The sequence below is a fragment of the Flavobacterium sp. TSSA_36 genome (assembly GCF_051547165.1).
In the GTDB taxonomy this organism is placed as follows: domain Bacteria; phylum Bacteroidota; class Bacteroidia; order Flavobacteriales; family Flavobacteriaceae; genus Flavobacterium.
This window is the reverse complement of record NZ_JBPTTP010000011.1, coordinates 1-42,429: the sequence shown is the minus strand read 5'-3', so window position 1 is coordinate 42,429 and position 42,429 is coordinate 1. Positions and strand designations below refer to the sequence as shown.

Here is a 42,429-nt window from a genome sequence, read left to right as displayed (position 1 = left end):
CTATTAAGCTATTTTATTTTTAAATTCCGCAAATGAATTAAATCTATAACAGCCAAACAATTCAAAATACAATTCATTAACCTTTGTAAATGTTTCTTTTGGCGTTTTGTAGTCTTTCAATTTAGAAAAGTATTGTTTGTAAAATCCGTCTTTATCTATAAAGCTTTTCATTAAAGCAATTTTCTTTTGCAAAAAGTTAATTTGACAATTTTTTACTTTTTCTTCAATCCCTACTAATTTTTGATTTTCATTTTTTTTCATTTTTTTTCTATTTTATAATTAATAACTATCTAAATTTAAAACCTTTATTCTTAAACTACACCCCCCCTATAAAAAAAACACGCCGAGTAAAATCCTTTCTAAACAGCGATGTAGGTACTTTAATTTTGATCGAGATTTTACCCCATACCCCCTATATTACCAAACAAAAATTTTAATTACTTCTTAAAAGCATTATATTTGTAACGGTTTTGCGCATTGCCTGTGTTAAACTATTTGAACATTAAAAGGGTTGGCCGAAATGGTTAACCCTTTTTTTATACAATACTTTTTATAATATACTTAAAAGAAAAAAAAGAAAAGAAAAGAAATAAACGAGAGAGAACTAAGACACTCTCTCTACTTATCTTTTATATTAATATCTTAATATATTAATATCTTTAGTTGTTGTTGTTTGTTTGTCGTTTGTTTGTTATTTGTTTGTTAACTATTCTATCGTAAACTACACCAAGCCTTTATTTAATTAGGGTTTTAGCTTGTTATTTGTTTGTTGTATTTTAGGCAATATTTTATAATATGTTTATTAAAAAAGCATACAGAAATTAACTAATTATCACCCCCTTTTTTTGAGTAATTTTATTTTATCCCAATCCTTTAACACCTAAATACAAGAAATTTTTTCTTTTTCATTTCCTGTAAAACCTTTGATTTTTGGTTGTTTAATTTCAATTGGATCACTATTTGGCTTTTCGTTTTTTATCCAATTATCAATATAAGACTCAAAGATTATAGGTTCTAACTGTTGATCCTTTTTTTTAAAATTAAATTTTTTAATCATTAAATCCCAATCATAAACCAATGGTTTGTATTTCTTAATAATTTTATTCATTTCATTTGGGTAAGTAGTATTCAAAAAATCAAAAGGTACTTTTTTTATACTTTCTCCCTTGTTTGTTCCTGTTTGATTTTGAATTGTTTTAATAGTTTGTTTATTGTTTTTAATATCAAAACAAGTGTCAATATCAAATTTTAAAAGAGTAATCTTAGTGTATTTATTTGTAGCTTCTTTTGCTATAACTTTTGTGTCAATTAACTTTTTAATAGCCCCTCTCACTTTACTAACAGATAAACCCGTTTCAATTGATAAATGTTCGTTACTAGTAACTAATTGCCCTTTTTCTATTGCAATACCTCTCCAGTTTTTAGCTTCAAAATTTGCTTTCAGCAACAAATGAATATACAAGACTTTTGTATTTATATCGGTGTACCATTCCCAATTAACAATATCATTATTAATCTTTGTAAATCCTTTTATAGCTTCCATTTATCAAAATAGTTTTAATTGGTTCGATATCGGGAACAAATCTTTATTAGTGGTGTAAGCTCCAACTTTTAACCGCCCTGTTACCTTACATTTACGATAGCCAACTAAAGCAATTTTATTTTGCTTTCTCAACCTCCAAACGTATCTACAAATATTTTCTCTCATTACTCCCGTTTCTTGATCTACTTCTTTCATCGTTTTAGGAATTTCAAAGAACGCATTAAAAACAATTCTTCTTTGATCCAGCCCGTTTGCCTGTGTTGTTCTATTATTTGCCATAACTGTTAATCTTTAGTAGGTTTAACAGCTTCCAAAATTTGCTTTTTGGAATAAAAAACACGGTTTCCAATTCCGAAACTTTTCAATTTTCCGCTACGGGTGTGCTTCCATAAAGTTGTTTTAGTTATTGATAAAATTACACAAGCTTGATCCCTAGTTAATAAATCATCTTCAGGGCTTTCCTGTTGCTGGATAATGGTTTGATTTTTCAATAAAGGGGTTAATGCTTCCGCTAATTGTTCTACTGTAATGCCGTTTAAAAAAATTTGTGTACTCATTTTGCTTTTATATTTGATTAATAATAGCAAAAGTGTATCAATTTTTACGGTACTACATTTCGGTACTGTACCGTTTGAGTACCGTTTTTATTTTGGTCTAATCGAATGCGTTTAAATCTACTTTATCTAAAAAATCTTTGTGCAGTTCTAATCCTTTTTCTTTATAATAATTATAAATTTCTCTTACTACTGTTTTGTTTCGATATAGGTTTTTACTATTGTCATTTTCTTTATAGTTTAACGTATAAGAAAAATAACCATGATCGGATTTTTTAAAACCTAGTTGTAAAGCAATTTTAGTAAATATCCCTCTTTCGTCTTTTGGATATTCTTTATAAAGCTTTTGCGCTTCACCTGTGGCAAAGGTTAAAGCAATTTTAAAAATTGGTTTATCCCGAAACGGGTTTTTATTTTCTTGAACTAATGTTATATTGTTTTCTAAAAGATTATTTTTTACAATCTGTTCAGCTTTAAAAATTGATAAAGGTGTTTCTAAATCAATACTTGTTTGAATTAAATTATCCAAATATTCTAATTCGTAAAGATTAAATAATTGAGAGGTATTTAATTTTGCATACTCAAACGTTTCATGTTTACACGCTATCAAACGAAAATTAATAGTTTTCAACAAACTTAATTTTCGTTCTTCTATTTCTAAAATCAGTTCCTTTTTAATATCAATGTCAATTTTATTAAGCTTTTCGGGAATTTTAAAAATCAATAGTAAATATTCCTGTAATTTGGTTTTACTTGTTTCTAAATCATTTGCGCCCATTTGAATAATTTTTTATTTTTTTGCCTGTGTTATTTTTGTTCGCCTGTATTTCTTACAATATCCAAAACGGGCGTTTTGGGTTTTGGTGTTAGCTTGCTAAAGTAGTCTAACATTTGATAAGCATTATCATAAGACGTTTTGCCGATGTAACTTAAAAACATTCGTTCGGTTCCATGGGCTGTGATATTCATTAAAACGGGTGTAGGAATACGCCCGTAAAAATTTGAAGCAAATGATCTACGGCAAACATGGGAGCTTATAACCTCCCATTTTGGGAACACCCCTTTTATAGTTGGCTTTAAAACTTTTTTGGGTTTTTTGTTTATATCTGTTGTAGTGTTTTCAGATTTTTTAACCTTATCGGCTACGGGTTTTTTTCGGCCTTTTGTTGGAGCAATTAATTTAGCTTCTTTGCAAACTTCTTTAATGTATTCATTAAATTTTACAATAGAAATTTTATAAGGTAATCCGTTTTTAATAATATCCAAGGCTTCAGGTAGTAAAGGTATTGCTACTAATTTGCCCGTTTTTTGTTGTTTCAATTCAATTATTTTAACCCCTCCCAAATCTTTAATGTTTTTTTGGGTAATACTTAATAAATCCCCTCCACGCTGGCCAATCAAACAGCCCAGTAATAACCATTTTCGGGCGTTTATCAATGCTTCACGAAATAAAACGGTGTTTTTTATTTGTTCCTGTTCTTCTTCACTTAAAAAAACAATGTCTTCAGGGTTTTTTGATTCCGAAACGCCTTTTAATTTGTTCACTTGATCCGAAACTACAATATCATTTTTTGAAGCATCTAAACAAATCGTTCTAATATTGGCTATATTTTTACCCACATAATTAACAGAATACCCTTTTGAAAAAAGCCAAATTTTATATTTTTCAACAAATTGTATATTAATGTTTTTTATCAAAATGCTTTTACTTTTCAATATTTCACCTTCATAACGCAAAATAGTACTTTTGAAAAGTTTTAAATTTTGTACACGGCCACTACTTAACCCTAATTCCTTTTTTTGATTTTGTTTATAAGGTGCTTCATCAATGTACTTTTGAATGTAGTTTGTTAAAACGTCCAATTCAACAACGGGAATTTTATTATTGAAAATGTCAATTTGATTTTGCAACCATTCGCCCGAAAATAAAACGCCTTCACTAATTGCATTATTATAGGCTTTTTCTAAGTGTATTTTTAATTCCGAAAGTTTTATATTTAATTCCTTCGCTTCTTTATCCCTAATTTTTATTTGTTCTTTTTCGGGGTTCCAATCCTTATAATTTACAACATAGCCCGTTTTTCTGTAAAGTCTTATTTTTTGGCCTAATGAATAGTAAACATAAATATTTGAGTTTTCCGCTTTATTACGAATTAACAGTTTTAAAGTTGCCATGTTTTTTAATTTATTTGAACATTTCAAAGGTAATAAAAAACGCTAATCTTGCTACACATTTGCTACACTTTGCTACACTTTTGCTACACCAAACGCAAATTTATCTGAATTTGGATAAATTTAAAATCAAACAAAAAACCCGTTAACCCCTTGTTTTTATGGGCTTTTCGATGCTTTTTAGGTAAATTATAAAATTATCAAAATACGTGGGTGTTGTCCCTGCCGTGGTCACATAAAAGGATGAGGAATGTTGTGTTTCTCATCCTTTTTTTATGAATTAATTTTGTGAGTAATAAAAAGATGTTGTGATTATCTAACATTTTTTTAGACATATTGTCAGGATTTGGAGGTGTTTTAAGAGCAAACATAAATTTTCTTACGATTATTCCGATAAACAAAAAATATGAAAAAATATTGGTGTTTAGTCTGATATTCATCAGGTGTCTTGCTTTTTTTTTGCTTTAAATTTGGATATATTTAAAAATTAGGATTATGAAAAGTATAGTTCCTGTTTCAAAAATTATGTCCAAGAATTTAGTGAAACTTCAGTTGTCTGACGATTTAACTAAAGCTGAAAGTTTATTCAAACATCATAAAATTAGACATATTCCAGTGGTGAAAGGCAGTAAGATTTTAGGGATTTTAAGTTATACCGATTTGCTTAGGATTTCTTTTGCAGATGCTGTAGATGACGACGAAGAAGTAATTGATACTACAGTGTATAATATGTTTTCAGTAGAGCAGGTTATGGTGAAGAAAGTAACCACAATATCCCCTGAGACAACAATAAAAGAAGCTGCAGAGATTCTTACTCACAATGATTTTCATGCCTTGCCTGTTTGCGAAGGAGATTTGCTTGTCGGTATAATTACTACAACTGATTTAATTCAATATTTAATTGATCAGTATTAAAAGGAAAGAGGCTCTATCTTTTAAAATGATATAGCCTCTTTTATGTTTTTAGATAGTAGTGATTTGTTTCAAATCTTCGATAGTAGCTGTTGGGTTTTCAGCTTTGAAAACGAAGCTTCCTGCAACTAAAACATCGGCTCCGGCTTCTACTAATGCTCTCGCATTTTTATTCGTAACCCCACCATCAATTTCAATTATGGTGTTGGCTCCTTTTTGAATGATTAAATCTTTTAATTTGGTCACTTTATTATATGTGTTCTCAATAAATGATTGTCCGCCAAATCCAGGATTTACACTCATAATACAAACCAAATCGATATCATTGATTACATCTTCTAATAAGTCAATAGAAGTGTGCGGGTTGATGGCTACACCAGCAAGCATTCCTTCTGCTTTGATAGCTTGTAAGGTACGATGAAGGTGATTGCACGCTTCATAATGAACGGTTAGTACATTGGCACCCAAATCAGCAAACGTTTTGATATAGCGGTCAGGATCTACAATCATTAAATGTACGTCAATTGTTTTGGTTGCATGTTTTGCAATTGCTTCTAGTACGGGCATACCAAACGAAATGTTGGGAACAAATACGCCATCCATGATGTCAATGTGGAACCAGTCCGCTTGACTATTATTAATCATCTCTATATCGCGCTGTAAGTTAGCAAAATCGGCTGCAAGTACCGATGGTGCTATAATTGTGTTTTTGCTCATTGTTGTGTTGTGTTATTTTTTGGGCAAAGATAATTTTTTTAATGGCAATGATTGCAAAGAATTTATAGGGATTCACGCAAGTTTTAAAACACAAATTATTCTAGCAAAAGTTATGGCTTTGTTTGCCCTGCAAAAAAAACAAAATTCCGGATACCCGAGCGGAGCGAACTGACCGGTGTTTTGTTTGCCCTGCAAAAAACAAAACTCCGGTAATCAGCCGGAGTTTTCAATCATCAATCAAAAAACGAACAGTTAATCAGACCGTCGTTACTTTTAAAATTCCAATTAATTGAAATTCCAAATTCCAAAAATAGTAAAATTGGGATTTGGAATTTGCTTTTTGGAATTTATCCTAAATAGGTTTTTAAGATTTTACTTCTAGAAGTGTGTTTTAATCTACGGATAGCTTTTTCTTTAATTTGACGCACACGCTCACGAGTTAAGTCAAATGTTTCACCAATTTCTTCTAAAGTCATTGGGTGTTGATCACCTAAACCAAAATACAAACGAACTACATCTGCTTCTCTTGGAGTAAGCGTTTCTAAAGAACGCTCAATTTCCGTACGCAAGGATTCGTGAATTAATTCTCTGTCTGGGTTTGGAGATTCACCTGAACGTAAAACGTCATAAAGGTTAGAATCTTCTCCTTCAACTAAAGGCGCATCCATCGATAAGTGACGACCAGAGTTTTTCATAGACTCTTTAACATCATTTACTGTCATGTCTAACTCTTTTGCAATTTCTTCAGCAGAAGGTGGACGCTCATTAGATTGTTCTAATAAGGCGTACATTTTGTTGATTTTATTAATAGAGCCAATTTTGTTTAATGGCAAACGAACGATACGTGATTGTTCTGCTAAAGCTTGAAGAATCGATTGACGAATCCACCAAACGGCATACGAAATGAATTTGAAACCACGAGTTTCATCAAAACGCTGTGCTGCTTTAATCAATCCTAAGTTTCCTTCATTAATTAAATCGGGTAATGTTAATCCTTGATTTTGATATTGCTTAGCAACAGAGACTACGAAACGTAAATTGGCTTTAGTTAGTTTTTCTAAGGCTCTTTGATCACCGGCTTTTATACGTTGTGCTAATTCTACTTCTTCATCGGCAGTAATTAAATCTACCTTTCCAATTTCTTGTAAGTATTTGTCTAGTGATGCAGTTTCACGATTAGTTACCTGCTTGGTGATTTTAAGTTGTCTCATGGTATTTGTCTCCTTATTATTTAAGTGTACAAATGTTTATACGAGTAGTGTTTCAAAAAAGTTACATAATTATCACTTTTTTTTCAATAAAATAACAAAACACCCCAACTTTACCACGAAAGTGAGGGTGTTTAAAAGGGACAATGTAATTTTTTTGGTGGTTTAAATATTTGGTTTATAGTTCGTCAGGAGTTTTTAGCATTTCGTCAAAAAGATTTTTCAAAGATTTGACATACAAAGGAAATCCTATTGCTAAAAATAGATATTCTTTTCTTAAAACAGTCACATCGTCTAGAATTTGATACAAACTTGGTACTATGATTAGTAAAGAAACTAGAATTCCAATCCATGGATTTAGTTTAATAGTTAGAAGTTGTTTCAAAAGTCTCATCTCAAATTGGTTTTTTACTGCTATATTCATTTTAGTTGCTTTGTTAATGTTGCAGTAAAAATACCTTTGTTGTGAAGCTATTTGGAAGCCATTGTCACAAGACTCCTTTTTTTTGTCATGAAAGTACTTCTCAGAGTTTATATCAAAAAAAACTCCTTTTGGGAGGCTTATTTGTGTGTAGTGAGGTTTTAAGAAAGAACATTCATTTTCTTAACGAAGTCTTTATAGGTGTCGCTTAGGTTGACTTTGTGCCCGCCTTGCATGATGATTAAATTGTCGGCGAGGATGATTTCTTCGATTTTGTTTACATTGACCAAATAATTGCGATGGGTTTTGATGAATGCAGTGGGGTTGAGTAACCCACTAATTTTGGTGAGCGAAATCAGAATCACAAATTTTTCTTTTTCGGTAATGATGTTGCAATACCGTTCTTCTACTTCAATGTAGAGAATGTCTTTTAGAGCTACTTTTTTCAAGGCATTTTTTTTCTTGATGAACAAATAGTCATGGCTTACCACGGTATCTTGTTCTTCGCTTTGAAAGACTTGGCTTTGAGCGTAAAATTTTTCTACTGCCATTTCAATAGCATATAAAATTTCTAATGGATTGAAAGGTTTCATTAAGAAACTAAACGGTTTAGTAAGTTTGGCTCTTTCGAAGATTTGGCGGTCTTGCGAACTGGTCAAAAATACAAAAGGCTTTGCGGCATTGGGAACAATACTAATTGCTTCAGCAAAAGCGATGCCGTCAGGTTTTCCATCCAAAAAAACATCTAGAATAGCAATATCTATAGTTTGACTATAAAAGAGTTCTAAAGCTTCTTTGAACGTTCGCGCCACACCCACAACATGGTAGTTGTTCTCTAAAAGTACTTTACATAGAGCATCACTTTGTTCTGGTAGATCTTCTACAATGAGAATATTAATTTTATCCATTTTGTTCTGTTTTAGGAAATTTCAATATTATTTTGGTGCCTTTGTTCAGTTCGCTTTCTATGGCCAGTGTCCCGCCATTTTTCTTAATCATTTGTTTGCATAATTGCATGCCAAGTCCCGTTCCTATGATTTCTGAATTGCTTTTCTTGGCCAATAGTTCACTGTCTTCTAATAACTCGGCTATGGTTTCTGGACGCATCCCGATGCCTTGATCTTCAATGATGAATTGATGGAACTCGGATGGGGTGTCTAGGCTATAGAAACGAATGCTGCTGTTTTCTGGAGAGAATTTAATAGCATTATCCAGCAAGTTGCGCAACACGATTTTTAACGAATCGAGATCTACGAAGATAAAACAGTTTTTGGATACTTCGTTTTCAAAGGCAATTGTTTTTTCTAACAGTAAGGGTTTGTAGCTGTATTCTATTTGTTGTACAATAGAAAACAAATGCACCGAATCTTTATGAAAATACAATTGTTGGGTTTGTAGTAATGCCCAATGCAACAAATTGTCTAATAGACTATAGGCGCCATTGGCAATCGCACTGTTTTGATGCAGGAGTTTGTCGAGTTCGTCGTAGTTTTTGGATTCTAGGGAGCTGGTGAGTTTGGTGTTGCTGGTTTTGAGCGCATTGACGGACGAACGCAAATCGTGACTTACAATAGAAAACAGTTGGTCTTTGGTCGCGTTGAGCTCGTCTAGTTTTTCTTTTTGACTTAAAATGATTTTAGCATTTTTAACCTTTTGTCCATAAACATAAACACCACCTGTTAAAAGGAGTAGTAAACCTATGGTAGAGAAAAACATGATGTTGCGTTGGGTGTTTTTTAATTCATTTTCTACTTTGAGTACCGAGATTTGTTTTTGTTTTTGAGCCACCGCATATTTTTTCTCGTAGTCTGCGAGTGCCCAAATTTTGTTTTGGTTGTTGAGGGAATCATTCCATTGCTCTGATTCTTTTAGATAGGTTAGAGCTTTTTTGAAGTTGCCGCGGTTTTCTTCGACCACTGCCATGTTTTTCGCTGCATTTTTTTTAGATTGAATTGTGTTTACTTTTTTCGAAAGAATATAAGCCTTTTCAAAATAGTGTATTGCTTGCTTATCTTTATATTGTTCGTAATACAAACTTGCTATATTTGTATATAATGTTATTAATGTTTTGCTATCATTCGCTTTTTTATTTAATTCAAGACTTTTAAAAAAGTATTTTTCTGATTTATCAAATTGTTTGAGAAATAAATAGCAGCTACCTAGATTTCCATAAATAACACTTGTTTTATAGCCTTGATTATTTAAAATAGGTAGTTTTTCTACTTCTTTAAAATAATAAATGGCTTTTTCAAATTCTTCTAATTCCATAGAAGACTCTCCTAAAACTTTGTTTACTAATGGATAAAAAACAAAATTTTTAGACACTAAACAAAGTTCCTTTTTAGCTTCTTGAAATAATTTTAACTGTCTAAAGGAATTTCCTCTTAAGTAATGACAAAAATCGGCTAATTCTTGATTTTGACTTGAGTTTAATTGTTTCATGCAATAAACTAAGGTAGAATCCCATCTTTGTTTTATAAAAAAATATTGCGCCTTATTGAAGTTGATTTCATTTTTGAAATCTAAGGCTCTTTTCTGAAGCGATTTGTTAAAAAGAGTATTAGTAGCTACCTCTTGGGAAAATAGAAATGAAGGGGTTGTGAAAAATAATAGAATTATAAATAATTTAAATTTGATCATTTCAAAGGAAACTTTAGTTTGAACGTAAGTACTATTAAATAATTTACATCTTTTATTGATTTTTCAAATAATTAAAAGATGTAAATTAGAGTGCTTTTAAATTATTGGCCCACTTCTACCGTCGTTCCTCTGGAAGTCACGGGATCTAAGTCTACCATGTAAGACATAATCTTTGTTATGTCAGCTACAGTATCAGAAGTATAATCTACTTCTACATAATATACATCACAAGTTTCTGGGGTTTCTTCCGAGAAATTATAATCGTAGTTCATGGTTAGTACATTGCCAGATTCTATTGGTGTTTGTACAGTTGGAGCTACAGTGTCCTCTGAGTTCATGTACAAAGTAGCTCTAATTTTTAGGGTTAAGGCACCACCTTCTGGGGTGTAGAATTTTGCCGAAACCAAAGGAGCAACAGGATAGGTTACGGTTGCAGGGCTTGTAAAAGTAAATACTTGTGTGTTAATTTTTGTGTTTTGGATAACTGTAAATGCCATGTCTAATACTGGTTAATAAGGTTAATAAGGTTAATAAGGTTAAAGGTATTTTTTTTACATGAATTAAATGTAAAGTTGTTTAACTTTTTTTGATTTTTATTATGAAATTCATAGTTAAGCCTAGGATGTTGCTGATTTTTATGCAAAAAAAGCCCCTTAGTCATAATGAATAAGGAGCTTTTGAATAATAACCTTTACTTGTATCGTTATTCTTTTTTCTCTTCGCGTGGAGGTCTAGGTAACAATGCTTTTCTTGATACTTTTTCTTTTCTTGTTTTTGGATCAAGACCAAGATATTTTATTTGAAATACGTCACCCATATTCACTACATCGGCAACATTTTCAGTACGTTCCCAAGCTAACTCAGATACGTGTAATAATACTTCATTTCCTGGAGCAGCAGTATATTCTACCACAGCACCAAAGTCAAGCATTTTGATTACTTTCACTTCATACGCTTCTCCCATTTGTGGTTTGAAAGTAATCGATTGGATTTTGGCTAATACCGCTTCAATTCCAGCAGGATCCGTTCCTAAGATTTCGATAACTCCTTGCTCGTCTACTTCGTTGATTACAATGGTAGTTCCAGTGGCTTTTTGTAATTCTTGAATTACTTTTCCACCAGGTCCAATCAAAGCACCAATAAAGTTTCCGGGAATAGTTCTTGTGATGATTTTAGGAGCATGTGCTTTAACGTCAGCTCTTGGTGCAGCGATCGTTTCAGTCAATTTGCCTAAAATATGCATACGTCCGTCACGAGCTTGGTTAAGCGCTTGTTCCATGATGTCATAACGCAATCCATCAATTTTGATGTCCATTTGACAAGCTGTGATACCGTCAGCAGTTCCAGTTACTTTAAAGTCCATATCTCCTAAATGATCTTCGTCACCTAAAATATCAGACAATACCGCAAATTTCTCTCCGTCAGTAATCAATCCCATTGCAATTCCAGAAACTGGTTTTACCATTTGAACTCCAGCATCCATCAAAGCCATTGTACCTGCACAAACGGTTGCCATAGAAGAAGAACCATTTGATTCTAATACTTCAGAAACAATACGAATAGTATAAGGACAATCTGCAGGAATCATGTTTTTTAACGCACGTTGTGCTAAGTTTCCGTGACCTACTTCTCTTCTTGAAGTTCCTCTTAGTGGTTTTGCTTCACCAGTAGAGAAAGGAGGGAAGTTGTAGTGTAAATAGAATTTCTCTTCTCCTTGTTCTGAAGGAGAATCTATTTGGTTTGCTTCTCTAGAAGTTCCTAAAGTTACCGTAGCCAAAGCTTGAGTTTCTCCACGAGTAAATAAAGAAGAACCGTGAACTCTTGGTAAATAATCTGTTTCACACCAAATTGGTCTAATATCAGTTGTTTTTCTACCATCTAAACGTACGCCTAATTCTAATACGACATTACGAACCGCTTCTTTGTTAGTTTTGTAAAAATATTTAGAAACTAAATCGCCATCAGCAGCTAATTCTTCTTCAGTAAATAAAGCTTTTACTTCTTCTTTTACTTCAGCAAATGCAGCACTTCTTTCGTGTTTAGCTGATCCAACTTTTGCAATAGCATAAATTTTATCGTAAGCAGCAGCTTTAACTTTTTTGTAAATTGCTTCGTTTTCTTTTTCTCCTTCGTAAGTACGAATTTCTTTTTTACCAAAAGCTGCTTGCAAACGCAATTGTGCTTGAATTTGAACTTTAATCGCTTCGTGGGCAAATTTGATAGCTTCTACCATTTCTGCTTCTGAAATTTCTTTCATTTCACCTTCTACCATCGCTACAGAGTCCATAGAAGCTCCAATCATCATGTCGATGTCAGATTTTGCTAGGTCTTCTCTGCTTGGGTTGATAACAAATTTTCCGTCGATACGCGCTACACGCACTTCAGAAATCAAATTGTAAAAAGGAATGTCTGAAACCGCTAGGGCAGCTGATGCAGCTAAACCAGCTAAAGCATCTGGCATAACTTCTTCGTCATGAGACATTAATTGAATCATTACTTGTGTTTCAGCATGATAGTCATCTGGGAAAAGCGGACGCAACACACGGTCTACTAATCTCATGGTTAATACTTCGCTATCGCTAGGACGTGCTTCTCTTTTGAAGAAACCACCTGGAAAGCGACCAGCTGCTGCAAATTTTTCGCGGTAATCTACCGTTAATGGTAAGAAATCTACCGCTGGGTTGGCGCTACGTGCTGAAACTGCTGTGGCAAGGATCATCGTGTCGCCCATTCTAACTACTACAGAACCATCGGCTTGTTTGGCTAAACGTCCTGTCTCGATTGTGATGCTTCTGCCATCACCTAAATCGATTTTTTCTACAAATAATTGTGGAATCATAAATTTTTCCTTAATTGGTTATACAATGGGTTTTAGTTGTGTTGTAGTTGTTGTGTGTAGTTGTTGTTTCTAAAACCCAATGAAAAACCAAACTTTTTTTCTTGTAAAATGCGTGTAATGTAAAAACAAAAAGAGGCACTCTCGCACCTCTTTTTTATATTGATTATTTTCTAATACCCAATACTTTGATAATCTCACGGTATCTGTTGATTTCTTTCTTTTTCAAGTAATCTAACAAAGATCTTCTTTTACCTACTAATAGTACCAAAGAACGCTCAGTATTATAATCGTGACGATTTTTTTTCAAGTGCTCAGTTAGATGGCTAATTCTGTGAGTGAATAAAGCGATTTGTCCTTCTGCAGATCCAGTGTTTTCTGCTTTTCCTCCGTGTTTCGCGAAAATTTCCGCTTTAACTTCTTTAGTTAAATACATGCTAATATTATTTAAATGATTTTTATGTATGACTTGTATCTATTACAAGACGGGTGCAAAAGTAGAAAATAAATTTGACTAGAACAAAAGAAACGTTTCTTTATTTTGCTTTATAAACAGGGGTAGCTAGTATGAATTATGAAATATTTTTGAATTACTTGAAAGTAATAGGTAGCGTGAAATGTGTTTTAACAGTAATACCTCTGTGTTTTCCTGGTATCCAATTTTCATATTGAGAGATTAATTGTATTGCATTTGCTGTAATTCCTAACTTGTCTTCATTGTAGGTAGCTACTTTTGTTATCTTTCCAGTGTCGCTTATGTATAAATTGAGAATAATTTGGCCTTGAATTTCGCCTTCAATAGTTTTGGGTACAAGGCTATTGTTTTTTAAATAATTATAAAAACTATTAAATCCCTTTCTTGGATGGGCTCTTTCTTCAATTTCTGTGTAAATAAATTTATTGCTCAAGGAATCAATACTAACACCTTCCACTAGTTTTCCTTTGCTGTATTGTTCAGTAAAAGTCGCCTTTTGTGCTTTCATTTCGCCATGCCATAGTCCTTCTTTGAGAGCTTCTCTCACCATGCCTTTCGATGTTGCTTTGTTGCGATAGTCGTCTTCCAAATATTCTCCTTCTCCATTGATCACTTTTTGGACATTGTTTTCGTCATAATAATTAATGATTTTAGTCGTGGCGTTTTTCTTGTCTTTGCTAAGGACTACCTCAGTTTCGGCTTTGAAAACACCGTTTTCATGGTAATAAAATTGTTTGCCAAATGGGCGATCCTCCACGTAATTGGCTACTCGTCTCTTTTTGCCATTTTCAAAATAATACAAGCACTTGCCCTCAAATTTCACTCGGTCCTTATCCGTAGTGGTTCCAATTAGGTAGATTTGACCAGACTTGTAGTAGATTTTGACTTTATATTCATTTTTTTTGGAATCATAATCTTCTATTTCTTTGATGTATTCAAAATTATTTTCGTTAGAGGTGGTTAAATAGGAATCCACATAAAATAATTTTTTGTTGTTGCTTTGTGCATTAATATGTGTTATGAAAAGCATCAATACCAGGCTAAATAGAAGGTTTTTTTTACTCATTGAAAATAATGTTTGTATTAAAAAAGTTTCGCAATTTCCTCATTTACAAATTCTAAGAATCGTTCATCGGCTTCAGTGAAAGGATCGATTACGTGACTGTCAATATCGATTTGACCAATGTTTACGCCATTTACAAATAAGGGCACTACAATTTCTGATTTTACGGTAAAGCTGCACGCAATATAGTTGTCTTGTGCGGCCACATCAGGAACTACAAAGTTGGCATTCGATTCGGCTACTTGTCCGCAAATTCCTTTTCCGAAGGGAATAACCGTGTGGTCTGTTTCAGCTCCTACATAAGGCCCTAAATGCAAGGTTTTGGCATCGTGGTTCGCGAAGTAAAATCCTACCCAATTGTAGTATTCAATTGATTCATTCAAAAGCTGGCAAATGGCCAATAGCTTCTCGTCTCTAGTGATAGTATCGTTGCTTGTAATGGCAATTACCTTAGGTTGTAATTCTTGAAATGTCATTTTAAATTGATTTTTATACAAAAGTATTTAATGCTAGTCTTATAAATTACATAAATTTGAAAAAAAATCAATTTTGAAAAACTATTGGACGCTTTATAAGCCATTTTTGAAATTCATTGGGGCTTTTTTATTTTCGTATATCTTACTTACTTTTTTATATCAGTGGTATTTGTCTGGATATGAAAATAATCAATTGGATGGCATCACTCGGCTTGTAGCTAGTCACGTTGAAAAAGTCTTGCAAGTATTTGATTCTAATTCGGCGGTGGTGTATCAGCAAAATACCAAAATAAGTATTTTGATGCATCAGAAAGAAGTGGCTACCATAATTGAAGGGTGTAATGCCATAAGTGTTGTGGTACTTTTTGTTTCCTTTGTGATTGCTTTTGCGGGAAGGTTTAGCACTACTTTGTTTTTTTTACTTGGAGGTAGCGTTTTGATTTATGTGCTCAATGTGATTAGAATTGCGATTCTGAGTCTTCTTTTGTGTCGTTTTCCGGCTTATGAGCACCTTTTGCATGGCGTGATTTTTCCGCTGTTTATTTATGGGGTTGTTTTTATTCTTTGGTTTATCTGGGTCAACTACTTTTCTACTTATGCTAAAAAATCTACTTCAAAATAAAGGAAAGATTGTTCTTGGGTTGTTGTTGGTTTTTCTTTTTGCGCTAATCCGTGAATTTGAGACGCAACTGTTTTATGACCCTTTTTTAAGTTTTTTTAAAAGTGATTATGCAAATTCGCCTCTGCCAAAATATGAACCGTTTCGATTGTTTTTAGGCTTGCTTTTGAGATACGGATTGAATTCTTTGCTATCCTTGGCTTTGTTGTATGTTCTTTTTGAAGACAAGGATATGGTTCAGTTTTCGGGTGTACTATTTGTGGCTTTTTTTGTTTTGCTACTAGTTGTCTTGTTTTGTCTCCTTTCTTTTCAGGATCAAAACTATTTGCTTCTTTTTTATGTACGTAGGTTTTTGATTCAACCTATTTTTATCCTGCTCTTTATCCCTGGATTTTATTATCAAAAAATAAAAAGTAATAAATAACATTTTATTAGTAAATTAAAAACTGAAATGAATTAGTTTTGTGTCATGAATGCAAAAAAGAGCACTAGTTTATTTTTGGTACTCCTATTATTGGTTTCCAATATAGGTATGGCTTTTAATGTGCATTATTGTGGCGACTCTATTGCTGCGATAAGTTTGCATTCAGAACTTTTATCTTTGACAGAGCCAGATGGCTGTTGTGAGAAAACAGCAGTTGTCGAAAAAGATTCTTGCTGTAAAGATAAAGTGGTTCATTTTGAGAAAAAGTCAGATAATGCGACTGTAAAAATTGTGTTATTTGACATTTTTACTCCATTCTTAGTACCTGTTCAACAAGTTCTAGTTTATACTAGAATACTTCATTTTCCAAAAGCGGTAGTCAACGATTTTTATGTCGCTATTAATGCGCCTCCGCTCTACCAATTATACCATCAATACATTTTTTACGCCTGATTTTTGTTTATTTAATTTCTTGAAAATTTTATAAACCGTTGTCGTTTGAGTGCGAAACTTCTTATTATAGGAGTTTTGCGTGAGGGATAGCAGCTGGCTACCGAAGTAGCGCGTATAGTCCGACCGCATTTAGGCAAGGGGGCGAATAACACGTTGCTGAATTGCCCCCTTGACTAAATGGGGTCACGCCCAGATTGTATTGAAACGACGACACAATTCAGAATAAATAATGCAAAAAAATATAGTGTTTTTGGGGTTGCTTTTGCTTTCAATTCCAGTTTTTTCACAAGAAAATCTAGAGGAAGTAAAAATCACCAAAAAAAGAAAAGGATTACAAAAATCCTATACCGTTACCGCAAATACTACATTGGTAACTAGTAAAGAGTTGCTTAAAGCAGCTTGCTGTAATTTGGCCGAGAGTTTCGAGACGAATCCATCAATTGATGTTAATTTTTCGGATGCTTTGACGGGCACGAAACAAATCAAAATGTTAGGTTTGACGAGTCCGTACCTGATGATTACCGAAGAAAATGTGCCATCTGTTCGTGGTGCCTCGCAAGCGTATGGCTTGTCGTTTACTCCGGGAACGTGGGTTGAAAGTATTCAAATTACCAAAGGCGCGGGAAGCGTGGTGAATGGGTATGAGAGTATTTCGGGACAAATAAACACCGAATTGATTAAGCCCATTAATGATATTCCTTTCTTTTTGAATGCCTACGGTTCTTCTGACTCTAGATTTGAGTTGAATACGCATTTTAATACGCAATTGTCTCAAAAATGGAGTAGTAGTTTGTTTCTTCATGGTAACACTCGTGTGTCTAAAATGGACCAGAATAAGGATGGTTTTATGGATAATCCGTTGGCAAAGCAAATTAATGTGATGAATCGGTACCAATATTATGATGCTGATAAAGGGTTAGTGAGTTTTATCAATTTCAGGTATATGAATGATAAAAAGCAATCGGGCGAGGTTGATTTTGATGCTGAAAAAGACAAGGGAACGATCAATAAATGGGGTTCTGAAATCAATACGCAACGATTGGATTTGGCAACGAAAGTGGGCTATGTCTTCAAAGATATGCCGTTTCAAAGTATTGGTTTTCAAAATGCTTTTACGTTGCATGATCAAAACTCGTATTATGGTTTGAATTTGTACGATATTAAGCAAAGTAGCTTTTATTCGAATTTGATTTTTAACTCTATCATTAACAATACGAAACATAAGTTTGCAACAGGAATTAACTTTGCGTACGACAATTATAAGGAGTTTGTAGGAGTAAAAGATTACGGAAGAATCGATAATTCGATTGGTGCTTTTTTTGAATATACGTATGATAACGACGATAATTTCAGTTTGGTTTTGGGCGGAAGAGTTGATAATCACAATCGATTGGGGACTTTTGTAACGCCTCGTTTGCATCTTCGTTATAACCCTTGGGAAAAATCGGTGCTTCGTTTTTCGGCAGGTAGAGGGAAGCGGGCGGCTAATATTTTTGCTGAAAATCAGTCTTTGTTTGCTAGTTCAAGAGTGCTTTCTGTATTGGATACCGATGGAAAAATCTATGGCTTAAATCCAGAAATTGCTTGGAATTACGGCGTAAGTTTTAATCAAAAATTTCAATTGTTTGGAAGAAATGCTGATGCTGGGGTAGATTTTTACAGAACCGATTTTCAAAATCAAGTTGTGGTAGATGTGATGCAATCGCCTCAAGAGGTGTTGTTTTATAATTTAAATGGCAAATCGTTTGCTAATAGTTTGCAAGTTGAATTTAATTATGAGTTGGTGCATAACCTTAATTTGCGAACGGCTTACAAATATTATGATATTCAGACGGAGTATTTATCTGGAGTTTATCAAAGGCCTTTACAAGCGAAGCATCGATTTTTTGCAAATCTTGAATATGAAACGCATCGTTCTGAAAAAGGAGGTCAATGGCGTTTTGATGCCACTTATAATTGGCTTGGAAAGCAACAATTACCAGTAACGGCTTCGAATCCTGTGGCGGATCGTTTGTTTGATTTTTCTCCTGCTTATAGTTTGATCAATACACAAATTACCCGCGTTTTTTCTTCTACCTTTGAAGTATATGTAGGTGGCGAGAATATTGGGAATTACAAACAATCTAAAGCAATTTTAGGATCGGAGAATCCATTTGGACCCACTTTTGATGCCTCTATAGTTTATGCGCCCATTTTTGGTCAAATGTATTATGCGGGCTTACGATTTAAAATTAAATAACCTTAACTAGTCAACTAAAAAAAACATGAAAAAATTAGTAATTATTATCGTGATGGCTTTGGTGGGATTCACCACACAAGCACAAGAGAAAAATAAAAATGCCAAAATTGTATTTGAAGTCAATGGAAATTGTGGGATGTGTCAAAAACGCATTCAAAAAGCAGCATTGTCTGTAGAAGGAGTAAAATCAGCGGTTTGGGATATTGACTCCCATCAATTGAGTCTGATTATCAATGAAGAGAAATGCATCCCCTTGGCGGTGAAAAAAGCCGTAGCCAAAGTAGGACACGATTCTGATGAGGTCAAAGCAACCAAAGAGGATTATGATCGCCTTCACGGTTGTTGTATGTATGAACGGATAGAATAAAAATAAGGAACACCCAAGACGCTATTGTTTTGGGTGTTTTCTTTTGAAATCGTTAATAAAATTTTAAAATACGGGTTTGTTTTGTCACTTTGTTAAAAAATCCTTAATTTCACGACTTATAAATCCAAATCTACGCCTGCATATGAATACTTTTGAATGGACCCAATTATTAAATCCTGAGTTTTATATCACTTTAAGTGTGGGTGGTGTTCAAATCGGTTTGTATGTCGTTTTGTTTATTGTGTTTGCAGAAACAGGACTTTTTGCAGGTTTTTTTCTTCCGGGAGATAGTTTGCTATTTCTTTCAGGAATTTATAGTCGTGATTTAGTTGAAAGTCTCTTTGTAGTAGAAAGCGACTTTATCAATGTAACTTTTTTATCTATTATGGTTGCCATTGCTGGTATTTTGGGAAATACCGTTGGTTATTGGTTTGGCGCGAAAAGTGGGTATTATTTATTTAAGAAAGAAGATACGTTTTGGTTCAAGAAAAAATATTTACTACAATCTAAAGATTTCTTCGAGAAGTATGGTGGCAAAGCGATTATTTATGCTAGATTTTTGCCAATTTTTAGAACGTTTGCACCGATAGTGGCAGGTATTGTTTCTATGGATAAAAAGAAATTCATGTTTTACAATCTTTTAAGTTCTTTCATGTGGTCGTTTGTTTTGATTTTTGCGGGACATTATTTGTATGGTGTTTTTCTAAAATACGGAATCGATTTAAAGAAACATATAGAGTTTATTGTGATTGGAATTATTCTAATTTCTACGTTTCCTGTTTTTATGAAAATGTTGAAGAAACAACCGGAATGATTTAATCAATACTACTTAGTGAATAGTGATTAGTCCTTATTGATTGTTTTTTTTGGATTAGTGAATTGTGATACAAAATAAAAAAATCCGAAGCGTTGAAAACTTCGGATTTTTTTTATGGTCCAAATTTGGAGTTTGGATTTTTTGTTTTGGATTTTAATGCTTATTACATCATTCCAGGCATTCCGCCTCCCATTGGCATTCCGCCGGCAGGAGCATCTTCCTTAATATCTATTAAAGCACATTCTGTAGTTAAGATCATCCCTGAAACAGAAGCTGCGTTTTCTAAAGCTACACGAGTTACTTTTTTAGGATCAATAATACCTGCTTTTAACATATCAGTATATTCGTCAGTTTTGGCATTGTAGCCAAAATCTCCAGTACCCTCAGCCACTTTGGCTACTACAACAGAACCTTCTAATCCTGCGTTTTCTACAATAGTTCTCAAAGGAGCTTCTACCGCACGAGAAACGATTTGGATACCAGTAGCTTCATCTGCGTTGTCTGCTTTTAGCGTGATTAATACATTTTTAGCTCTCAATAAAGCAACACCACCACCAGCAACAATACCTTCTTCAACAGCAGCACGAGTGGCATGTAAAGCATCATCAACTCTGTCTTTTTTCTCTTTCATCTCTACTTCAGAAGCAGCACCTACATAAAGAACGGCAACACCGCCAGCTAGTTTAGCTAAACGCTCTTGTAGTTTTTCCTTATCATAATCAGAAGTCGTAGTTTCCATTTGACCTTTGATTTGGTTCACACGGTTTTTGATCAATTCAGGATCTCCAGCACCATTTACAATAGTAGTGTTGTCTTTATCGATAGTCACTCTGTTAGCAGTTCCTAACATATCGATGGTTGTGTTTTCTAGAGTGTAGCCTCTTTCTTCAGAGATTACAGTTCCTCCAGTTAAGATAGCGATATCTTCTAACATTGCTTTTCTTCTATCTCCAAAACCAGGTGCTTTTACAGCAGCAATTTTTAAGGCACCACGTAATTTGTTTACTACCAATGTTGATAAAGCTTCACCATCAACATCTTCTGCAATAATCAATAAAGGTTTTCCTGATTGTGCTACCGGTTCTAAAACAGGCAATAATTCTTTTAATGAAGAAACTTTTTTGTCGTATAAAAGGATGTACGGGTTCTCTAACTCAGCCTCCATTTTTTCTGGATTGGTTACGAAATATGGAGATAAATAGCCTCTGTCAAATTGCATTCCTTCAACAACATCAACAAACGTTTCTGTTCCTTTTGCTTCTTCAACGGTGATTACACCTTCTTTTCCTACTTTAGCGAAAGCAGTAGCGATTAATTCACCAATAACTTCGTCATTGTTGGCAGAAATAGAAGCAATTTGCTTGATTTTTTCAGAATCACTTCCTACTACTTTAGCTTGTTTTGCTAAGTCGGCAACAATAGCTTCAACAGCTTTATCGATACCTCTTTTTAAATCCATTGGATTGGCTCCAGCGGCTACGTTTTTTAAACCTTCTTTCACGATGGCTTGTGCTAAAACAGTTGCCGTAGTAGTACCATCGCCAGCTAAATCGTTGGTTTTTGAAGCTACTTCTTTTACCATTTGCGCTCCCATATTTTCTAATGGGTCTTTCAATTCGATTTCTTTAGCTACCGTTACCCCATCTTTGGTTACGTTTGGTCCACCAAATGATTTTCCAATAATAACATTACGTCCTTTTGGACCAAGTGTTACTTTTACTGCATTAGCCAATGCATCTACACCACGTTTTAAACCGTCACGTGCTTCTATATCAAATTTTATATCTTTTGCCATTTTTTTATTTTTTTAATTTGAAGGGACAAGTCGCGACTTGTCCGTACCTAATTGAATTTGTTCGTGTTTTTAGATAATTGCAAGAATGTCATCCTCGCGCATAATCAAATAATCGGTTCCTTCTAATTTTAATTCTGTACCTGCATATTTTCCATAAAGCACGGTATCGCCAATTTTTACTGTCATTGCGTGATCTTTTGTACCGTTACCAACAGCAATTACGGTTCCTTTTTGTGGTTTTTCTTTCGCGGTATCAGGAATAAAAATCCCTGAAGCTGTTTTGGTTTCAGCGGCAACAGGTTCAATTAGTACTCTGTCCGATAGGGGTTTAATGTTTAATGCCATGGTTTTAAATTTTAATTTGAATTATTTATAAATCGATTTACAGAATTTCAGAAATTATGCCATCCTTGTAAAACTGACACTTTTTCCTAAAAAAAATGCCAGCTTTGACAGGCTGGCATTACTTTTTATCTCTTGTTTGTTATTTTTTAACTGGTGCTTCAGGCGTAGCTGGAGCTGGCGTAGTTTGGGGTGCTACAGTTTGCGTTTTTTCGATAATTTTTGAATCTGAATCACTCATTGATCCAGTGAAACTCAAGCTTGATAGCAAAATTAAGGCGATTAAAATAGTAGCCAATGTCCAAGTACTTTTATCTAAAAAGTCGGTAGTTTTTTGAACACCACCTAACATTTGTGATCCACCTATTGTTGATGATAATCCGCCACCTTTAGGGTTTTGAACCATGATTACTACGATTAGTAAAAAACAAACTATAGTTATTAAAACTAAAAAAATTGAAAATGTGCTCATTGTTTAATTATTGTTATTTTGTAAAAATTTTATTTCTGTAATATGGTCTGCAAAGAAACTACTTTTTTCTGGATATTTCAAAATTAATATTTCATAGGCTTGGATTGCTTTTTGATATTTCTTTTGTGCCAAATACACCTTAGCTAACGTTTCTGTCATCAAGTGTGTATTGTCTGAAGCGTTAAGTTCGAATTGTGGTGCTGGAGTTGCACTTGCTTTTATTGGCGCTATTTTTGGATTGGTTTCTATGAACTTGTCAATAATAGCCGCTTTTTTCTTCCGTTCTTCTTCGATAGCCTCCTCAAATGGTTTTTCTTTTGGGGATTTATTTCTGTCGATGGGCTGTACTCTAGACAACTTGAGCCATTCTTGAAACGAATGTTTTTCTTTGTTAGAAAAATCGATGGGTTGTTCTAGTATGGTAGTCGATTCAAAGTGCTTTTCCTCAAGAAGAATTTGCTCTTTGGATAAATTGGCCTCTTTAATTGAAGTTAGAATCGATTGTTCTATCGCTTTTTGAAGTTGTTCTTGAGGGGTTTTTGCAGGTACAATTTCTGAGTCTACGACCTCAATATTCATTAATTCAGAATTTTTATGATCATAAAAATCATTCTGAATGGTTGTGAATTGTTCTGTGGTTATAAAATCAAACAAAACCGAACGATCCGTGGTATGTGCGGCGGTTACTTTGAGTGCAAAATTGTATTTAAAACTGTTTTGGTTGTATAATCCCTTTAAACGTAAGGCTCTAGCGCTTTGGAAATAAGGAAATTCATGCAATACATTACTCAAAGCATCCGTGTAAACACCATTAATGGTTTCTGGTTTGTTTAATAAAAAGGTATAATCGGTGACGTTCATGGGATTGCAATATAAGAATTAAATTGAATTACCATTTGGCTAATGATTCATTAAAAATATCTTGGGAAATTCGATCAAAAATTTCTTTCAATGCACTATTTAGAGTGCCACCTGTTAATTGTTGGTCGGCAGGATAATCATAGAAGAATTCGAAGGATTTATCGAAGTTATCGGTTTCTTTATTTTTGTTAGTGAAATTGACCCGTACTCTTATTTTTAAACGGTTTTGTGCCGCTTTTTGATCAGCAGTAGCAGTCATAGGGCTCACTCTGTAGTCTGTAATTTCTCCATCATATACAAGATCACCACCATTTTTTACTAAGTTTAAGTTGGTTTGATTCTGAATCAAATCTTGCAATTGCAAAGTAAATGTTCGGTCTATTCCAGGTTCTATCAATTCTGCATTGTTTTGGAAAAAATTCACTTGAAAGGTTTTGGCGTCAATTTTTCCAGAGCCAGTAAAGTTGTAGACACCGCAACTGTTGAGTAGCAGTAAACTTAATAGGGAAGTTAAAAAAAGTATTTTTTTCATAAAATCGAAAGTGAAAAATTCACTATTGGTGTTTAGTAATCTGTTTTTTTTAATGTAATTTAACCGGCAACTATAAATCAAATTGTTTGATTTTTCGATACAAAGTACGTTCTGAAATACCTAATTCATCAGCGGCAGCCTTTCGTTTTCCTTTGTTTTTCTCTAACGACTTTTTAATCAATTCAATTTCTTTTTGTTCTAGTTTGAGGATTTCTTCTTCTTCAATCGTTTCGGCAAAAAGATAGTTTTCCTCAGGTTCTTGATAATTATTGTCAATATTTTGAGTCGTAATTACAGCGGTTCTTGGTTCTTCTTCATATTCAATTTCACTATCTGATTTTGAACCATAAATTTTTTGAATCAAATTTTGATTGGTTTCTTGCACTTTTGAACTTCCGTTTTGCATTAATTCTAAAGTTAGTTTCTTCAAATCATGCAAATCACTTTTCATATCAAAAAGGACTTTGTATAAAATCTCTCTTTCGGTATTAAAATCACTTTCGTTTTTCTTGTCTTTAATTACCGAGGGTAAATTGCTGCTTTCTAATGGTAAATAAGATTGCAAAGTGGTTGCGTTAATATCTCGATTGGTTTCTAAAACTGAAATTTGTTCAGCAACGTTTCTTAACTGTCGTATATTTCCGTTCCATCGAAATTTTTGGAGTACTTGAATGGCACTTTCATCTAATTTTAAGGGAGGCATTTTGTATTTGTGTGCAAAATCGGCAGCAAATTTTCTAAATAATAAATGAATGTCGTCTTTGCGATCGCGAAGAGGAGGCAACGTAATATCTACCGTACTTAAACGATAGTATAGATCTTCTCTGAATTTTCCTTTTTCGATGGCGTCAAAAAGGTTGACATTAGTCGCGGCTACAATACGAACATTGGTTTTTTGTACTTGCGAAGAACCTACTTTAAGGAATTCTCCATTTTCAAGAATACGTAATAAACGTACCTGAGTGGTTAGAGGAAGTTCTCCAACTTCGTCTAAAAATATAGTTCCTCCATCGGCTACTTCAAAATAGCCTTCTCGGGTGTTCGTTGCGCCAGTAAATGCTCCTTTTTCGTGACCGAATAGTTCGCTATCAATAGTTCCTTCAGGGATGGCACCGCAGTTTACGGCAATGTATTTTCCGTGTTTTCTATGAGAAAGGGAATGAATAATTTTTGGAATATTTTCTTTACCTACACCACTTTCGCCAGAAACCAAAACTGAAATATCTGTTGGAGCCACTTGGATCGCTTTTTCGATGGCACGATTGAGTTTTGGGTCATTCCCAATAATTTCAAATCGTTGTTTTATAGCTTGAACTGTTTCCATATCATTTTGTTTAAAGGTTTAAACGGTTTACAATTGTTTTGGGGAACGATTTTAAACTATTAAACTTTTATTAATTCATCTCACTCCATCCTACTGCTTCTCCTTTTAAAGTACCGCTAGTGCAACTTGTGATTTTTACATTTACAAAATCACCAATTTTATAGTGCTCTTTAGGAAAAACAACAGTAATGCTTTGCGAATTTCTTCCTGAAAACTCTTCTGTTGATTTTTTCGAGATTTTTTCAACTAAAACTTCAACCGTTTTTCCAATGAATTCCTCGCTTCTGTACCAAGCATGTTTTTGTTGCAAGTCTACAATTTCTTGCAGTCTTCGAGCTTTGGTTTCTTCTGGAACGTCGTCTTCCATTTTTCTTCCTGCTAATGTTCCGGGACGTTCTGAATAGGAATACATGTAGCCAAAATTGTATTTTACATATTCCATCAAGCTCAGCGTGTCTTGATGATCCTGCTCAGTTTCGGTAGGAAAACCTGCAATCATGTCTTGTGAAATGGCACAATTGGGAATAATAGCGTTAATCTTATCAATCAATGCCATGTACTCTTCACGAGTATGTAAGCGATTCATTTCTTTCAGAATTCGGTTGCTTCCGGATTGAACAGGTAAATGAATATGGTTGCAAATATTAGGATATTTTGCTATAACATGTAAAATGCTTTCGTGCATGTCTTGGGGATTGGAAGTCGAAAAACGAATTCTCATTTTTGGAAAGCCCAAAGCTACCCTTTCGAGTAATTGATCAAAATCAACGGCAGTGGCTTTTTGCATTTCAGAAGCATTGACAAAATCCTTCTTCAATCCGCCTCCGTACCATAAATAACTATCAACATTTTGCCCCAAAAGTGTTACTTCTTTGTAACCGTTATTCCATAAATCATTAATTTCATTTAGGATACTCTGAGGGTCACGACTACGTTCACGGCCACGAGTAAAGGGCACTACGCAAAAGGTACACATATTGTCACATCCTCTAGTGATAGAGACCAAAGCACTAACACCGTTGGTCATTAAACGAACGGGAGAAATGTCACCGTAGGTTTCTTCTTTTGAAAGAATGACGTTAATAGCATCACGACCTTCTTCTACTTCGTTTAATAAATTGGGTAAATCTTTATAGGCATCGGGACCAACTACCAAATCCACTATTTTTTCTTCTTCTAAAAATTGACTTTTCAACCTTTCCGCCATGCAGCCTAGAACGCCCACTTTCATTTTTGGATTAATGCGTTTTACGGCATTATATTTTTCCAAACGCTTGCGAATGGTTTGTTCAGCTTTGTCTCTAATAGAGCAAGTATTGACTAAAACCAAGTCAGCTTCTTCTAATTTTTGAGTAGTATTATAGCCGTTACTTGATAAAATAGACGCAACGACTTCGCTATCTGAAAAATTCATAGCACAACCGTAACTTTCTATGAAAAGTTTTTTGGTGTTTTCGGGTTTGTTTTCTAAAACGAGACTTTCGCCTTGTTTGCTTTCTTCAATAATCTTTTCCATGGGTGTTTTAAAAGCGCAAATATAAGTGAAATTTAGCAAATATGACAAGATGGCAGGCTTAGATTTAACACTTTTTATCCGCCTTTTGACTTGTGGAGCACTAATGGATATTTACTTTGTTTGAAAATTATGATATTCTTTGTTTGCTTGCAATTTGACCGTAAGATTGTCATTGAAAGATGATTTTAGTATCAAGACAATGAAAAAAAGACTGTTTTTACGTGATTTTGAACAAGAGTCATTTGGTTTAAATCATACTTTTAAACTGCAATAAACATAAAATTTAAAAAAATCCTATACTTTTGCCGACATAAACAAATGGGATATGGCAAAGAATTTAGTTATAGTGGAGTCACCTGCAAAGGCCAAAACAATCGAAAAATTTCTAGGAAGTGAGTTTCAAGTGGAGTCAAGTTATGGTCATATTGCCGACTTGCCTTCCAAAGAAATAGGAGTAGATGTTGCAAATGGATTTAAACCCAAGTATGAAGTTTCTTCGGACAAAAAGGCTTTGGTGAGTAAACTAAGAACACTTTCTAAGAATGCAGAAATGGTTTGGTTAGCAAGCGATGAGGACCGAGAGGGAGAAGCTATTTCTTGGCATTTAGCAGAAGAGTTAAAATTAGATGCTAAAAAAACCAAACGAATTGTTTTTCATGAAATTACTAAGAATGCCATACTAAAAGCCATTGATAATCCTCGTGAGATTGATTATAATTTAGTGAATGCGCAGCAGGCTCGTCGTGTTTTAGACCGATTAGTAGGGTACGAGTTGTCACCTGTCCTATGGAGAAAAATCAAAGGAGGACTCTCGGCCGGACGGGTACAATCGGTTTCAGTTCGTTTGATTGTTGAGCGTGAAAGAGAAATTCAGAATTTCAAACCTATAGCTAGTTATTCAGTTGTTGCCGAGTTTACTAACGAAGCGGGAAAAACAGTAAAAGCCAAATTGCCTAAAAATTTTGCTACCAAAGAGGAAGCGCAAGATTTTTTAAATAAAAACACTAACTCCTTATATAAGGTTTCCGATTTAGAAACCAAACCCACAAAAAAATCACCTACCGCGCCTTTTACGACTTCAACTTTACAACAAGAAGCGGCTCGTAAATTGTATTTGCCCGTTGGAATTACCATGCAGTTAGCACAACGTTTGTATGAGGCGGGATTGATCACTTATATGAGAACGGACAGTGTAAATCTGTCTAAAGAAGCGATGGAAGCGGCTCAAGCCGAAATTATAAAATCTTACGGAAAGGAATTTTCTAAGCCACGAACTTTTGCTAATAAAAGCAAAGGAGCACAAGAAGCACACGAGGCGATTCGTCCAACAGATATGTCTTTGCATACCGTAAATGTAGATAGAGACCAAGCACGTTTGTACGATTTGATTTGGAAAAGAACCTTGGCTTCTCAAATGAGTGATGCCGAATTAGAGCGTACCAATGTGAAAATTGAAGCAAATAATCACAGTGAAGTTTTTGTGGCTTCGGGCGAAGTGTTGCTTTTTGAAGGTTTTCTTAAAGTTTACTTAGAAGGTCATGATGATGACGAGGAAGAACAAGAAGGAATGTTGCCTGCTTTGAAAGTAAATGAGCCATTGGCCAACTCATTCATTACTGCAACGGAACGTTATTCTCGACCTGCTGCAAGATATACAGAGGCTTCTTTGGTGAAGAAATTAGAGGAACTTGGTATTGGTCGTCCGTCTACTTATGCGCCAACAATTTCTACAATTATTAACAGAAACTACGTAGAAAAAGGAACGCTAGAAGGGCAAGAGCGTAATTATACACAACTAACGCTTCAAGCAGGAAAAATAGCTGAAAAACTTCTAAAAGAAAACACCGGATCCGACAAAGGAAAATTAGTACCAACAGATATTGGAACTATAGTTACCGATTTCTTGGTGAAAAATTTTGGTTCTATTTTAGATTATCATTTTACGGCCAAAGTAGAACAAGATTTTGATGAGATTGCTGAAGGCAACATTGAATGGGCGCAAATGATGCAAGAGTTCTATGATAAATTTCATCCAACAGTAAAAGACGTAGAAGCCAATGCCGATAGAGAAAGCGGAGAGCGTATTTTAGGCACAGATCCTGCTACTGGTAAACCTGTCTCGGTTCGTTTGGGTAAATTTGGTCCAATGGCTCAAATTGGAGATGCGGAAGATGAGGATAAAAAATTTGCCAGTTTACGTAACGAGCAAAATATTGGAAATATTACGTTAGAAGAAGCGCTGAATTTATTTTTATTACCCAAAAATTTAGGCTCTTATAAAGGTGAAGAAGTAGAGGTAAGCAATGGTCGTTTTGGACCATATGTTCGACACGGAGCAGTTTTTATTTCCTTACCAAGAGGTGAAGATCCTCTAGATGTTTCGTTGACTCGTGCCCAAGAATTGATCGATGAAAAAGCGCTAGCTGATGCACCTATTGCTGTTTATAAGGGAGAAAGTGTGCAAAAAGGAACCGGAAGATTTGGTCCTTTTATCAAATGGAATGGCATTTTTATCAATGTCTCTAAAAAATTTGATTTTGATAACTTATCTCAAGCAGATATTGAGTTTTTAATTGAGGATAAATTGCAAAAGAATATTGATAAAGTCATTCACAATTGGGAAAGCGAAGGGATTTTAGTAGAAAAAGCACGCTGGGGTCGTTCGGTTATTACTAAAGGAAAAATAAAAATCGAATTAAGTAAAGATGTCGATGCGTCTAAACTGACTTTAACTGAAGTTCAGGAAATGATAGCCAAGAAAACACCTGCTAAAAAAGCGCCTGCAAAAAAGACAGCAGCAAAGAAAACAACCGCCACCAAAAAAACAGTAGCCAAAAAAAAATAAGCCATGGAGTTTGATTTTCTTGTTCCGGTACCTAATGAAATCGTTACTTTTTGTAGTGAGTTGTCTTCACATGAAATAGGAGGAACTATCGCGTTACATACTGAGGATTTTTTTCCTGATTTGAACGATGTTAAAATTGCTTTGATTGGTGTTCTTGAGAATCGTGGGGATAAAAATAGCACTATAAAAGTGGATCTAAAACCCGTTCGTAAAGCGATTTGCAGTCTCTATAATGGAAATTGGAGTATGCAGATAGCTGATTTGGGAGATATTTTACCGGGAAATACGGCTTCAGACACCTATTTTGCGTTAAAAAAAGTAACTTCTAGTTTAATTAGAAAAGGCATAGTGCCCATTGTTATCGGAGGGTCTCAAGACTTGACCTATGCTTTGTATAGAGCTTATGATGAATTAGAACAAATGGTGAATTTGGTAGCTATTGATAATAAATTTGATTTTGGAAAAGAAACAGATGGTTTGTCTAGTAATTCCTATTTGACCAAAATGGTTATTGATTCGCCTAATAATTTATTTAACTACTGTAATATTGGGTATCAAACCTATTATAATTCTCAGGAAGAGATTGATATCATCGAAAAATTATTCTTTGATGCGTATCGATTAGGGGAAATCGCTAATAATATCGCTTTAGCTGAGCCAGTATTTAGAGATGCTGATTTGGTTAGCCTTGATTTAACGGTAGTGAAGTCCTCGGATTCAGGGAATTTTAATTGTTTTGAACCCAATGGATTTAATGGAAAAGAAATCTGTTCTTTATCTCGCTATGCCGGAATTAGTGATAAAGTATCTATGTTGGGTGTTTTTAATCATTCTTGTACACCCCAGGAGTCAGGATTAATCGCACAAATTGTATGGTATTTTATTGAAGGATATCAATTTCGTTCCGGAGAGTATCCTTTTGGGACTAAAGACAACTATCTCAGGTATATAGTGCCTTTAGAAGAAGAAGAGTTGGTTTTTTATAAAAGTAACAAAACAGATCGTTGGTGGATAGAAATTCCTTTTTTAACCAATGGTAATAATAAATTAAAAAGAAATACGTTGTTACCCTGTTCTTATGAGGAATACTTATCGGCTTGTAATCAAGAGTTGCCTGAACGATGGTGGAAGGCACAGCGAAAAAACAGTGTTTAAAAGTATATTAAAATTTTAAGTATTTGTTAGTAGTAAAAATTGTTTATTTAAAAAATATTAAATAGGTTTACGGCCTTAATTAATTGAATAGTTAACCCCCAAATTTATATGAAGAAAATCATTGTTTTTACGTCTTTATTAACTCTGTTGATCGGCTGTGGAAAATCAAGCGACAAAGGAGAATTAGTAGGTGTTAAAGGCGGTAAGTGGCACCCTGAAAAACCTTATGGAATGACATTAGTTCCAGGAGGTTCTTTTATTATGGGTAAATCAGATAATGATATTGCTGCTGTCGATGATGCACCAACCAAAACAGTCACAGTACGTTCCTTTTACATGGACGAAACCGAAATTACGAATAGTGAATACCGTTCTTTTGTAGAATGGGTAAAAGATTCCACTATTAGGGTTCGTTTAGCGATTCTTGCGGATATGAATGGACAAAAACCAGCAGATGGCAAAGGTAAAAATGCAGGCAGCATCTCTGATTTTGCATTTAACGATGCTGACCCAGCAAAGATGACAGCGTATGATAAGTATATGTATGACAATTACTATAGTGTTGGAACAGAAACCGATCCATACGCTACAAGAAAATTGAATCGCAAAGTAAAATTGATTAAGGATACCAAAAAATATCCTGATGAATATTATGCTGAGGTTATGGATTCCATGTATTTGCCTATAGACCAAACCTACAACGGTCTAAGAACAATAGATGTGAACAAACTAAAATACAAATATACTTGGATGGATATTCAAGCAGCCGCTAAAGCTAAAAATGGGTCTAGAAAAGATTTTATCAAAACCGAAGAAATTAGTGTGTATCCGGACACAACTGTTTGGATTAAAGATTATTCTTATTCATATAATGAGCCAATGCATAATGATTATTTTTGGCATAAAGCGTATGGAGAATATCCTGTAGTAGGTGTAAAATGGACACAAGCTAAAGCGTTTTGTGCTTGGAGAACCCAAAATAAAAATACCTACATTAAATCCAAACAAAAAGGACGTGAGTTAGTGAATTCTTTCCGCTTACCTACGGAAGCAGAATGGGAATATTCTGCAAGAGGAGGCCTTGAATCAGCTACTTACCCTTGGGGTGGACCTTACACTAAAAATGACAGAGGTTGTTTCTTGGCTAATTTTAAACCAAGCCGAGGTGACTACGCAGCAGACAATGCTTTATATACAGTAGAAGCCAAATCTTATGAACCTAATGGCTATAATCTCTATAACATGGCAGGTAACGTTTCAGAATGGACGAATGATGCTTATGATCCTAATGGTTTTGAATATGTATCTACTATGAATCCAAACGTTTCTGACGCTTCTAATAAACGAAAAGTAGTTCGAGGAGGTTCTTGGAAAGATGTTGCTTATTTCCTACAAGTAAGTACTAGAGATTTTGAATACGCTGACTCAGCAAGAAGTTTTATCGGCTTTAGAACGGTTCAAGATTATATGGGAACTCAAGCCACAGGAACTAAAAGAAAAAAATAAACACGAAACCCAATCATCTAATTATTATAAATTAACCTAAAAACAAATTATTATGGCATTATTAAGCAAAAAAACAATGAATTTCGCTTACGGTATGGGAGCGGCAGTAGTAATTATTGGAGCATTATTCAAAATTACTCACTTTGAATTAGGACCATTAACAGGAACCTTGATGTTGTCAATTGGTCTTTTAGTGGAAGCGGGTATTTTTGCTTTATCAGCTTTTGAACCAGTAGAAGACGAATTGGATTGGACTTTGGTTTATCCTGAATTAGCTAATGGTCAAGCTAAAACTCAAGTTAAAAAAGAAGAAAAAGTTGACGCGCAAGGAATTTTGTCTCAAAAATTGGATGCCATGTTAAAAGAAGCTAAAATTGACTCTGAATTAATGTCAAGCTTAGGGAATAGTATCAAAAATTTTGAAGGTGCTGCGAAAGCTATTTCTCCAACGGTTGATTCTATTGCTTCTACTAAAAAATACAGTGAAGAGCTTTCAATGGCTGCTGCACAAATGGAGTCTTTGAATAGTTTATACAAAGTGCAATTAGAAAGTGCTTCTAGAAATGCTGAAGCAAACAAAGAAATCGCTGAAAATGCTGGAAAATTAAAGGAACAAATGGCGTCAATGACTGCTAATATCGCTTCTCTAAACAATGTTTACGGTGGTATGCTTTCTGCAATGAACAACAAAGGATAATTAGTTTTAAACTACAATTATTATTTATTAAACTAATTATTTAAGAAAAAATGGCAGGAGGAAAATTAACCCCTAGACAGAAGATGATCAACCTGATGTATCTGGTTTTCATCGCGATGTTAGCAATGAACATGTCCAAAGAAGTATTATCTGCTTTTGGATTAATGAATGAAAAATTTGAAAGCGCAAATACCGCTTCAACTCAAAATAATCAATCTCTTTTGCTTGCTATTGATACTAAAGCCGCAGAGGCTAAAGGTGAATTTGCAATTGCTGCTCAAACAGCACACAAAGTAGAGGCAATTTCGAAAAATTTTGAGGCTTACATTGCAACATTAAAAGATCAAGTTCTTAAGGGATTCACTTCAGATGAATCTACAGGAAAACTTCCGTATGAAAATATGGATAAAGGAGACAATATCGACAATTGGTTTACTGGTGAAGGCTATACGGCAAAAGGGAAAGAAATCATTTCAAGTATAGAAAAATACAAAGCCGATATGAAAGCAGCTTTAGGTACCGATAAAAAGTATGCTGCTATTGTTAGTGAAATTGATAGCAAATTTAGTGTTGCAGATGTAAAAGATAAAGAAGGCGTAGCAATTAAGTTTTTATCCTACCACTTTAAAGGTTTTCCTGCAGTTGCTTCATTAGCTAAGTTATCAGCTTGGCAATCTGATGTTAAGAAGGCGGAAACAGATGTTTACAATTCAGCCTTAGGAAAAGCAGCTGTTCAAGCAGCTTCTTACAGTAACTATCAAGCTATAGTTGTTTTAGAAAAAAATGCTTATTTTCAAGGAGAAAATGTAAAAGGTAAAGTTGTTTTAGGTCGTTATGATGAAAACACAAAGCCAACATCTTTCCAAGGGCCGGGAAGATTAGAAAATGGTCAAGCGGTTATTTCACTTACTGCAGGAGGAGTTGGTGAACAAAATATTAATGGTCAATTTACATTCTTGGAAGATGGTAAAACAATTCCATTGAAATTTGCAGGAAAATATGTTGTGGTTCCAAGACCAAATTCTGCTACAATTTCTGCAGATAAAATGAACGTAGTATATCGTGGTGTAGTAAACCCAATGTCTATTTCTTTTGCTGGTATTTCTGATAAAGATGTAACTGCGTCAGCTCCAGGTTTGACTAAAGTTGGAAACGGAAAATACAACATGAGTCCAGGTTCTGGTACTGAAGTAGTAATTAATGTTTCAGGAAAAATGGCAGACGGGAAAGTAGCTAGTGATAAAAAGGTATATCGTATTAAAGGTATTCCTGGTCCAGCAGGTACAATTAGAGGAGAAATGGGTGTAGTTAAAGGACCAAAATCTAATTTACAAGTAGCGACTATTGGAGCGAAATTAGTAGACTTTGACTTTGAAGTAGGTTTAGATGTGGTAGGATTTAATTTTAAAATCGCAGGACAGCCTACAATCCAAGTTGCTGGTAACAAAATGAATGGACAATGTGTAGCAGCATTATCTAAAGCAGGAAGAGGAGATCAGGTAACTATCTCAGAAATTAAAACAAAATTAGTAGGAGCGGGTAGTTATTTATTACCAAGAACGGCGCCAGTAATTTTTGAAATACAATAATAGTAATCAAAGAATTACTTAATTTTTATAAGGACACCATGATGAATGTAAGATTTTTTTTAGTAGTTATTGTTGCTTTTACTGCTAAATTTTCAGGGGTTGCACAATCCAACCTTTTGAATGCGAAAACACCTAGCGAAATTGGACTTAAAACTCCTGCTCAGCGTATTTCGGATAACGACAAGCCTTTGGCCTATGGTTATGTGCATGATCGTGATATTTTAATGGGGAAAACAACTTGGGAAATCGTTGATTTGAGCGAAAAAATCAACTTCCCACTATATTTTCCCATTGATACTGCTAACATTGGACAAGACCGACGTTCATTGTATGATGTTCTAACTAAAGCTATGAAATCTGGTAAAATTACTGAAGTGTATACCGATAGTTATTTTAATACCAAAAAGTCACTGAAAGACATTCAGTCTTCGCTTTCAAGAGTAGATACGACAGATGCCGGTCGTGAGTTGATCAATCAGGATCCAGATGCTTATAGATCTAGAATGGTTAAGAAAAAAGTGGTAACTGGTACAGGAAAAAACAAAAAGGTTTCTTACGTAGAGGAAACAGTTGGGCCTACTAAAACTATTCCTTTGGAATACATGATCAAAAATGATTTGACTGCACAAGATGTAACGCAATACAAAATCAAAGGTTTTTGGTATTTTGATAAACGTCAGAGCGAGTTGAAATATAGATTACTTGGTATTTGTCCTGTGACTCCTGATGTTTTCACTATGAATAATGAGGAAAAGGATTATATTGAGTTATTTTGGGTCTTTTTTCCTGCGGCAAGAGAAGTGCTACATGAAGCAAAAGCTTTCAATGAAAAAAATTCCTCTATGCCTATTTCGTTCGATCAAATCTTGAATTCTAGAAGGTTTAATGGCGTAGTTTACAAGGAAGAAAATGTATACGGAGATAGAGCCATTGAAGATTATATGAAGGATAATTCACAAAACCAATTGTTAGAATCAGAAAGGATTAAGGAAAAAATTAGAAATTTCGAACAAGATATGTGGAATTACTAATTTAGAATGTACAGTAATTAAAACTCTTACTATAATGGTAAGAGTTTTTTTGTTTCATTAATTAATGTTATAGTATGATTGATTATATAATTGTTGGTGCTGGTTTGGCAGGAATATCGTTCGCCGAATTGGCCCTTGCGAAGGATAAAAATATTGTTGTCTTTGAAAACAACTCTCAAAATTCGTCACAAATAGCGGGTGGACTCTATAATCCTGTAATTTTGAAACGTTTCAGTGAAGTATGGAATGCGGCTGAGCAATTGGAAGAAATGCGTTTGTTTTATCAATCTATACAAAAGAGAATCGATATAAATGTTGACCATAGCATGGCAATATTGAGAAAATTTTCTTCTATTGAAGAGCAAAACAATTGGTTTTTAGCGGCTGATAAAAAAAATTTAGCCCCATTTTTATCTACATCTCTAAGATTTGAGCACTATTCGGGGATACAGTCTCCGTTTGGTTTTGGGGAAGTACTGCAAACAGGATACGTGGATACAGCTCTTTTGTTGCAATCTTACAGAACATATTTAAATGCTCAGAACCTTTTGCTTGTTGAAGATTTTCAATATAAAGACATACAATTGACTTCTTCCGGAGTTGAATATCATGGGATACAAGCTAGGCATTTAATTTTTGCTGAAGGCTTTGGTCTGCATGAAAACCCTTTTTTTAATTTTCTTCCTTTGGATGGTACAAAAGGAGAGTTGTTTATTATTAAGGCGCCGTTGTTAAAAATTGATGTGATCCTTAATACTAGCGTTTTTATTTTACCTCTTGGTGATGGCTATTTTAAAGTTGGAGCCACTTACAATTGGAAAGATAAAACGGCATTGCCTACGGACGAGGGAAAAAAAGAGTTAATGGAACGAATTGCAGAGATTATTCATTGCGATTTCGAAATTGTTTCCCATTTTGCTGGAGTTAGGCCCACGGTGCGTGATCGCAGACCGTTAGTGGGGACGCATCATATGTATCCTCAATTACATGTGCTAAATGGTCTGGGTACTCGAGGGGTTATGTTGAGTCCTTCCATGGCTAAAGCTCTTTTTGATCTTATTGAAAAACAAGTGCCATTACCTTTTGAAATTAATTGGAGGCGATTTCAAAAAAAGTACTTAGGCTAATTTTTATTTTCTTTTAAATTTGGATTATAACTTACAAAGAAATTAATGTATATGTTTCTTGACCAACGTAGCACCCATGGGAACAGAAAGATCAAAGTGCCGAGAATTACTAAAAAAGACGTTTTAATGGAAGTAGAAAAGAAAATATAAGATACTATAAATGCAGCTATTCCAAAGGCGACATTTAAGGCATAACTTACATACATAGCTCCATAAAAAAAGGAAGGCTCTATTTGATAGCGCAAGCCACAATGACTGCAATTCTCATTCATTTTTAATACTTTACTTATATTAAGGGGGTTCTTGTCTTCATACATGCTTTCATTTTGACATTTCGGACAAGTTCCTGTTAAAATGCTATTTAGTTTGGATCCTTTTTTTAACATTTGCAAAAATTTTTAACAAAGGTACAATTTTAGATTGCTACCTCAGTAACATTAGTCACAATCTATGCTTAATATACACAATTTATCAGTTTCATTTGGTGGGTCATATTTGTTTGAAGAAGTCACATTTCGATTAGGAGCGGGAGATCGAGTAGGTCTTGTAGGTAAAAATGGTGCTGGCAAATCTACCATGCTCAAAATTTTAGCTCGTGATTTTGCACCTGATTCCGGAAGTATTGCTCAAGAAAAGGAAGTGAGAATGGGTTTTTTGCGACAAGATATTGATTTTGAAGCTGGAAGAACGGTACTTGAAGAGGCTTATGAAGCCTTTACAGAAATTAAAATTGTTGAAAAAAAACTAGAGGAAATTAATCATCAGTTGGTTACTCGTACCGATTATGAAAGTGAAGCTTATGGTCAAATCATCGAAGACTTATCGGATTATACGCATCGTTTTGAACTTTTAGGAGGCTATAATTATGTGGGGGATACGGAAAAAATTCTTTTAGGTCTTGGTTTTAAACGAGAGGTTTTTGATAATCAAACGGATACTTTTTCGGGGGGGTGGAGAATGCGAATTGAACTCGCAAAATTATTGCTTCAGTCGAATGATATTCTTTTATTAGATGAGCCAACCAATCACTTGGATATTGAAAGTATCATTTGGTTGGAAGGTTTTTTGAGAAATTTCCCAGGAGTGGTTGTTATTGTTTCTCATGATAAAATGTTTTTAGATAATGTAACAAACAGAACCATTGAGATTTCATTAGGTAAGGCCTATGATTTTAATAAGCCTTATTCTCAATATCTTGAATTGCGTCATGAAATCCGTGAAAAACAGTTGGCTACCCAAAAAAATCAAGCTAAAAAAATCGAAGAGACGGAGAAATTGATTGAAAAATTTAGAGCAAAAGCCTCAAAAGCATCGATGGCTCAATCTTTAATCAAAAAGTTGGACAAAGTAGAGCGAATTGAGGTAGATGAAGATGATAACTCAGTGATGAGTATTACTTTTCCCGTTTCAAAAGAACCTGGAAAAGTTGTCATAGAGGCTGAAATGGTTTCGAAATCCTATGGGGATTCCACAATTTTGAAAGATATTAACTTATTGGTAGAAAGAGGAAGTAAAATTGCTTTTGTAGGACAAAATGGCCAAGGCAAATCTACCTTTATCAAAGCAATAGTAAATGAATTTGAATATAAGGGCTCGATAAAGTTAGGACATAACGTGCAATTGGGCTATTTTGCTCAAAATCAAGCCGAGTATTTAGATGGCGAAATTACGCTTTTAGAGACCATGGAAAACGCGGCCACCGATACCAATCGTATGAAGGTACGCGATATGTTGGGTGCTTTTTTGTTTAGAGGCGATGATGTAGAAAAGAAAGTAAAAGTGCTTTCTGGTGGTGAAAGAAACCGTTTGGCGTTATGTAAATTGTTGCTTCAACCGATCAATGTACTTCTGATGGATGAGCCTACGAATCATTTAGACATCAAGTCCAAAAACGTTTTGAAAGCGGCTTTGCAAAAATTTGGAGGCACCTTGTTATTAGTTTCTCATGATCGTGATTTTCTTCAAGGCATGTCGAATATCGTGTATGAGTTTAAAGATCAGAAAATAAAAGAATATCTTGGTGATATTAATTTTTTCTTAGAGCAACGTAATTTAGAAAACATGCGTGAGGTGGAGAAGAAAGAAGTTGAAAAACAGGCGGCTACGAAAGATAATTCAAAAGCGAAAGCTTCCTACGAAGATCAAAAAAAGAATAAAGCGTTACACAATCGATTGAGCAAAATCGAAAGTCAAATTAAGCAATTGGAAATCGATATTCAACATGATGATAAAATGTTGGCATCTAATTATGATAAGCATATCGAAGATGCTAATTTTTTTATAGCGTATAATAAGAAAAAAGCGGCTTTAGATCAACTTCTTGAAGATTGGGAAATTGTCCAAGAAGAGCTTGATGCTATGTAGCGTTATATTTTGTAAAACATTTTTACTTTTTAGGACATTTTTCAGTCTTATTGTTGGGGTAATATCTTCCTTTTGAGGGGTTTATTCATGCGGGTATTCCCCCTTTTTTTTTGTAATCATTCCTTTTATTTGAAAAATAATGTGTCTGCATTGGTTATTTAAAACTACAAGGATACTTCGTCTCTTGTATTTTAAATGGATTCTTTGGTTTGTGCTGATTTTATCTTTTTCTCTCTAATTTATTTATAATAAGAATGTATGCATTTTTTTTGCGTGTAATTTTTTTTTGGAGTAATGTGATCTTTTTGTTACTAAATCCTATTAATTTATAGAAATAAAGTTGCATTTAGTGAGTATGTCTTTTATTTAATTAACAAGAATAAATTGTCAATAAATAAAAATTTTATTAATTATTGTATTTTTTTTATAGCGTAAAAACAGATAACATAGCCTTTTTTTTACTGAAAAATGCATTTCGTCGACATAAATACGCATTTTATCGATTTTTTTCTTAAAACTCTAATTATTATTATGTTATGACTAAAATACTGTTAATTTTGCCATTATTAATAATTTTTTTTTGTAGTACTTGTTCTACGTATAAATACTTTTATTCTGTGTGTTATACGTAAAGTGTTTATATAGTTAACTTTATTGAATATGTGCTAACCCCCCCCCCAAGAAAAAACATTTTTGAACAAATTTGAATCGCTATTTATTTATGATTAAAAACTCTACTTTAAAAAATTTCAAACTGAATTCAAGTTTATTTATAAAATATTGCTACTTACTTTTATTGCTAATATCGACTTGTAATGTATATTCACAATTCTTCACAAATCACTACATAGCACCCGCTCCCTGGCAATACTTCAGCAAAGCAAATGAAATTGTAATTGCAACCAATTCCTCATCAACAGTAAATATTACTTTAAAGAAAAGTAATGGAACTGTTATCACAAATTTAACAGCTACAAAAGGAGCTCCAGCCGTTTACCGATTTAGTGGACTACCAAATTCTTTACCTATTCATGGTTTAAATACCGTTATTAATGCTGCAGGTATAATTGTTACAAGTAGTGGGCCCACATCTGTTAATCTTCGTAATGTAGCTTCTGATGAACTAGGTACTGACGGGAACGATAACTTTATAAAAGGGAATGCTTCATTGACTAGTTTTGGTGATGCGGGTATCGGAATAAGATATAGGATAGGTTATTATAGAAATGGAAATATAGCAGGAACTGAAAAACCTACATATTCAATTATGGCCATTAATGATGGTACTACAATAAAATTAAATGGTACTGTGTTAACAACATTGAATGCAGGTCAAAGCTATTTGTTTCAAGCAGCAATGGGCTCATTAGTAGAATCCTCAAGTGGAACAGTAATGAATACAGCTGCCAGACTTGATCAGCCAAGCGGTTGCGGAGATGGTACTTTTGATCAAATTCCTCCCGAGGCTGTTTTAGGTGTCGAATACTTTATTCAAAAAGGAAAAGGTAATGATACAGCTGAGCAAACTACAATTGTAGCCACGAAGTCCAACACTGTTATAACTATCAATAGCTATTCTATAACTGGAGCTTTGTCAGGTACCACCAATGTTACTTTAACAAATGCGGGCGATTTTCATACTTTTGTCAATGGCGTTGCTGGGTCAGGAAAAGAGTTTACTGCTTCCAGAATCTTCTCCACAGAAAACATAGCGGTTTATTCTGGAACAGCGCAATCGTGCGAAGTGGATATATCTGTAATTGCACCAGTATCTGCTTGTGGCGGTTCTAATTTTATTGAAACATATAAATTTAGAGACTATGTGGATGATAAGGGTAATGTTACTGATAAAAATAATGATTCAGATACTGAACCTGAATCATTACCTTATTTCGGTTATGTACTATTGAATGATGCTACTGCAATAGTCAATTTGAATGGTACAAATATAGAAACACTCACTGGGACAAGATACCAATTAGGTACTACTGGATGGTATATAATCAATTTCAAAAATGACCAAATAGGTAACCCTAATATAATTTCAGTAGAAAGTACTGCAAAATTAACAGTTTCAATTGTGCAACAAGGGGGTGGTTTCTCTATGGCTGGTTTTTTTTCTAATTTTGCACAGCAACCTGATGAGCCAACAATGTCATATATTTCTGGAGGTGGTTGTGTGAATTATTCGTCACAACTAACTTCTCCATCCGGTTTTGCTCCCTATCAGTGGTATTATAATGGAGTTGCAATTTCGGGAGCTACATCAAATACCTATACGGCCACACAAACAGGTTCCTACTCACTAGCGTCTACCTTGACCTGCGGTTCTTTAATACAATCTAAGCCTGTTACCGTTACTTTATGTACTGATCTTGAAGTGTTAAAAACAGTTAATCTACCTACCCCGTGTGTCGGTTCCAATGTTGAATTTACTGTAAATGTAACCAATAAAGGGCCTAACAACACATCTGGGTTAGTTGTTAACGATTTATTACCCACAGGTTACACATATGTAAGTTCTATTGCTTCAGTTGGAACCTATAATGCAACAACTGGAGTTTGGAGTATAGGTGATTTAAATAATGCCCAAGTAGAGAACTTAAAAATTGTTGCTACTGTAAAAGCTAGTGGGATTTATTTAAATAACGCCAGTATTCCTACTGGTAGTCAGCCAGACAATAACAACGCTAATGATTCAGCTAGTATTTCAACTGCTCCTATTGCATTACCTTCTGCTCTAGTTTTAACAGGAAGTACAATTTGTATTTCTCAAGGAGGGAACGGTACTATATCCTCTACCACTTCTGCAAACGGAGTGACCTATCAATTATATAATTCAAGTAATGTGGCGGTTCAAACTTCTAAATCAGGAACTGGTTCAGCATTAGTATGGTCATCATTACTTGCTGGTAATGGCTATTATGTTTTAGCTACCATCGGTGGCGCTTGTGCTGTAAAAAGCAACATTGCAAATGTTGTGCCTATCACAACAATTCCTCCAACAGCTTTAAGTCAAACTTTCTGCTCAGCTGAAGCAAAAAAAGTAAGTGATTTAGTTGCTGTAGGATCAGCTGTAAAATGGTATACAGCAGCAACAGCTGGAAGTTTGTATTTAGGTACAGAAAACTTAGTATCAGGAGTTTATTATGCTAGCCAAACATTAAACGGATGTGAAAGCGCAAGAACAGCGGTTACAGTAATAGTAAATATTGCGCCTACAAAACCTAACAAATTAAACTGTTGGGATAATTTTGTATTCAACACCACTACTTGTGCTTGGGATAATATTGGTACACAAGCCGTACAACCAGCTAAAGTAAACTGTTGGGATAAT

At 34.3% G+C, this 42,429-nt stretch carries 39 protein-coding genes and 1 pseudogene; 16 read left to right on the top strand and 24 right to left on the bottom strand.

Annotated elements, in window-relative coordinates; all coding sequences use genetic code 11:
• Positions 1 to 3 precede the first annotated feature (3 nt).
• The 6 genes from ACSVH7_RS14815 to ACSVH7_RS14790 all read right to left on the bottom strand — a co-directional run bounded on the left by ACSVH7_RS14815 (position 4) and on the right by ACSVH7_RS14790 (position 4,272).
• On the bottom strand, positions 4 to 261 hold the full coding sequence (locus ACSVH7_RS14815; protein WP_438067463.1) for a hypothetical protein: 258 nt from the start codon (positions 259 to 261) through the stop codon (positions 4 to 6).
• 619 nt (positions 262 to 880) lie between these two features.
• Positions 881 to 1,543: a hypothetical protein gene (locus ACSVH7_RS14810; RefSeq protein ID WP_438067462.1), complete on the bottom strand. Its 663-nt coding sequence runs from the start codon at positions 1,541 to 1,543 to the stop codon at positions 881 to 883.
• Positions 1,544 to 1,546: 3 nt separating this feature from the next.
• Positions 1,547 to 1,822, bottom strand: a complete 276-nt coding sequence (locus ACSVH7_RS14805) for a hypothetical protein (protein ID WP_438067461.1) — start codon at positions 1,820 to 1,822, stop codon at positions 1,547 to 1,549.
• A 5-nt stretch (positions 1,823 to 1,827) separates the two neighbouring features.
• The gene (locus tag ACSVH7_RS14800) at positions 1,828 to 2,100 is read right to left on the bottom strand and encodes a helix-turn-helix domain-containing protein (RefSeq protein ID WP_438067460.1); all 273 of its coding nucleotides are present in this window, start codon (positions 2,098 to 2,100) and stop codon (positions 1,828 to 1,830) included.
• A gap of 97 nt (positions 2,101 to 2,197) precedes the next feature.
• Positions 2,198 to 2,875, bottom strand: a complete 678-nt coding sequence (locus tag ACSVH7_RS14795) for a hypothetical protein (protein WP_438067459.1) — start codon at positions 2,873 to 2,875, stop codon at positions 2,198 to 2,200.
• A 29-nt stretch (positions 2,876 to 2,904) separates the two neighbouring features.
• A complete protein-coding gene (locus ACSVH7_RS14790; RefSeq protein WP_438067458.1) occupies positions 2,905 to 4,272 on the bottom strand; it encodes a phage integrase SAM-like domain-containing protein in 1,368 nt (455 codons plus the stop codon).
• A gap of 492 nt (positions 4,273 to 4,764) precedes the next feature.
• Here ACSVH7_RS14790 and ACSVH7_RS14785 point away from each other — a divergent pair, with 492 nt between their 5' ends.
• On the top strand, positions 4,765 to 5,184 hold the full coding sequence (locus ACSVH7_RS14785; RefSeq protein WP_438067457.1) for a CBS domain-containing protein: 420 nt from the start codon (positions 4,765 to 4,767) through the stop codon (positions 5,182 to 5,184).
• A gap of 48 nt (positions 5,185 to 5,232) precedes the next feature.
• On the opposite strand, the gene rpe is transcribed toward ACSVH7_RS14785, so the two are convergent.
• From rpe to ACSVH7_RS14735, 10 genes are all read right to left on the bottom strand, one after another.
• On the bottom strand, positions 5,233 to 5,898 hold the full coding sequence (rpe, locus tag ACSVH7_RS14780; protein WP_438067456.1) for a ribulose-phosphate 3-epimerase: 666 nt from the start codon (positions 5,896 to 5,898) through the stop codon (positions 5,233 to 5,235).
• 347 nt (positions 5,899 to 6,245) lie between these two features.
• Positions 6,246 to 7,109, bottom strand: coding sequence for a sigma-70 family RNA polymerase sigma factor (locus ACSVH7_RS14775; RefSeq protein WP_007804760.1), 864 nt, complete (start codon positions 7,107 to 7,109; stop codon positions 6,246 to 6,248).
• A gap of 175 nt (positions 7,110 to 7,284) precedes the next feature.
• Positions 7,285 to 7,530, bottom strand: a complete 246-nt coding sequence (locus ACSVH7_RS14770; protein WP_438067455.1) for a hypothetical protein — start codon at positions 7,528 to 7,530, stop codon at positions 7,285 to 7,287.
• 158 nt (positions 7,531 to 7,688) lie between these two features.
• Positions 7,689 to 8,435: a LytR/AlgR family response regulator transcription factor gene (locus ACSVH7_RS14765; protein ID WP_438067454.1), complete on the bottom strand. Its 747-nt coding sequence runs from the start codon at positions 8,433 to 8,435 to the stop codon at positions 7,689 to 7,691.
• Complete coding sequence (locus ACSVH7_RS14760; RefSeq protein WP_438067453.1) at positions 8,428 to 9,969, bottom strand: tetratricopeptide repeat-containing sensor histidine kinase; 1,542 nt, start codon at positions 9,967 to 9,969, stop codon at positions 8,428 to 8,430. Before ACSVH7_RS14760 ends, ACSVH7_RS14765 begins: the two co-directional genes overlap by 8 nt.
• 299 nt (positions 9,970 to 10,268) lie before the next feature.
• Entirely contained in the window at positions 10,269 to 10,664 is a 396-nt protein-coding gene (locus tag ACSVH7_RS14755) for a hypothetical protein (RefSeq protein ID WP_438067452.1), read from the bottom strand.
• A 206-nt stretch (positions 10,665 to 10,870) separates the two neighbouring features.
• Positions 10,871 to 13,006: a polyribonucleotide nucleotidyltransferase gene (locus ACSVH7_RS14750; RefSeq protein ID WP_438067451.1), complete on the bottom strand. Its 2,136-nt coding sequence runs from the start codon at positions 13,004 to 13,006 to the stop codon at positions 10,871 to 10,873.
• A gap of 163 nt (positions 13,007 to 13,169) precedes the next feature.
• Positions 13,170 to 13,439, bottom strand: coding sequence for a 30S ribosomal protein S15 (rpsO, locus tag ACSVH7_RS14745; protein WP_438067450.1), 270 nt, complete (start codon positions 13,437 to 13,439; stop codon positions 13,170 to 13,172).
• Positions 13,440 to 13,593: 154 nt separating this feature from the next.
• Positions 13,594 to 14,544 (bottom strand): energy transducer TonB, encoded by a 951-nt coding sequence (locus tag ACSVH7_RS14740; protein WP_438067449.1) that lies wholly within the window; start codon positions 14,542 to 14,544, stop codon positions 13,594 to 13,596.
• Positions 14,545 to 14,561: 17 nt separating this feature from the next.
• The gene (locus ACSVH7_RS14735) at positions 14,562 to 15,017 is read right to left on the bottom strand and encodes a GAF domain-containing protein (RefSeq protein ID WP_438067448.1); all 456 of its coding nucleotides are present in this window, start codon (positions 15,015 to 15,017) and stop codon (positions 14,562 to 14,564) included.
• A 73-nt stretch (positions 15,018 to 15,090) separates the two neighbouring features.
• On the opposite strand from ACSVH7_RS14735, the gene xrtF reads away from it, so the two are divergent.
• The 6 genes from xrtF (at position 15,091) to ACSVH7_RS14705 (ending at position 19,933) form a co-directional block, all read left to right on the top strand.
• On the top strand, positions 15,091 to 15,639 hold the full coding sequence (gene xrtF / locus ACSVH7_RS14730) for an exosortase family protein XrtF (protein ID WP_438067447.1): 549 nt from the start codon (positions 15,091 to 15,093) through the stop codon (positions 15,637 to 15,639).
• Positions 15,614 to 16,060, top strand: coding sequence for an exosortase F system-associated membrane protein (locus ACSVH7_RS14725; protein ID WP_438067446.1), 447 nt, complete (start codon positions 15,614 to 15,616; stop codon positions 16,058 to 16,060). Before xrtF ends, ACSVH7_RS14725 begins: the two co-directional genes overlap by 26 nt.
• Positions 16,061 to 16,105: 45 nt before the next feature.
• Complete coding sequence (locus tag ACSVH7_RS14720) at positions 16,106 to 16,513, top strand: HYC_CC_PP family protein (protein WP_438067445.1); 408 nt, start codon at positions 16,106 to 16,108, stop codon at positions 16,511 to 16,513.
• Between the two features lie 229 nt (positions 16,514 to 16,742).
• Positions 16,743 to 18,752 carry a TonB-dependent receptor plug domain-containing protein gene (locus ACSVH7_RS14715; RefSeq protein WP_438067444.1) on the top strand — a complete coding sequence of 670 codons (2,010 nt, stop codon included), beginning with the start codon at positions 16,743 to 16,745 and terminating at the stop codon, positions 18,750 to 18,752.
• A 25-nt stretch (positions 18,753 to 18,777) separates the two neighbouring features.
• Positions 18,778 to 19,119, top strand: a complete 342-nt coding sequence (locus ACSVH7_RS14710; protein ID WP_438067443.1) for a heavy-metal-associated domain-containing protein — start codon at positions 18,778 to 18,780, stop codon at positions 19,117 to 19,119.
• Between the two features lie 142 nt (positions 19,120 to 19,261).
• Positions 19,262 to 19,933 (top strand): DedA family protein, encoded by a 672-nt coding sequence (locus ACSVH7_RS14705; RefSeq protein WP_438067442.1) that lies wholly within the window; start codon positions 19,262 to 19,264, stop codon positions 19,931 to 19,933.
• A 166-nt stretch (positions 19,934 to 20,099) separates the two neighbouring features.
• On the opposite strand, the gene groL is transcribed toward ACSVH7_RS14705, so the two are convergent.
• The 7 genes from groL to miaB form a co-directional block, all read right to left on the bottom strand.
• Positions 20,100 to 21,731 (bottom strand): chaperonin GroEL, encoded by a 1,632-nt coding sequence (gene groL, locus ACSVH7_RS14700; protein ID WP_438067441.1) that lies wholly within the window; start codon positions 21,729 to 21,731, stop codon positions 20,100 to 20,102.
• Between the two features lie 69 nt (positions 21,732 to 21,800).
• Positions 21,801 to 22,076, bottom strand: coding sequence for a co-chaperone GroES (locus ACSVH7_RS14695; RefSeq protein ID WP_298294851.1), 276 nt, complete (start codon positions 22,074 to 22,076; stop codon positions 21,801 to 21,803).
• Between the two features lie 139 nt (positions 22,077 to 22,215).
• Entirely contained in the window at positions 22,216 to 22,545 is a 330-nt protein-coding gene (gene secG, locus ACSVH7_RS14690) for a preprotein translocase subunit SecG (protein WP_438067440.1), read from the bottom strand.
• Positions 22,546 to 22,548: 3 nt separating this feature from the next.
• On the bottom strand, positions 22,549 to 23,406 hold the full coding sequence (locus tag ACSVH7_RS14685) for a tetratricopeptide repeat protein (protein ID WP_438067439.1): 858 nt from the start codon (positions 23,404 to 23,406) through the stop codon (positions 22,549 to 22,551).
• Between the two features lie 28 nt (positions 23,407 to 23,434).
• A complete protein-coding gene (locus ACSVH7_RS14680) occupies positions 23,435 to 23,938 on the bottom strand; it encodes an LptE family protein (RefSeq protein ID WP_438067438.1) in 504 nt (167 codons plus the stop codon).
• A gap of 70 nt (positions 23,939 to 24,008) precedes the next feature.
• The gene (locus tag ACSVH7_RS14675; protein ID WP_438067437.1) at positions 24,009 to 25,262 is read right to left on the bottom strand and encodes a sigma 54-interacting transcriptional regulator; all 1,254 of its coding nucleotides are present in this window, start codon (positions 25,260 to 25,262) and stop codon (positions 24,009 to 24,011) included.
• Between the two features lie 70 nt (positions 25,263 to 25,332).
• Positions 25,333 to 26,778 carry a tRNA (N6-isopentenyl adenosine(37)-C2)-methylthiotransferase MiaB gene (gene miaB / locus ACSVH7_RS14670; protein ID WP_438067436.1) on the bottom strand — a complete coding sequence of 482 codons (1,446 nt, stop codon included), beginning with the start codon at positions 26,776 to 26,778 and terminating at the stop codon, positions 25,333 to 25,335.
• Between the two features lie 325 nt (positions 26,779 to 27,103).
• On the opposite strand from miaB, the gene topA reads away from it, so the two are divergent.
• From topA to ACSVH7_RS14635, 7 genes are all read left to right on the top strand, one after another.
• On the top strand, positions 27,104 to 29,623 hold the full coding sequence (gene topA / locus ACSVH7_RS14665; protein WP_438067435.1) for a type I DNA topoisomerase: 2,520 nt from the start codon (positions 27,104 to 27,106) through the stop codon (positions 29,621 to 29,623).
• A gap of 3 nt (positions 29,624 to 29,626) precedes the next feature.
• Positions 29,627 to 30,778, top strand: a complete 1,152-nt coding sequence (locus ACSVH7_RS14660) for a formimidoylglutamase (protein ID WP_438067434.1) — start codon at positions 29,627 to 29,629, stop codon at positions 30,776 to 30,778.
• Between the two features lie 108 nt (positions 30,779 to 30,886).
• On the top strand, positions 30,887 to 32,284 hold the full coding sequence (gene gldK / locus ACSVH7_RS14655) for a gliding motility lipoprotein GldK (RefSeq protein ID WP_438067433.1): 1,398 nt from the start codon (positions 30,887 to 30,889) through the stop codon (positions 32,282 to 32,284).
• 52 nt (positions 32,285 to 32,336) lie between these two features.
• Complete coding sequence (gene gldL / locus ACSVH7_RS14650) at positions 32,337 to 32,981, top strand: gliding motility protein GldL (protein WP_438067432.1); 645 nt, start codon at positions 32,337 to 32,339, stop codon at positions 32,979 to 32,981.
• Positions 32,982 to 33,031: 50 nt separating this feature from the next.
• Complete coding sequence (gene gldM / locus ACSVH7_RS14645; protein WP_438067431.1) at positions 33,032 to 34,570, top strand: gliding motility protein GldM; 1,539 nt, start codon at positions 33,032 to 33,034, stop codon at positions 34,568 to 34,570.
• A gap of 41 nt (positions 34,571 to 34,611) precedes the next feature.
• Positions 34,612 to 35,601 (top strand): gliding motility protein GldN, encoded by a 990-nt coding sequence (gene gldN / locus ACSVH7_RS14640; RefSeq protein ID WP_438067464.1) that lies wholly within the window; start codon positions 34,612 to 34,614, stop codon positions 35,599 to 35,601.
• Positions 35,602 to 35,675: 74 nt separating this feature from the next.
• Positions 35,676 to 36,728: an NAD(P)/FAD-dependent oxidoreductase gene (locus ACSVH7_RS14635; RefSeq protein WP_438067430.1), complete on the top strand. Its 1,053-nt coding sequence runs from the start codon at positions 35,676 to 35,678 to the stop codon at positions 36,726 to 36,728.
• Here ACSVH7_RS14635 and ACSVH7_RS14630 read toward each other — a convergent pair.
• Entirely contained in the window at positions 36,725 to 37,114 is a 390-nt protein-coding gene (locus ACSVH7_RS14630; RefSeq protein ID WP_438067429.1) for a DUF983 domain-containing protein, read from the bottom strand. The genes ACSVH7_RS14635 and ACSVH7_RS14630 overlap by 4 nt on opposite strands.
• A gap of 64 nt (positions 37,115 to 37,178) precedes the next feature.
• Here ACSVH7_RS14630 and ACSVH7_RS14625 point away from each other — a divergent pair, with 64 nt between their 5' ends.
• On the top strand, positions 37,179 to 39,092 hold the full coding sequence (locus ACSVH7_RS14625; RefSeq protein WP_438067428.1) for an ABC-F family ATP-binding cassette domain-containing protein: 1,914 nt from the start codon (positions 37,179 to 37,181) through the stop codon (positions 39,090 to 39,092).
• A 721-nt stretch (positions 39,093 to 39,813) separates the two neighbouring features.
• A pseudogene (locus ACSVH7_RS14620) lies at positions 39,814 to 42,429 on the top strand (hypothetical protein); the annotation flags it as partial.

Coding starts and splice junctions, on each gene's coding strand:
- ACSVH7_RS14815 (WP_438067463.1), bottom strand. CDS start 261: ATGAAAAAAAATGAAAATCAAAAATTAGTAGGGATTGAAGAAAAAGTA.
- ACSVH7_RS14810 (WP_438067462.1), bottom strand. CDS start 1,543: ATGGAAGCTATAAAAGGATTTACAAAGATTAATAATGATATTGTTAAT.
- ACSVH7_RS14805 (WP_438067461.1), bottom strand. CDS start 1,822: ATGGCAAATAATAGAACAACACAGGCAAACGGGCTGGATCAAAGAAGA.
- ACSVH7_RS14800 (WP_438067460.1), bottom strand. CDS start 2,100: ATGAGTACACAAATTTTTTTAAACGGCATTACAGTAGAACAATTAGCG.
- ACSVH7_RS14795 (WP_438067459.1), bottom strand. CDS start 2,875: ATGGGCGCAAATGATTTAGAAACAAGTAAAACCAAATTACAGGAATAT.
- ACSVH7_RS14790 (WP_438067458.1), bottom strand. CDS start 4,272: ATGGCAACTTTAAAACTGTTAATTCGTAATAAAGCGGAAAACTCAAAT.
- ACSVH7_RS14785 (WP_438067457.1), top strand. CDS start 4,765: ATGAAAAGTATAGTTCCTGTTTCAAAAATTATGTCCAAGAATTTAGTG.
- rpe (WP_438067456.1), bottom strand. CDS start 5,898: ATGAGCAAAAACACAATTATAGCACCATCGGTACTTGCAGCCGATTTT.
- ACSVH7_RS14775 (WP_007804760.1), bottom strand. CDS start 7,109: ATGAGACAACTTAAAATCACCAAGCAGGTAACTAATCGTGAAACTGCA.
- ACSVH7_RS14770 (WP_438067455.1), bottom strand. CDS start 7,530: ATGAATATAGCAGTAAAAAACCAATTTGAGATGAGACTTTTGAAACAA.
- ACSVH7_RS14765 (WP_438067454.1), bottom strand. CDS start 8,435: ATGGATAAAATTAATATTCTCATTGTAGAAGATCTACCAGAACAAAGT.
- ACSVH7_RS14760 (WP_438067453.1), bottom strand. CDS start 9,969: ATGAAACAATTAAACTCAAGTCAAAATCAAGAATTAGCCGATTTTTGT.
- ACSVH7_RS14755 (WP_438067452.1), bottom strand. CDS start 10,664: ATGGCATTTACAGTTATCCAAAACACAAAAATTAACACACAAGTATTT.
- ACSVH7_RS14750 (WP_438067451.1), bottom strand. CDS start 13,006: ATGATTCCACAATTATTTGTAGAAAAAATCGATTTAGGTGATGGCAGA.
- rpsO (WP_438067450.1), bottom strand. CDS start 13,439: ATGTATTTAACTAAAGAAGTTAAAGCGGAAATTTTCGCGAAACACGGA.
- ACSVH7_RS14740 (WP_438067449.1), bottom strand. CDS start 14,544: ATGAGTAAAAAAAACCTTCTATTTAGCCTGGTATTGATGCTTTTCATA.
- ACSVH7_RS14735 (WP_438067448.1), bottom strand. CDS start 15,017: ATGACATTTCAAGAATTACAACCTAAGGTAATTGCCATTACAAGCAAC.
- ACSVH7_RS14725 (WP_438067446.1), top strand. CDS start 15,614: ATGCTAAAAAATCTACTTCAAAATAAAGGAAAGATTGTTCTTGGGTTG.
- ACSVH7_RS14720 (WP_438067445.1), top strand. CDS start 16,106: ATGAATGCAAAAAAGAGCACTAGTTTATTTTTGGTACTCCTATTATTG.
- ACSVH7_RS14715 (WP_438067444.1), top strand. CDS start 16,743: ATGCAAAAAAATATAGTGTTTTTGGGGTTGCTTTTGCTTTCAATTCCA.
- ACSVH7_RS14710 (WP_438067443.1), top strand. CDS start 18,778: ATGAAAAAATTAGTAATTATTATCGTGATGGCTTTGGTGGGATTCACC.
- ACSVH7_RS14705 (WP_438067442.1), top strand. CDS start 19,262: ATGAATACTTTTGAATGGACCCAATTATTAAATCCTGAGTTTTATATC.
- groL (WP_438067441.1), bottom strand. CDS start 21,731: ATGGCAAAAGATATAAAATTTGATATAGAAGCACGTGACGGTTTAAAA.
- ACSVH7_RS14695 (WP_298294851.1), bottom strand. CDS start 22,076: ATGGCATTAAACATTAAACCCCTATCGGACAGAGTACTAATTGAACCT.
- secG (WP_438067440.1), bottom strand. CDS start 22,545: ATGAGCACATTTTCAATTTTTTTAGTTTTAATAACTATAGTTTGTTTT.
- ACSVH7_RS14685 (WP_438067439.1), bottom strand. CDS start 23,406: ATGAACGTCACCGATTATACCTTTTTATTAAACAAACCAGAAACCATT.
- ACSVH7_RS14680 (WP_438067438.1), bottom strand. CDS start 23,938: ATGAAAAAAATACTTTTTTTAACTTCCCTATTAAGTTTACTGCTACTC.
- ACSVH7_RS14675 (WP_438067437.1), bottom strand. CDS start 25,262: ATGGAAACAGTTCAAGCTATAAAACAACGATTTGAAATTATTGGGAAT.
- miaB (WP_438067436.1), bottom strand. CDS start 26,778: ATGGAAAAGATTATTGAAGAAAGCAAACAAGGCGAAAGTCTCGTTTTA.
- topA (WP_438067435.1), top strand. CDS start 27,104: ATGGCAAAGAATTTAGTTATAGTGGAGTCACCTGCAAAGGCCAAAACA.
- ACSVH7_RS14660 (WP_438067434.1), top strand. CDS start 29,627: ATGGAGTTTGATTTTCTTGTTCCGGTACCTAATGAAATCGTTACTTTT.
- gldK (WP_438067433.1), top strand. CDS start 30,887: ATGAAGAAAATCATTGTTTTTACGTCTTTATTAACTCTGTTGATCGGC.
- gldL (WP_438067432.1), top strand. CDS start 32,337: ATGGCATTATTAAGCAAAAAAACAATGAATTTCGCTTACGGTATGGGA.
- gldM (WP_438067431.1), top strand. CDS start 33,032: ATGGCAGGAGGAAAATTAACCCCTAGACAGAAGATGATCAACCTGATG.
- gldN (WP_438067464.1), top strand. CDS start 34,612: ATGAATGTAAGATTTTTTTTAGTAGTTATTGTTGCTTTTACTGCTAAA.
- ACSVH7_RS14635 (WP_438067430.1), top strand. CDS start 35,676: ATGATTGATTATATAATTGTTGGTGCTGGTTTGGCAGGAATATCGTTC.
- ACSVH7_RS14630 (WP_438067429.1), bottom strand. CDS start 37,114: ATGTTAAAAAAAGGATCCAAACTAAATAGCATTTTAACAGGAACTTGT.
- ACSVH7_RS14625 (WP_438067428.1), top strand. CDS start 37,179: ATGCTTAATATACACAATTTATCAGTTTCATTTGGTGGGTCATATTTG.